The organism is Paenibacillus sp. 2KB_22 (genome assembly GCF_052115745.1).
GTDB lineage: Bacteria > Bacillota > Bacilli > Paenibacillales > Paenibacillaceae > Paenibacillus.
In genome coordinates, this window is sequence record NZ_JBFRHG010000001.1 from 692,057 (window position 1) to 749,727 (window position 57,671).

The 57,671-nt window shown below is 44.8% G+C and carries 44 protein-coding genes and 1 other annotated feature (2 of these 45 running past the window's edge); of the genes, 9 read left to right on the top strand and 35 right to left on the bottom strand.

The window, feature by feature from the left end; genetic code table 11:
• The 3 genes from AB4111_RS02870 to AB4111_RS02880 form a co-directional block, all read right to left on the bottom strand.
• A protein-coding gene (locus AB4111_RS02870; protein ID WP_442030318.1) for an ABC transporter ATP-binding protein crosses the window boundary here: on the bottom strand, nt 1-1,572 show its 5' portion. The gene continues 198 nt to the left of window position 1, outside the view; only the first 1,572 of its 1,770 coding nucleotides appear in the window; its start codon is at nt 1,570-1,572; its stop codon lies off the left edge, out of view.
• The gene (locus AB4111_RS02875; protein ID WP_442030320.1) at nt 1,569-3,314 is read right to left on the bottom strand and encodes an ABC transporter ATP-binding protein; all 1,746 of its coding nucleotides are present in this window, start codon (nt 3,312-3,314) and stop codon (nt 1,569-1,571) included. The genes AB4111_RS02870 and AB4111_RS02875 overlap by 4 nt, the downstream gene beginning before the upstream one ends.
• A 594-nt stretch (nt 3,315-3,908) precedes the next feature.
• Nucleotides 3,909-5,144 carry an MDR family MFS transporter gene (locus AB4111_RS02880; protein ID WP_442030322.1) on the bottom strand — a complete coding sequence of 412 codons (1,236 nt, stop codon included), beginning with the start codon at nt 5,142-5,144 and terminating at the stop codon, nt 3,909-3,911.
• 145 nt (nt 5,145-5,289) lie between these two features.
• On the opposite strand from AB4111_RS02880, the gene AB4111_RS02885 reads away from it, so the two are divergent.
• The gene (locus AB4111_RS02885; RefSeq protein WP_442030324.1) at nt 5,290-7,056 is read left to right on the top strand and encodes an ABC transporter substrate-binding protein; all 1,767 of its coding nucleotides are present in this window, start codon (nt 5,290-5,292) and stop codon (nt 7,054-7,056) included.
• 123 nt (nt 7,057-7,179) lie between these two features.
• On the opposite strand, the gene AB4111_RS02890 is transcribed toward AB4111_RS02885, so the two are convergent.
• The 5 genes from AB4111_RS02890 to AB4111_RS02910 all read right to left on the bottom strand — a co-directional run bounded on the left by AB4111_RS02890 (nt 7,180) and on the right by AB4111_RS02910 (nt 15,445).
• Entirely contained in the window at nt 7,180-9,807 is a 2,628-nt protein-coding gene (locus AB4111_RS02890; RefSeq protein ID WP_442030325.1) for a PAS domain S-box protein, read from the bottom strand.
• A gap of 271 nt (nt 9,808-10,078) precedes the next feature.
• A complete protein-coding gene (locus AB4111_RS02895; RefSeq protein ID WP_442030326.1) occupies nt 10,079-12,460 on the bottom strand; it encodes a polyprenyl synthetase family protein in 2,382 nt (793 codons plus the stop codon).
• A gap of 187 nt (nt 12,461-12,647) precedes the next feature.
• Entirely contained in the window at nt 12,648-13,445 is a 798-nt protein-coding gene (locus AB4111_RS02900) for a sulfite exporter TauE/SafE family protein (protein WP_442030327.1), read from the bottom strand.
• A gap of 490 nt (nt 13,446-13,935) precedes the next feature.
• On the bottom strand, nt 13,936-14,691 hold the full coding sequence (locus tag AB4111_RS02905) for an SDR family NAD(P)-dependent oxidoreductase (RefSeq protein WP_442030329.1): 756 nt from the start codon (nt 14,689-14,691) through the stop codon (nt 13,936-13,938).
• Nucleotides 14,692-14,974: 283 nt separating this feature from the next.
• Nucleotides 14,975-15,445 carry a DUF6376 family protein gene (locus AB4111_RS02910; RefSeq protein ID WP_442030331.1) on the bottom strand — a complete coding sequence of 157 codons (471 nt, stop codon included), beginning with the start codon at nt 15,443-15,445 and terminating at the stop codon, nt 14,975-14,977.
• 141 nt (nt 15,446-15,586) lie between these two features.
• Between AB4111_RS02910 and AB4111_RS02915 the strand changes: the two genes are divergently transcribed.
• Complete coding sequence (locus tag AB4111_RS02915) at nt 15,587-16,555, top strand: bile acid:sodium symporter family protein (protein WP_442030333.1); 969 nt, start codon at nt 15,587-15,589, stop codon at nt 16,553-16,555.
• A 122-nt stretch (nt 16,556-16,677) separates the two neighbouring features.
• Here AB4111_RS02915 and AB4111_RS02920 read toward each other — a convergent pair whose 3' ends face one another.
• On the bottom strand, nt 16,678-17,529 hold the full coding sequence (locus tag AB4111_RS02920; protein WP_442030335.1) for an aldo/keto reductase: 852 nt from the start codon (nt 17,527-17,529) through the stop codon (nt 16,678-16,680).
• A gap of 173 nt (nt 17,530-17,702) precedes the next feature.
• Here AB4111_RS02920 and AB4111_RS02925 point away from each other — a divergent pair, with 173 nt between their 5' ends.
• On the top strand, nt 17,703-18,191 hold the full coding sequence (locus tag AB4111_RS02925; RefSeq protein ID WP_442030337.1) for a MerR family transcriptional regulator: 489 nt from the start codon (nt 17,703-17,705) through the stop codon (nt 18,189-18,191).
• A 167-nt stretch (nt 18,192-18,358) separates the two neighbouring features.
• On the opposite strand, the gene asd is transcribed toward AB4111_RS02925, so the two are convergent.
• The 6 genes from asd to AB4111_RS02955 all read right to left on the bottom strand — a co-directional run bounded on the left by asd (nt 18,359) and on the right by AB4111_RS02955 (nt 25,497).
• Nucleotides 18,359-19,444: an aspartate-semialdehyde dehydrogenase gene (gene asd / locus AB4111_RS02930; RefSeq protein WP_074094892.1), complete on the bottom strand. Its 1,086-nt coding sequence runs from the start codon at nt 19,442-19,444 to the stop codon at nt 18,359-18,361.
• A gap of 169 nt (nt 19,445-19,613) precedes the next feature.
• Nucleotides 19,614-19,890 (bottom strand) — a binding site (T-box leader).
• Nucleotides 19,891-19,969: 79 nt separating this feature from the next.
• On the bottom strand, nt 19,970-20,815 hold the full coding sequence (locus tag AB4111_RS02935) for a class I SAM-dependent methyltransferase (RefSeq protein ID WP_442030340.1): 846 nt from the start codon (nt 20,813-20,815) through the stop codon (nt 19,970-19,972).
• A gap of 151 nt (nt 20,816-20,966) precedes the next feature.
• Nucleotides 20,967-21,839 (bottom strand): UTP--glucose-1-phosphate uridylyltransferase GalU, encoded by an 873-nt coding sequence (galU, locus tag AB4111_RS02940; RefSeq protein WP_442030342.1) that lies wholly within the window; start codon nt 21,837-21,839, stop codon nt 20,967-20,969.
• A gap of 57 nt (nt 21,840-21,896) precedes the next feature.
• A complete protein-coding gene (locus AB4111_RS02945) occupies nt 21,897-22,289 on the bottom strand; it encodes a GtrA family protein (RefSeq protein ID WP_442030344.1) in 393 nt (130 codons plus the stop codon).
• Nucleotides 22,282-23,268 (bottom strand): glycosyltransferase family 2 protein, encoded by a 987-nt coding sequence (locus AB4111_RS02950; RefSeq protein ID WP_442030346.1) that lies wholly within the window; start codon nt 23,266-23,268, stop codon nt 22,282-22,284. The genes AB4111_RS02945 and AB4111_RS02950 overlap by 8 nt, the downstream gene beginning before the upstream one ends.
• A 51-nt stretch (nt 23,269-23,319) precedes the next feature.
• Nucleotides 23,320-25,497, bottom strand: a complete 2,178-nt coding sequence (locus AB4111_RS02955) for a glycosyltransferase family 39 protein (protein ID WP_442031563.1) — start codon at nt 25,495-25,497, stop codon at nt 23,320-23,322.
• Between the two features lie 225 nt (nt 25,498-25,722).
• On the opposite strand from AB4111_RS02955, the gene AB4111_RS02960 reads away from it, so the two are divergent.
• Nucleotides 25,723-26,406: a response regulator transcription factor gene (locus tag AB4111_RS02960; protein ID WP_253442536.1), complete on the top strand. Its 684-nt coding sequence runs from the start codon at nt 25,723-25,725 to the stop codon at nt 26,404-26,406.
• The gene (locus tag AB4111_RS02965) at nt 26,406-27,923 is read left to right on the top strand and encodes a sensor histidine kinase (protein ID WP_442030348.1); all 1,518 of its coding nucleotides are present in this window, start codon (nt 26,406-26,408) and stop codon (nt 27,921-27,923) included. Before AB4111_RS02960 ends, AB4111_RS02965 begins: the two co-directional genes overlap by 1 nt.
• Before the next feature lie 296 nt (nt 27,924-28,219).
• Here the strand turns inward: AB4111_RS02965 and AB4111_RS02970 are convergent, their stop codons facing one another.
• Nucleotides 28,220-28,690: a GNAT family N-acetyltransferase gene (locus AB4111_RS02970; protein WP_442030350.1), complete on the bottom strand. Its 471-nt coding sequence runs from the start codon at nt 28,688-28,690 to the stop codon at nt 28,220-28,222.
• Nucleotides 28,691-28,985: 295 nt separating this feature from the next.
• Nucleotides 28,986-29,696 carry an SDR family NAD(P)-dependent oxidoreductase gene (locus AB4111_RS02975; protein WP_442030352.1) on the bottom strand — a complete coding sequence of 237 codons (711 nt, stop codon included), beginning with the start codon at nt 29,694-29,696 and terminating at the stop codon, nt 28,986-28,988.
• Between the two features lie 101 nt (nt 29,697-29,797).
• Here AB4111_RS02975 and AB4111_RS02980 point away from each other — a divergent pair, with 101 nt between their 5' ends.
• Nucleotides 29,798-30,157: a MerR family transcriptional regulator gene (locus AB4111_RS02980; protein ID WP_091016682.1), complete on the top strand. Its 360-nt coding sequence runs from the start codon at nt 29,798-29,800 to the stop codon at nt 30,155-30,157.
• Between the two features lie 117 nt (nt 30,158-30,274).
• Here AB4111_RS02980 and AB4111_RS02985 read toward each other — a convergent pair whose 3' ends face one another.
• The 6 genes from AB4111_RS02985 to AB4111_RS03010 form a co-directional block, all read right to left on the bottom strand.
• On the bottom strand, nt 30,275-30,856 hold the full coding sequence (locus AB4111_RS02985; protein ID WP_442030355.1) for a GNAT family N-acetyltransferase: 582 nt from the start codon (nt 30,854-30,856) through the stop codon (nt 30,275-30,277).
• 35 nt (nt 30,857-30,891) lie between these two features.
• Nucleotides 30,892-32,415: a S8 family serine peptidase gene (locus AB4111_RS02990; RefSeq protein ID WP_442030357.1), complete on the bottom strand. Its 1,524-nt coding sequence runs from the start codon at nt 32,413-32,415 to the stop codon at nt 30,892-30,894.
• A gap of 64 nt (nt 32,416-32,479) precedes the next feature.
• Complete coding sequence (locus tag AB4111_RS02995) at nt 32,480-33,055, bottom strand: GNAT family N-acetyltransferase (RefSeq protein WP_442030359.1); 576 nt, start codon at nt 33,053-33,055, stop codon at nt 32,480-32,482.
• Nucleotides 33,056-33,221: 166 nt separating this feature from the next.
• A complete protein-coding gene (locus tag AB4111_RS03000; protein WP_421889185.1) occupies nt 33,222-33,521 on the bottom strand; it encodes a hypothetical protein in 300 nt (99 codons plus the stop codon).
• A 166-nt stretch (nt 33,522-33,687) separates the two neighbouring features.
• Nucleotides 33,688-35,430, bottom strand: coding sequence for an ATP-binding cassette domain-containing protein (locus tag AB4111_RS03005; RefSeq protein ID WP_442030362.1), 1,743 nt, complete (start codon nt 35,428-35,430; stop codon nt 33,688-33,690).
• Entirely contained in the window at nt 35,415-36,272 is an 858-nt protein-coding gene (locus tag AB4111_RS03010; protein WP_442030364.1) for an energy-coupling factor ABC transporter ATP-binding protein, read from the bottom strand. The genes AB4111_RS03005 and AB4111_RS03010 overlap by 16 nt, the downstream gene beginning before the upstream one ends.
• A 112-nt stretch (nt 36,273-36,384) precedes the next feature.
• On the opposite strand from AB4111_RS03010, the gene AB4111_RS03015 reads away from it, so the two are divergent.
• Complete coding sequence (locus AB4111_RS03015) at nt 36,385-36,975, top strand: biotin transporter BioY (protein WP_442030366.1); 591 nt, start codon at nt 36,385-36,387, stop codon at nt 36,973-36,975.
• Nucleotides 36,976-37,118: 143 nt separating this feature from the next.
• Here the strand turns inward: AB4111_RS03015 and AB4111_RS03020 are convergent, their stop codons facing one another.
• From AB4111_RS03020 to AB4111_RS03040, 5 genes are all read right to left on the bottom strand, one after another.
• Entirely contained in the window at nt 37,119-38,588 is a 1,470-nt protein-coding gene (locus AB4111_RS03020) for an Msr family ABC-F type ribosomal protection protein (RefSeq protein ID WP_442030368.1), read from the bottom strand.
• A 482-nt stretch (nt 38,589-39,070) separates the two neighbouring features.
• Complete coding sequence (locus tag AB4111_RS03025; protein ID WP_442030370.1) at nt 39,071-40,954, bottom strand: beta-glucoside-specific PTS transporter subunit IIABC; 1,884 nt, start codon at nt 40,952-40,954, stop codon at nt 39,071-39,073.
• A gap of 211 nt (nt 40,955-41,165) precedes the next feature.
• Complete coding sequence (gene licT, locus AB4111_RS03030; protein WP_442030372.1) at nt 41,166-41,996, bottom strand: BglG family transcription antiterminator LicT; 831 nt, start codon at nt 41,994-41,996, stop codon at nt 41,166-41,168.
• Between the two features lie 524 nt (nt 41,997-42,520).
• Nucleotides 42,521-43,963, bottom strand: coding sequence for a 6-phospho-beta-glucosidase (locus AB4111_RS03035; protein ID WP_442030374.1), 1,443 nt, complete (start codon nt 43,961-43,963; stop codon nt 42,521-42,523).
• A gap of 428 nt (nt 43,964-44,391) precedes the next feature.
• On the bottom strand, nt 44,392-45,222 hold the full coding sequence (locus AB4111_RS03040; RefSeq protein ID WP_442030376.1) for an amidohydrolase family protein: 831 nt from the start codon (nt 45,220-45,222) through the stop codon (nt 44,392-44,394).
• Between the two features lie 317 nt (nt 45,223-45,539).
• On the opposite strand from AB4111_RS03040, the gene AB4111_RS03045 reads away from it, so the two are divergent.
• Complete coding sequence (locus AB4111_RS03045; protein ID WP_442031564.1) at nt 45,540-47,267, top strand: cellulase family glycosylhydrolase; 1,728 nt, start codon at nt 45,540-45,542, stop codon at nt 47,265-47,267.
• A 128-nt stretch (nt 47,268-47,395) separates the two neighbouring features.
• Here AB4111_RS03045 and AB4111_RS03050 read toward each other — a convergent pair whose 3' ends face one another.
• Complete coding sequence (locus AB4111_RS03050) at nt 47,396-47,791, bottom strand: hypothetical protein (RefSeq protein WP_442030378.1); 396 nt, start codon at nt 47,789-47,791, stop codon at nt 47,396-47,398.
• Nucleotides 47,792-48,200: 409 nt separating this feature from the next.
• On the opposite strand from AB4111_RS03050, the gene AB4111_RS03055 reads away from it, so the two are divergent.
• Nucleotides 48,201-48,647: a hypothetical protein gene (locus AB4111_RS03055; protein WP_442030380.1), complete on the top strand. Its 447-nt coding sequence runs from the start codon at nt 48,201-48,203 to the stop codon at nt 48,645-48,647.
• A 131-nt stretch (nt 48,648-48,778) separates the two neighbouring features.
• Here AB4111_RS03055 and AB4111_RS03060 read toward each other — a convergent pair whose 3' ends face one another.
• The 6 genes from AB4111_RS03060 to AB4111_RS03085 form a co-directional block, all read right to left on the bottom strand.
• On the bottom strand, nt 48,779-50,761 hold the full coding sequence (locus AB4111_RS03060) for a sucrose-specific PTS transporter subunit IIBC (protein ID WP_442030382.1): 1,983 nt from the start codon (nt 50,759-50,761) through the stop codon (nt 48,779-48,781).
• A gap of 26 nt (nt 50,762-50,787) precedes the next feature.
• On the bottom strand, nt 50,788-52,263 hold the full coding sequence (locus AB4111_RS03065; protein WP_442030384.1) for a glycoside hydrolase family 32 protein: 1,476 nt from the start codon (nt 52,261-52,263) through the stop codon (nt 50,788-50,790).
• Between the two features lie 345 nt (nt 52,264-52,608).
• Nucleotides 52,609-53,592 (bottom strand): LacI family DNA-binding transcriptional regulator, encoded by a 984-nt coding sequence (locus tag AB4111_RS03070; RefSeq protein WP_091016711.1) that lies wholly within the window; start codon nt 53,590-53,592, stop codon nt 52,609-52,611.
• A 243-nt stretch (nt 53,593-53,835) separates the two neighbouring features.
• Complete coding sequence (locus AB4111_RS03075; protein ID WP_442030386.1) at nt 53,836-55,509, bottom strand: ribonuclease J; 1,674 nt, start codon at nt 55,507-55,509, stop codon at nt 53,836-53,838.
• 217 nt (nt 55,510-55,726) lie between these two features.
• Nucleotides 55,727-56,998: an L-rhamnose isomerase gene (gene rhaA / locus AB4111_RS03080; protein ID WP_442030388.1), complete on the bottom strand. Its 1,272-nt coding sequence runs from the start codon at nt 56,996-56,998 to the stop codon at nt 55,727-55,729.
• Between the two features lie 19 nt (nt 56,999-57,017).
• A protein-coding gene (locus AB4111_RS03085) for a bifunctional aldolase/short-chain dehydrogenase (RefSeq protein ID WP_442030390.1) crosses the window boundary here: on the bottom strand, nt 57,018-57,671 show its 3' end. Its footprint extends 1,416 nt past the window's final position; 654 of the gene's 2,070 nt are visible here — the last part of the coding sequence; its start codon lies beyond the right edge, outside the window; it ends in the stop codon at nt 57,018-57,020.

Genomic DNA, 57,671 nt, shown 5'->3' on the forward strand with positions numbered 1-57,671 from the left:
CCATACTTGTTGTTCAGTCTCCACATCCAGTGCGCTGGACAGATCGTCAAAGATAAACAAGTCCGCCTCGGTCATTAACATGCGCCCTGTAGCCGCCCGTTGAATCTGCCCGCCTGACAGCATCACCCCTCTTGGACCAACCGGGGTCTCAAGCCCCTGATCCAGATGTTTGATATCCTTCTCCATCACAGCTAGACGAATGGCTTTTTCAAGCGCTTGCTCCATGTTACCCTGTTTGCCCTGGACGATATTTTCTTTTAACGTATCACTGAACAGTCTTGGCACTTGTGGCGTATACGCTGCTCTTGGCGGCATCAGGAACGTGGCTGGATCAACAGCTGCTCCATTCCAGTGAATGTCCCCTTTTTGCTTGGGTAACAGTCCAAGAAGTGTTCGTACGAGCGTTGATTTACCTGATCCGATCCGTCCTGTAATGACCAGAAATTGTCCGCGTTTCAGGCGAAAACTGATCTCTTGTAAGCCATTTTCCGAATTCGGATATTGATAAGTCAGATTGTTAACCTCAAGAGATTGCAATTTCTCCTTGGGATCTCTCTTTTCACTTACAAGCTCCGGCGGATCTTCATACAGATAGATTTCTCTCGAATCCATGATCTGGTCTTCTTCCCCTGGGCGGAATAGCTTACGCATGCGATCATAGGATACCTTGAGCCTTTTGTGTTGAAATACCATATAGCCAAACAGTGAAATGCTAAATCCGATATTAGCCAGATAACTCGTGAATAAGGCAAAATCACCTACGGTAAAGTTCCCTGCTTTCATCTCAGCGGCACACATCAGTAGAATTAATCCGGTACAGATACTTAACACATGCTGATTCATTGATCTCATCCACTGCTTGAACAGATTGTCTCGAAGTGCAGCTTGGCGGCGATCTTCATTCAACTGGTTGAAACGTGAAGAGACATTCTCTTCCGCCTGACCCAGTTTCAGGGCTTGCACTGCTCCAAACGTTTCCGCAATAAAACTGGTAATTCGCCCAGTCGCTTCACGATTAACCTGTGCATACTTCCGGGCCCGATTCCCCGACAGGTTGTTGAGTAAGGTCACAGCTACCAATGGCAGCACAGCAACCAACGTGATCTGCCAATTAATGTTCGCCATAATGACGATGGACACAATAGCGAATACGAGCCGTCCCCAGAAGTCCACCCATGATTCTACATACTCGACGACTTCATCCACATCATCCCGAAAGCGACTCATCGCTTCCCCTGGTGAAGCCGGAAGATTACGCCCAGGCCAGCGCATGATCGCTGCGAGCATGTTGGTACGCAAAATCGCCTGAACATGATACAGATACGTAACCCATGCATAGAAAGCTACAAAAAATGTGCCCACCCGAGCCATTCGGACCAGAGCAATAAAGATAAGCGGCACAGCGAGCCACATATAGTCATTTGACCCCACTGTTGTGCGATCAAAAAACCACTGCATCCCAATACCAATGGCTAACGGCAAGGAATGAAATATACACCATAACAATCCGTTGATTACAAACAAGAATGGCCTGAATCGAAACAAACGGCCTATAAATCCTGCTACAGTCATGCCAATTCCTCCTCTCGGCCTGTAATGAGCAGTCTTGCATAATGAGATGCCGGGTTACTGGCAAGTTCTTCTCTCGCTCCAAATTCCAGTACCTTGCCATCCCCGAGCACCATAATCCGGTCAACTTTCTCGAGTGTAGCCAGTCGATGAGCAATAATGACTCCGGTGGATTGTTTCATTAACTGGTCAATTGCAGATTGCAGCATGCCTTCGGTCGCAGCATCCAGACGTGACGAAGGCTCATCCAGAATAACCAGACTTGGTTCGGTCAGGAATACGCGGGTTAAGGCAAATAACTGTGCTTCCCCTGCCGACAACGAAGCTCCACCTGCTGCCAGATACGTATCGAGTCCTTCTGGTTGTGAATTAATCCATTGGCTAAGTCCAAGGCGATCCGTCGTTTCCTTGATCATGTGATCCGATACATCCCCATTGAAGAGAGTAAGATTGTCACGCAGCGTGCCATCAAACAACTGCACATCCTGTGTCACCATACCCACCCGGCGATAGAGCGCTTGTAATGAAAGCTTCGTGATATCCTTTCCACCTACACGGATCGTCCCCCGATCCAGATTGTACAGGCGGAGTAGAACACGACTAAGACTCGATTTGCCGCTACCTGTGCGACCGATGATTCCCAGACGTTCTCCAGGTTTGATGGCAAAATTAATGTCCTGCAATACGGGTCTATCCTGGTTATAACTGAAATGTACCTGACTGAATTCCAATCCAAGCGGTCCTTCAGGCAATTGTTTCTCTATCCCCTCTTCAATCACACTCCGCATGGACAACAGCTCTCTGGAGCGCAGCATACCTGATTTTGCTTTTTGGAACTCCTGTACCTGATCTCCCAGCATCTCAATCGGATCATTCAGCATTTGCGTATATTGGTAGATCAGAAATAATGTTCCGATACTAATTAGGCCTTCCATATAGTAATGCACACCCAACAATAGCACCGCAGTGACCGCCAGAGCGAACAGAACTACTGTGGTATTCCACGGAATAACCCGAAGCAGCCAGGCTTTTCTCCCCTTACGGAATACCGTGCGCATCGTGCGGTAAAAGCGGTTCATCACATAGGGCACATGACCATTCGCTTGCACATCTTCAATCCCGGCAATACGTTCTTCAATTAATCCGAACAGAGCGGCGCTTGCCGCCCGTTCATTTTTGGAAGAGTCTACGCCCAGATTTCGGATGAAGACCATGAACAGGATCGATAACAATGTGAACACGGTCATGACCAAAGCAATAGGCACATTGACGCTGAACATGAACCCGAGAATTCCGGCCAGCAATACAAAACTCCCGATCACTTGCACAATAAACATCGCGAAAAAATTGGAGATACTCGTTACGTCACCATCCACACGTTCAATCATCTCACCAGGTGTTTTCACATTATGAAAACGCATATCGAGGCGCAAACAGTGCTTCAGCAGATCTCCGCGAAGTTGATTCGTAGCCCGCCAGGCCACATCATTCCCCAAATAACTGACCGCTACCGTGATAAGTTGATTAAACACGGCGACAACCAGAAATATTCCGGCAAGCTGAATGAGATTGGTGAGGACTCCGCCACTTGCCGCTGTATCGATAAATCGTTTGATAATCTGTGGATTCAAAAGCTGAAGCCCCGTTGATGTCAGCAACATGATTAAAAGTAAGGCCAGCCGCCCTTTGACTGGTTTTAAATAGCGTAGCAGCCAAGACATGGAGCGTTTCTCTGTTTTGGGCACAGGTCCCACCTCTTCATAGATTTATTTAATTGTTCTTGCCAATTTATTGATGGTCTTATCGACACAGCAACTTTCTCTTACTAGGATGAGTCATACATAATGACATTAAAATCGGTATTTCCCGCCCATAATTGATATGTAGAACCTATGTTGACCATTGCACATTCTCCTTTTTACCAAAGTTAGTTTTATAAAATAACACTTCAAATGCTCCTTTCCATGTGAACGGATTGGTGGGATGCATGCAAAAAAGCCATAGATGAACTAAAGTTCATCTACAGCTTATAACCAAAAGAGACCGGATGAAATGCAAAGCATTTCCCGAATCTCCTCTGCATCGCAATAATGATGAGCGTCCACGACAGGGGTGCACAAACATGACTGTCCCAACGCGATCATTACCAAAAATTGGATTAATGTCACTATGCTCATGCGTATTCAGTTATCGATTTGAAATCTGTATAGGCATAAACATAATCATCATCCCACCCGTTTCACATATTTGTTGTTTATTGTATTCGCTGGTTTAACATCCGTCAAGATAATTTTAACTGAATTGTTATTTAATTCATGTCATTAATCTTTCAATTCCTGCTACATACTCAATGATGTGGACTCCGTTTGCTTCTCTCTAACAACAAGACGTCTATGTGCTATCAGAAGAAAAGGTACTCCCAGTGCAGTCGTCAGTGCAATCGGTACAAAGACAGCGAGCCCATTCTCCGCTCCAAATTGACTTAACAACACCCCTCCCATTACAGGAGCAATGACACTACCAATATTATTGAAGCCGATAGTCCCGAAATACGTCCCCTTCCATTCCGGCTTCGCAATCCGGTCGATGAGCATATCCATCATCGTGAACAACAATACTTCCCCAATGGTAAATAGTATGACACTCATCATCATCATGAGTACTCCTTCAGCGATTCCGACCATCATCAGACTGGTTGCGACCAGCAGATTACCTACAATTAGAGGGACCAGCGGTGGAAAGTTGCGGAAGGTTCGCACAAGCGGATACTGAATTATCAGTACCGTCACGGCATTCAGAGAAAGCATGTAAGAGAACATCTGGCTTCCATTTTCAAAGATCGGGCTCCTCGCCAAGTACTGTGCCAACGTAGAACTAAAGTGCCCGTAACCCAGAACACAAAATGTGGTACCGATTAATACCGGCAGAAACACCCGGTCCCGACCGGTGGTCATGAGTGCTTCACGCAAGCGTGGTGCAGTTGCCTGATGACGCTCTGGCAGATTGGCATGCTGTAACTTGAATTGCAGAAATAATACAAGTCCGTATGCTATGTAGACCAAGCCGGAAATCACAAAAGGAAACGTTGATTCAGATGATCCCAGCTGAAATCCGATAATTGGCCCAAAGACCACACCAAGATTAATTGCAGCATATCTGAGGTTGAACACCAGCAATTTGTTCTGCGGAGAAGTAATATCCGATAACAGGGCTCTGGAGGTAGGCTCGAATACTGCACGGCATAATCCGTTTAACGTATTGGCAACAAAGAACACCCATAGATGCTCTGCTGCTGAAAAAATGAAAAACACACCTGCCCAGCTAAATACCGAGATTAACATCACGATTTTGCGACCGATCCGGTCCGAAATATAACCGCCATAAAAGCTGACCATTACACCTGCCAGCGAGCTAACGGCCACAGTAATACCGGTCTGGGTCGGTGTAGCCTCTAGTACACGTGTCAGATAGATGGATAGAAACGGGATACTCATTGACGTGACAAGACGTCCAAACATGGTTCCGATAATGATGGTCCATGCCAAGGGGTGAATCTGCCTCAAATATTGCTTCATGCGAACTTCTCCTATTCATTCTAGATGCTTCCTAAGCGGACTTTTTGAACTACCTCTACTCATGTATAATTGTAAGGATAAAAGGGGGAAAGAAAAGTGTAAACATATGATCACACTTTTCACCTTTAATAGAGGAGTCATGACCATGGATACCCTACATACACACTTTATAAGGCTCGCCGGGGCCGAACAACTTTCGTTCAAGCTCCATGAACCTGTAGCGGTAACAATTGATAGCCTGTCCGCTGCCTTGTGCTGCACCCCTCGTAATGTGAAGTTCATTATTAGAAAATTGGAGGAGCAAGGCTTCATCCATTGGCAACCAGGCCGTGGTCGTGGGCACCATTCGGAGTTAACGTTGCTGCGTAGCATGAATGAAGCGCTGGAAGCAAGTTTTACCGAACTTCTCGCTAAAGGCAAAATGAAAGATGCCATTGAACTCATCGGAACCATTCAGATGCATGATTCACTGCGAGAACAGCTCATGCTCTCCCTCCATCAACAGATGGGATTTCACAGCCACGAGGAAACTTCCTCAGGTCAGGATATCCTGCGCATTATGAGGTCTCGCCAGTTAGGTGATCTGGACCCAGCCTTTGTTTATACTGCATTTGAAACCTATCTGCTGAGCCAGGTCTGTAATACATTAATCACTTATGATGCCAAGATGGAATCATTCCGGCCAGCATTGGCTCATATGTGGGAGTGCAGTGAGGACCATCGATTGTGGACCTTCTATCTCAGGAAAGGTGTACGTTTTCACAACGGTCGTGTCATGACGTCCCGGGATGTGCAAGCGACGTTGCAACGATTGATAGATGTGAATAGTCCGTCCATCTGGTTGTATCGGGATATCGAGCGTGCTGAAGTAGCTGGCGATTACTGCATCAAGTTTGTTCTTCGTCGTCCTAATCGGTTCTTCTTGCATTTGTTCAGTTGTATTCGAATGACGATCCTACCCTACGATTACAATGTAGCCAATACCTTAATAGGTACCGGTCCTTTTCAGATCTCTGAGCTGAATGAAGATGTGTTGGAACTTACCGCATTTGATGCCTGCTACGGCATCCGGCCACATCTGGATCAAGTCCATTTCTGGTTTGTGACTGACCTGAGTCCGAATGATCGCTATTATGAGCTACCAGGTACTGATCGATTGAGTCTCACAACAGGCTGTGAACAGACCAACAGCATCAATTATCCGGCGCTGGGTTGTCAGTATATGCTGTTTAATTTTCACAAGGAAGGCATCCATCATCATCCCCTATTTCGACAAGCCCTGCGTATCGTCTATGATCCGGTCGCGCTTGTCAGAGATCTCGGTGGCAATCGGATCACACCAGCCAGCAGCTTCCTTCCCTGGAGAAGTGCAGCCCAAGACTGGACAGCGGTTTCTCTTGACGATGCTCGTGAATTGCTGCATAGCTGTGGGTACCAGGGTGAGACGATAACTTTATCGTATAAGCATAATAAGGACGCAGACGTAGCGGAGTGGTTCCAATGTCGTGCGCAGTCCATCGGAATGAACATCAGCATGCACGCCGTTGTGGATTATTTCAACTCAGAGGAAACCACGAACGCCCAATTGATCTTGGCTGAAGAGATATTGGAGGAAGATTGGCAGTACGGCATGATTCATTTTTTCAAAAACCTGTCCAATCATTTTCATATGTGTATGTCCCCTGTATTCCAGTCTCAACTGGATGACAAACTGGATCATTTCGCAACGCTTCATCGGGCAGACCGCACAACGCTCCTGGATGAAGCTGAAGCCTTGCTACGTGATCACTGCTGGATCTTGCATGGCTGTCACATGAACAAGCAGGCTGAACTGGATCAGAGCATTTTCGGCATGCAGATAGCAGAATTCGGATATATGGACATCTCCCAATTGTGGATCAAAAATCCTTAGGGATATATGTTCACAGACGCAACTGTGAGATACAGGGCTGAACAAAATCATGGATCGGCAAAAAAGCCGCTAGCCTATTTACGATAAGCTAACGGCTCTATTGCCGATCCATTTTGAGTGCAATTAGAGATTATTTTTAGTGTAGTAGGTCTCCAATACCTGCATGATGGACTCGATTTTAATCGGTTTGCTGACATACGCATCCATGCCTGCCTTCAAACAGTTCTCCATGTCTCCTCTTACTGCATTTGCAGTTACCGCAATAATGTATGGACAACTCTCGGGGGGCAAAGAATTTTTAATCAATTTTGTCGCTTCGAATCCATTAAGCCTTGGCATATGAACATCCATGAAGACAATATCATATGAATTGTGTTTGACCGCCTCGACTGCCTCAACACCATCCACCACATGATCCACGAAGTGCCCTTTTTTCTCAACAATTCTGCTAAGGACGAGCTTATTCACCTCATTGTCTTCTGCGATTAATATTCGCAAGGCTGAAGTTCTGCTCTTCTTCTGCTGTTGATCTAACCTGTTGCTCTCTTCACCGTTATTTAATTTGAATTGGGCAGTAAATATAAATATTGTACCCGGTTCATCCGACTCCTCGATCCAGATCTTTCCATGCATAAGCTCTACCAGTTTCTTGCTAATGGCAAGGCCAAGACCCGTACCTTGGGGTTTGCGGGTCATAAAATTCTCCAGTTGGTAGAAAGGTTCAAATAATTGTTGTTTCCTCTCAGCGGGAATCCCAATGCCCGAATCCTTTACCTGAAAATAAAGCTGCACGGTATTGCCGCGCTGCTCCTTAACCCCCACTTTAACTTCCACGCCACCTTCTGAAGTGAATTTGACCGCGTTGCCAATGATATTGGTAAGTACCTGTTTAAGACGATAAGCATCACCATACACTGGAGTTGGAATAGCATCTTCTACGCACATACGAACATCCAGCTTCTTTTCACGAGCCAGTGGTTTAACGATTTGCACCGTCTCGGTCACGATTTCTACGGAGTCAAAAGGATCTTCCACCAGATCGGTTTTGCCTGACTCGATTTTGGAAAAATCAAGAATATCATTAATGATGGCCAGCAAGGAATCTCCACTCTTCTGAATGATTTCAATATATTCCTTTTGTTCCCCGCTAAGTCCAGGAGTATCCAAGAGCAAATCCGTCATACCAATTACACCGTTCATAGGTGTACGGATTTCATGACTCATCATCGCCAAAAATTCACTCTTGGCCTTATTCATTCTTTCCGCTGTCTCTTTGGCTACAAGCAGTTTTTTTTGCTCTGTAATGTCCTTCGCAATCAGGTAAAACCCGACATTGGATTTATTAACAATGATTGGAGCAAGTGTAGCCAAGACCTCTGTCTCAAAGCCTTCCGTGTGCCGAACAGCGTTGATCTCCTTCTCAGCCATCTCATAATTACTCCCCAGAATCAGACCCAGATTACTGGCTCCGATAAATCTGCTTATGCTTGTGCCGATCATTTCAGCCACGGGACAGCCCGTCATTTTCACCGCTACTGGATTCGCATTCATAATATTACCATCCATGTTAAACGATATAATGGCGTCATGATTGTATTTCTTAAGCGAAGTGTATCGCTCCACAGATTCCTGCAATTTAAATTCGATACGTTTGCGTTCAGTAATATCCTGTAGTGTTCCGTTTAGCTGGACTGGCTGACCATTCTCATCGAGCGTAACTAACCCGCGTAAGTGAAGATACTTCTCACTTCCATTCGTGCTAATGTGCTTGTACTCGAAATCTAGCGCTTTCCCTTGTTTTACCCATTCCATTTGTTCGTATAAGGAGGCTTTATCCGCGGGATTAATCACATTAGCTATATCACTTGTACGATATGATTTTCGTGTACGTTCGAATTCAAGAATCTCAAAAATCTGATCTGAAAGAGCGATCTGGTCATTGACCATATCCCATTCCCAACTGCCAATTAAGGCGATGCGTTCAGCCTCTGCACTGATGTCCTTATGTTTTTTCCGTTCGGATACATCTCGTCCAATTGAAAGAATCTGCATTCCATGCTCAGCATCCCCAAAGACCTTGTATGTGGTTTCAAACCACAGATAATGCCCATCTTTATGACGGACCCTAGTATTCAACAGATTACCCTTGGTCAAGTCCATCTGTGAAATCCGTTCCAGATCTTGCGGATGAAAATATGCATCATTATTTTGACCAATTACTTGTTCTGGCGAATAACCCAGTAAACCTTGAACGGAGGGTGAGCAGAATCGACAAACACCCTCCTGATCGGCAATATAGATGATCTCCTGAGCATGATCTGTAATAAGTTTGAACATCTCTTCACTATACAGAAGCTTTTGTTCAGACATTTTGCGGTCAGTAATATCAATAATATGGCAAATAAAATAAATAGGTTCATCCGTAATTTCGCTACGAACTAATGTAAGATGCAATGACGTCCATAAGATGTCACCATTTTTATTGATGTATCGCTTTTCGTATTGATTTTCTTTTACTTTACCTTCAAATAACTCGTAACTACAGATCATATCTTGCGGTGAATCATCCGGATGTGTAATATCCTGGTACGTGAGATCCATTAATTCATCACTTGTATAACCTAGCAAACAGCAAAAAGCAGGGTTCACTTTCATCCATTGTCCTGTTGGAGCAACGAGTGCAATTCCAATAGGTGCTTGGTTATATATCTGCTCGAACAATTCATGATGATCGACCTTTTGAACCTGCATTGTAAGCTCTCCTTTTGGCATATAAACTCCATGTATAGATTGTCGAAATCTAAAGCTTTTCCTGATATAAGATATTCCATAAGAATGGGCCAGTTTTAAAACCACAGTACCTGCTTAATACCCAGAAATCCAACCATTGAAACAAATATTTTTAAGAGATTTGTGTCTATAAAGTCAAACAAGGTCTGGAATCCACTACTATGGAGTCCCGACCTTTGTCAGTATATATCATTATAAGTCATATGCAATAATGAATCGCTAGAAAAATGGATTAGCGCTCACGACCAACAAGATAATCCAATAAATGTCTCAAAAACAAAATCGGTTTTTGCATCTCGTTCAATGCATCTGTAGCAAGACAATAATGCTCCCACATCTCTTTCTTCGCACCTTCATCACCAAGAATGGATACAAAGGTTGAATTGTTGTTCCGCTCATCCTGACCTGCAGGTTTCCCAAGTATGAGGTGATTCCCCTCGAAATCCAGCAAGTCATCCTTGATCTGGAAGGCGATCCCCGCATGATAAGCGAACTTTTTCAGCGTAGCCATCTCCGGTTCCTTCACTTGAGCAAGTATGGCTGGCATGACCAGTGCAGCTTCGAAGGCAATGCCTGTTTTGTAAAAACAGATCATGTTCAACTGCTCAAGGGTTAATGCCTTGCCTTTGGAATTCAGGTCCATCGCCTGCCCCATACACATATCCTCTGCTTTTTCAGCCGAATATTGAATGAGAGTAAGCACGGTTGCTGCATCAAAGCGATTCAATGAGGATTGCTCTCCTATCGCCTTCTGAATGAGAAACAGACCCGTAAGCTCTGCTGTGGCGCTATTGTGTACCTGATGCAGTGTGGAACGTCCACGCCTTGTCGAAGCATTATCCTGCGTAGGCAGATCATCAAAGATCAGGGAAGCGGTATGCATGTACTCCAGCGATCGTAGCAGCGGAACAATAGATGATTCGGGTAGGCCATACTCGCGCACGCCCATAACCCAGGTTAATATGGGGCGTAACCTCTTTCCGTCTCCCTGCAAGCTATAATTGGCTGCATCGATCAGCGTTTCTTTCATCTCATGAAGTCCACCGGGCTTCGCAATCTGCAACTCCACATTAATCTGTTCGCGAACTGTTCGAATGGTCTGCTTGAAGTCCTCTTTCTCATGCTTGTCATTTTTCAATTGAAGCACGACATGATCCCGTAACAATTTATCGAGGAAATCAACGTCATCTGCTTTTCTCACCATCTGTTGAACCAATTGATTGAATTCAGGCTGCCCCGAGGCAAAGATCGTCATCACTTCATCATATTTCTGCTGCCCCAACCGTTCTTTACAACGCTTCAGACCGTTTATAGCACGATCTAGTATGACCTCTCGGGTCTTGGCGTCCGAGTTGTATACATCATGGATTAGGTGAGAGATGACTGCCCAATACAATTCATATGGATTAATCAGATCAGGGCGCAAGTCACGATACTTCAAGTAGTACGTATACGGAGTTACGGCCCCTTCTTCCATATCGTCAAACATATCGGCAAAATCATCTGCCAGCTGATTATATATCCCGTAATAGAACGTTCGCAGATCGAATCCTTCATCCTCTGGTGCACTGAGAACAGACCGGACGATTAATCGGGAAGACGAAGATTTGATAATAATCGGAATGTACAATTCTTCATTGGTATAATTTGCATTAGCTAATTTCTTGTTGCGATCAATCTCTTGAGACTGAAAGAAAACATAGGATTGTTCTAAGAATGTGCGCTGTTTCTCTGGATGCTGGTAGTTCTTGATGTACTCAAATGCTTCCCGAAGCTCGGAATGCACATATTCAATCACTTCAAGGTTACTGCCTTTCCACTCTCCCAGATCAGGTACAACCCCGGTAAGAAGTGCATCTCGTATCATCAGTGAATATTGTTCTTTTTCCTGAACAGTCAAGGCTTGAGAATCCAGCAGGTCATCCACAAATGGATACGTCAAACCGTATGAATAACCGAGTCTGATCGCCGCATCAAATCTCCGGGCCCGTTCCTCAGGTGGGGTCTGCTCGTTCATCTCATCGTCCACATGAAGAACCACGCCAAGAATAATTTTGATAAGCTTCCGCTGCGCCTGCTCTGCATCCAGCTCCTTCGGAATGTTGGATGCTACATTCTTTAATTTGTTCATCACCCAGATGACAGCCGTTTCAATGTGCTCCTTCTGTCCCCACCGGTACAATGCAGCAAGACTGATATAATCGGGCTGACCTTTGCGTCCAGTGGCAGAGCCCATAAAGTATTTTTTGGTATTCTGGACAACGTGCTGAATTCGGGCCTGCGTATCTGGAGAATCAAGGGCTTGCCCCAGATCTCGCATATAAATATATGCGATACTCCGATCCAGGTAATCATCCAGCTTTCCAGTCGTATTCAGCCAGTGGATATATCTATGAACATCCCGGGTATCCGGTTTTCTTTTGCTTGGTGATAAAAGAGAAAGCCAAGCAAAACGATGAATATGTTTTTTTTGCCATACATGAATATCTTGGATAAGTGCTGTTGTATACGTATTATCCATAAGTTGCTGCCTAAGAGTAGTAAAATACTGAGATGCTTTCTGCTCAGCTAGCCGATATCCTGCATCAGCCTGTTTTGTAAGTACGTTATTCATAGGGTGGATACCTCAACTTCTATTAATGTTAAACATGTATCCATGAAAGGAGATGAGGTGCTCCATGGACGAAAACTGAACTCATTTGATGGTGTACCCAACGCGTCAGCTCATGTTCATAACCTTTATACGGCGATCCACCCGTTTGGTTACGAAATCGTCACTGTACATTCCTACGTACGTGATTTTACAGAATGGAGGACCAGACTTTGACCGCTGTAATGGCGATAAGTACGATTAATGCGTACCGAAGTACCCTCACATTGATCATCGAACTAACCTTTGAACCAAGGGATGCCCCCAGCAGACTGCCGATCACCGTGTAGATGATGGGCTCCATCGGAATGTCTCCACCCGTAATTTTCCCTATCACGCCGCCAATGGCGGAGATAAATACAATCGCCAGTGAAGAAGCAATCGTCGTTCGCACGGGGATGTTGAGAATCGTCAGCATGATGGGAATAAGGATAAAGGCACCTCCTGCCCCAACAATTCCTGATACAATGCCTACTGCAAAAGCAGTGCCTGCTGCAATCCATCGGTTAAACACCAGTGGAGCTGAGGTATCGAGCTTTCCCTTTCCGGGAATCAGCATAAGCACAATCGCCAGAATGGCCAGAATGCCATAGATCAGATTAATAACCCTTCCTTCCAGATGACCGGAGATGAACCCGCCGATCAGACTGCCAGCAAGAATGCTGGAGCCCATGTACAGCACCAATCCGCGGTGAACGATCGCCCCATCACTTCTACCCGTTTTTACTTTTCTCCGGAATGCAATCACACCGGCAAGTGAAGCAAAAAACACTTGAAACATACTAATCGACGATACCTCATGTGCTGAGAATGGCTCCAGCCCCATCCAGGATGGAACATATAACAGTAGCGGATAATTGATAATGGCCCCACCAATACCCAACAATCCGGAGAAGAATGAACCGACCAGACCGAGTATAAACATGATGACAAAAAGCAGAAGATCCATCGGTTATGCGCTTCCTTTCGTGCAATATAAATCTCATTTCGATACCACTCAAAAGTGCTATACAAGGCGAATATAATCCGTTATAATGAAAACCAAGTAAATTAATCCGAAATGAGTGATTAAGCATGTTTAACGTGTTGAAGACTCTTTTTGAAAATAAATGTCCACAGTGCAACGAAAAATTACAAGTTCATAACGATGCGTTATGTTCAACCAAAACCTGTCATCAATGTCATTACAAAGAAGAGAGCTATGGCTCTCTCGGAGTTCGAATTGTATATGACACCACAAAATGATAAAAAGATATAGCCTTGTTAATTGTATCACGATCTCTAAATTTTCGGGATAATTCGACAAACTTATTTCCATCTCATATGCCACGATTACTTTATAATGAAAATAAAAAAAACGGTGCAAAACGAATATATCGTTCTGCACCGTTTTTTTGTTTTTTGAGGATGGATGAGTCCCCTTAATTCTAAAGGGTTACTTATTTGGTTTTGAAGCTCAGGAAACCATCATCTACTGCTACGGTTGTACCATTCACTGCACTTGCTGCATCACTGAACAGGAATGTAACCACACTGGCTACTTTTTCTGGTTGAATAAGCTCTCCACGCATATGTTGAGTAGCAAGCGCATCTTTCATGGCTTTGTCATCGCCGAGAATCGGTGTTTCGATAAAGCCAGGTGCTACACCAACGACACGAATTCCATGCTCCGCAAGTTCCAAGGCACCGGATTTGGACATCATAACAACAGCAGCCTTGGCTGCATTGTAGTTGAAGCTGCCTACTGCAGCAACACTTCCATAGATCGAAGCAGTATTCACAATGGTACCTTGAACATTTAATTCAACCATTTTTTTCGCGCCATAATACATGCCATAGTATACACTGTGCTGATCTACATCAATGACTCTGTGATAGGATTCCGGGTCCATCTCCAGAAATGGCTTCACAAGTCCAATGCCTGCGTTATTGAAAATACCGCTTAACGTACCATATTTCTCTACTGTCCAGTCGATCAGTGCTTTGATCTCGTCCCCTTTGGATACATCCACTTTGTATGTGCCCGCTGTTCCGCCTGCTGCTTCTATCTCTGCAGCAAGCTTCTTCGCTCCGTCTTCATTATAGTCAGCGATGACAATAGTCGCACCTTGATTCGAAAGTTGAAGTGCTGTTTCTTTACCAATACCACTAGCTCCACCCGTAATAATGATTACTTTTCCATTGTGCTCCGTCATGATTCAGTTCTCCTTTGGCAAAATATTTTTATAACTTATAGTAAGTAACTATATTTAATTAACCTATATGTTCATCATACGCCCCTACCACAGGCTTGTCAAACCATAGAGCATTCTTACTCGATTACGTTATAAATGTCATACATATATCATGATTATTTCGTATTAGTCTAGCTCCTAACACATTAAATATGCATGAGTTTTCAGAAAATAAAAAAAGCGAAGATATCAGTGATTCATTCACTCCGATATCCCGCCCTTATAAAATATGAGAATTTCAAACTTATTCACCCTGAAGTCCGCTCAGCGGATCTCTCAAGTTGTTAATGTTGGTGATTAACTCAGGAATGCCCGTCTTTTCCCAATTTTCTGCTGTAAAACCTTGCTCTGCAATCGTATTCTCGAAATTGTCCACAACTTCCGTTAATTGCGTATTGTAGCTGACCAGATTTTCATGAATGCTCTCTCCTATTGCAGGAGCGGTTAACTGTGAAAATTCGCTTGCTTCTGCTTGAATCAGATCAATTTTCTCCTGAATCTGAGTGGTTATCTCCGGATTATTCACCGCCCCCGATGCGAGCTCTTGCAGATCAGCCCCGGCGTTTGATACCTGTTCTATATAATCAGTAGCCCCACTCACATAATTTAAACTTTCATTGGCTTGTTCTACGACAGAACAGGCCGAAATTAAAAGAATACTTGATGCGATAAGGCCTGTCATCATTAATGTGTGCTTTCTTTTTCTTATGAACATGATCATCTCCCCTTCTCCTATTCGGAATCTTTGTTCCAAGTCCATGATACCTGTTCAGACTGCTTCATTGCAAATGGGTCTGCAGCCAGCGTTATTAACATGTATAATAGTAGAATCACACGGTAAAGGGATGTCATGATTATGCTTCAAGCTTTGAACCAACGCTTGAACCGCTTCATGCCACTGATTACCCCAATCAGCATTATTGTTGGCGTGTTATGCGGGAGTTTTCTTTCTTCTTATACCTTTTTATCTCCTTGGCTCTTTGCATTCATGACGTTCGCTGGAAGCATCAGTCTTGGGATACGGGATTTTGTAAACGTACTGAAGAAGCCGTTCCCCTTGTTTGTATGTCTGTTTATTTTGCATTTGGCAATGCCTCTAATAGCTCTCGGCATGGGTCATCTGGTTTTCCCTACAGATGCGTACACCATAACGGGCCTGGTTCTGGCAGCCGTTATACCCACAGGAATAAGCAGCTTCATCTGGGTCAGCATCTATCGGGGTAATATCGCACTTACGCTTTCCATCATCCTGATTGATACGATGCTTGCTCCTTTCGTAGTGCCCGGAGTGTTGTCCCTGTTTATTGGCACCAGTGTTACACTCGATACGGCAGCCATGATGAGCAGTCTGTTCTGGATGATTGTGGTGCCATCCCTGCTCGGTATGTTGCTGAATGAGTGGACCAAAGGCGCCATTGTCCCGGTCTGGGGACCGAGATTGAATCCATTATCCAAATTGTTCATGGCGTCTGTCGTTGCAATTAACGGATCTGTTGTTGCACCTTATTTGGCCGATTTCAACTGGAAGTTGGCTGGTCTTGCGGTCATCATTATTTTCCTGGCATCATTCGGTTATGCACTAAGTTACTTTATTGCTCGATTGTTGGGCTGGAATGAGGCCGATCAGGTCGCTCTGGTGTTCAATGGAGGCATGCGTAATATCAGCGCAGGCGCAGTACTCGCTGTTTCGTATTTTCCGCCACCCGTTGCTGTTCCCGTCGTGCTCGGCATGGTATTCCAACAGATGCTTGCTTCCCTGACAGGTTATCTGCTCGGTCGTCGCTCTCAGCTTCTGCATAAGTCAGATAAGACATCTGCCGCCTAACAAAATATTGGATGATTACAAAACGCCGACATGCTTGTCGGCGTTTTGATTTGAATCGCTATGATTACTAATATCGCTACGATACTGCTACGTTTCGTAAACCTAATAATTCATTTCTGGGTTTACAAATCCACTTTCATATTCCCCAGCATCTTGGCAACTTCAGGGTCGTCAATCTTCATGAATAGACTTTCCTTGGTATCCAGCGTGGAAATGGTTGCGATCTCTTCCGGACTCAATACAAAATCGAAAATATCAAAGTTCTCGACAAGCCGCTCTTTGCGTACCGATTTTGGAATAATCACGATGTCTTGTTGCACAAGCCAGCGGAGTACAACCTGGGCGATGGATTTGTTATGTCTCTCGGCAATGGAAGCCAGTACTTCGTTGCTAAATAAATTGTTGCGACCTTCCGCAAACGGTGACCATGACTGGTGTTGTATGCCCTGTTCTTTCATAAAAGCAGCACTGTCGACCTGCTGTTGAAACGGATGTGTTTCGATCTGATTGATGGCAGGCACAATTTCGTTATGAACAATAAGGTCCATCAGACGGTCTGGCAGGAAGTTGCTGACGCCAATTGCCTTGATCTTGCCCTCGCAGTACAGTTCTTCCATCGCACGCCAAGCGCCGTAGTAGTCACCAAAAGGCATATGAATGAGGTACATATCCAGATAATCGAGCTGCAGCTTACTGAGCGATTTGGCAAACGCCAGCTTGGTACTTTCATATCCGGCATCCTGAATCCATAGCTTGGTCGTGATAAACAGTTCTTCCCGCGGTATGCCACTGCGCTTGATCGCGCGTCCAACTGCTTCTTCGTTCAGGTATCCGGCTGCCGTATCAATTAAGCGGTAACCTGCCTTCAATGCTTCATATACCGTGTTCTCACATTCATCGGCATCAGGAACCTGGTAGACACCAAAGCCGATGATCGGCATTTTCACTCCATTATTTAAAGTTACAGTTTGCATATTAACGCCTCCTAAGGTTCTATTGTGAATCGCAAGTCTTCACGTATTGCTGAAATTCAGCAAAAAAAGCAGTTGTTCCACTTCCGTCCGACTTGCGTTACAATAACCCTAGCTCCTTCGTGTTACACGAAGTCAAGTGGTCTCCAATATATTTTTTACGAGGAGGATTACATATGTATACGGTTCAGGATGCTGCCCAGCTTACGGGACTCACAGAGCACGCGGTACGCTTTTACACGGATAAAGGTTTGGTTCCAAGCATTCAACGCAATAAAAATAACATTCGGGTGTTTGATGAGGCATCCATCAACTGGCTGCATGGTGTCAAATGCCTCAAACAGACTGGCTTACCGATTGAGAATATTAAAACATACGTCGATCTCTGTCTTGAAGGGGATTCAACCGTTGCACAGCGATTCGCACTTATGATGGAGTACAAGGAAGCAGCGCTGATTCAGCTTGAAGAAGCCAAGAGCCGGGTTGCTCATTTGGAAGAGAAAGCACGTCAATATCAAGCCATTTTGGAGCAACGCATCCCGGATATGACCAATCCTATTAATTGGGAAACCAAACGCGACGAAGAAGGTAGCTGTCCGGCTTCTCGGCTAAAGAGTCGTATTCTTCCTGAATCCGAAGCTCCGTGCCCGGCAGCTGCGCAGTAAATAACGCTCACAATCCTGTCGGCGTTTTTCACTTTACATATTTCATACCACTCCATGACTCCACTCCGTTTTCCGATATAGCCCACAAAAAAAAACCATCAACAAGTGATGGTTTTCATCTAATCATTCTTTTCAGAAATCTGCTACTGTTCATGATTCTTTGATGCTTATTTCGGCTGGATATATCCTTCAGCTTTAAGCAATTCAGCGATCAGAACCGCACCACCTGCCGCTCCGCGGAGCGTGTTGTGGGACAATCCAACGAATTTGTAATCATAGAGTGAATCTTCGCGCAGTCGGCCTGTGGAGACACCCATTCCGCGTTCGATGTCACGATCCAGTTTCGTCTGTGGTCTGTTCTCTTCTTCAAAATACGTAATGAATTGTTTTGGTGCACTTGGCAGAGCCAGTTCTTGCGGACGACCTTTGAACTGCAACCAACGCTCCAGAATTTCGTCTTTGCTTGGTTTTTTCTCGAAGTTCACAAACACGGTAGCCAGATGTCCATCCGTTACCGGTACACGAATACATTGTGTGGTAATTAATGGAGCAGAAGCTTTGACGATCTGATTGTTCTCGATGCTACCCCAGATCCGAAGAGGTTCCTGCTCACTCTTCTCTTCCTCGCCACCGATGTATGGAATGACATTATCGAGCATATCCGGCCAGTCCGTAAAGTTTTTACCTGCTCCCGAGATTGCTTGATACGTGGAAGCAACGACCTGAGTCGGGTTGAACTCACGCAAGGCGTGCAATGCTGGCACATAGCTCTGAATGGAGCAGTTTGGTTTTACCGCAATGAATCCAGTTTTGGTACCCAGACGTTTGCGTTGAGCTTCGATCACGTCCAGATGTCCCGGGTTTATCTCAGGGATTACCATGGGTACATCTGCTGTCCAGCGGTGAGCCGAGTTGTTGGATACGACAGGTGTTCCTGTTTTGGCATAAGCCTCTTCGAGCGCTTGAATCTCATTCTTTTTCATATCAACCGCACAGAAAATAAAATCAACCTGACTGGCAAAAGCTTCGACCTGGGAAGCATCCTGAACAACGATTTTCTTCACAGCTTCCGGAATAGGAACTGCGAGTTTCCATCTGCCTTGTACGGATTCTTCATATGTTTTACCTGCCGAATTGGCGCTTGCAGAAATAGCTGTTACTTCAAACCATGGATGTTGATCGAGCAGGTCTACAAAACGCTGACCTACCATTCCCGTTCCACCGACGATACCAACTTTCAATTTTGCTGACATTCAATCATCATTTCCTTTCGGTTTAAGTGATTCTTCTCATTGATCCATTTCATAACTCACAAAAAACGTATTATGAAATGGACTTCCTAATTAACACTATTCAGGCGATTCCAAAGCGTGTAGTCACAGCCCCGAAAAAACCAAAAAATCCCATCCCCAAGACAATAGTCTCAGGGACGAGATTGAATTCTCGTGGTACCACCCAGATTCGCCAATATGTCACCATATCCGCCTCTTCAAGTAAAGGTATACAACCATATTGCAAGCTGTAGACCATCCATACTCTAGCTCTGTAACAGGAGCGCCTGTCACACCATCCCTTAATGCTAAGTTCCGATGTGCTGCTCTGAGTCTTTATTCAATAAAAGATTCTTTACTCCTTTTCAGCTACCGGAGCTCTCTTTGAAAGAATGATTTTTATCTACTCGTCTCTTCGTCGCATTTGATATTGCGATTATAATATCAAAATTACCGTGATGAAGTAAACACATTTTTTTTGGATATTGAAATTTACACGTTAATTTCTTACTGTTTGTTGGCAACAATTGCATACGTACCCAGTGGACTCCCAGGCCCCGAGGCTCGATGTGTTCTGAGTAATTTCAGTTCGGAAAGAAGAAGTGTTTTTACTTTGTCAGGAATCGGAAGCAGTTTCAGTTCCACAGGTGCTTCTGCCAGTGTCATTTCAGTTTCCCACCGACCGTCTTGCAGCTCAGGAGAATGGATTGAAGCCTCTTCCTTGATCGTCCAGCCTGCCGAAGTGACAAGTTCTTGTATATCCTCCGGTGTAAAAAGCGTACGCACATTGGAGAAGCTGTTCTCCTTGTAACATTCGACCTGGGACTGAATGAGAACAGATAACCAGTGCGAGAGCTGGCTCACATCTGTAACGCGTGCATCCCATTCGGCAAAACATAACTGATGTCCCCATGTCCTGACCTTGCTAAGAATCTGGGCGAGTTCGTCAAACGATTTCAAGTACCAGGAACAATGGGAAAGTACGATCACATCAAACTCATTCTCGGCAAATTGGGCTTGATCGCTTAAAATGTCAAAATCATAATCCATTCGAATTCGATCACCCAGCGGAGAACTCCGTAGCTTGGCTGCCGCTTCGCCTACGGTCAGCGGTGAACCATAATCCTCTGGAGCAATATCTACACCATGAACGTACCCATGCTCCCCCACCAGATGTGCAAGCACGGCCGTTGTATCTCCTTGACCACAACCAATCTCCAGCACGCGGCTACCTTCCTGTATCCCCCAAAAAAGTCCCAGTTTCATCCGATGCTCAGTCTGAATGTACTGAATGGCGGCGTTGTCCTCCACGTCCATATACTTAATAAGGTCCCTGATGATAGATTCCTTCATGATTCCTCACTCCTCAAAGAGCAACTTGAACTACTTGCTCATTGTAGCGTTACTGGAAACATTGTACAATGCTGGATTCTATGAAAGAACCATGTACGAAGGAGAGGCTCTCTGGTAGCAGCAGATGTGGGCCTCTGCTTCATATCAATGCCTATGCCCACTGGGTTGCAAGCTTCTGAAGATAGGGTGTCAGCATGGGCTGTAATTCCTTGCGCATCAGTCCGATCTCCAAGATCGCCTGAATATATCCGAATTGATCACCAATATCGTAGCGGCGTCCCTCCAGTTCAAGGGCCAACAGTTCCTCCACTTGACTCACTACTTTCAGGGCATCCGTTAACTGATATTCCCCTCCAGCCCCTCTCTCAATCTGATCAAGGATTGGAAAAATGGAAGGTTTCAGAATGTATCTTCCCATTACAGCTGTTCGGGATGGTGCTTCTGCAAGAGAAGGTTTTTCGACCAGATTGGTGACTCGGTGAACCCGGTCCTCTACACCATTCGAATCAATGATGCCATATTTACTCACATTTGCCGCGTCTACCTGACGGACACCGATGATCTGGCTGCCTGTCTTATCATAGAGATGCACCATCTGTGCAAGTGCAGGCGGATCAGACACCATAATGTCATCTCCGAGTAGTACAGCGAAGGCATCCTCTCCTACAAATTGCCGTGCACATCCAATGGCATGCCCCAGACCCAGCGGTTCTTTTTGACGAATAAAATGAATATTAGCCATCTCGCTGATGGCCTGCACCTCTTCTAGTAAAGTCTGTTTGCCCTTGGCATACAAAGAATGTTCAAGTTCAACCGATTTATCAAAATGATCTTCGATGGATTTTTTGTTACGTCCAGTCACAATGAGGATATTCTCAATGCCTGACTGCACTGCTTCTTCAACAATGTATTGGATAGCCGGTTTATCCACGATTGGTAACATCTCTTTCGGCTGTGCTTTGGTTGCTGGCAGGAAACGGGTTCCGAGACCCGCTGCCGGAATAACTGCTTTTTTAATTCGCATTTCAACATACAATCCTTTCCTTTGCTTCATATAACCCATATTGCACGCTGCGGGCAGCTAAGTTGCTATACGAAACACCCAATATCTGCTGGACATATAATTCAGCACCATCCCCATCAAGGTCGCCAGGATCTTACTCATCACGAGACTCCAACCCAGCATATCGTGCAAAGTCATCAGAATCAGTGCGGATAACGCGAGAACGACGAGATTGGTGATGAGAAAACGAATAAGTTTGGCTCTATCCCCGTCCCCTCGCGCCGCATCTCGAAAAGTCCACCTGCCATTCAGCCAATAACTGTTCGTAACGCCGCAGCTGTACGAGATTACTTGCGCTATCAGAACCGGCACACCGATCACAGCGAGTATAGCAAATACCACCGCATCCACTGCCGTATTCGCAATACCCACAATACCGAACTTGAAAAGTGTAACCAGACGTTCAGTCATGATGAGCAACTCGTGCTGTCAATCGGGATTGCGCTTGCTGGCCCTCGGCTTGAACCACATCTCTCACAATGTATAGCGGACGCGCCTTGGTCTCATCATAGATTCGGCCAACGTACTCGCCCAAAATGCCCAGCATGATCAAGATGAATCCGTTAAACATCAGCATGATACTCACAATGGATGGCCATCCTTTAATCGTTGAATCTGTAAAAATGGCCGAACCAATAACCGTTAACATGTAGATGAATCCGCCTACCGACAGGATTGCACCTACATATCCTGCAAGCTTGAGCGGTTTATGCGAAAATGACGTAATGCCATCCAGGCTCAGCTTCAGCATGCGTTTCAGCGGATATTTTGTTTCGCCTGCCAAACGTTCATCACGTTCATATTCAATAGCCGTCTGACGAAATCCTACCCAACTGACCAATCCGCGCACAAATCGGTTTTTCTCCGGAAGACGTTTCATCTCATCACATACTTTGCGGTCAATCAGGCGAAAATCTCCGGTGTCTACCGGGATATCCGTATCCGTTGAGGCACGAAGTACACGGTAGAACAGACTGGCCGACCATTTCTTGAAGCGAGTTTCCCCACTGCGTCTGGTGCGTCGGGCATATACGACTTCATAGCCCTCTTTCCATTTGGCGATCATATCCAGTATCAGTTCGGGAGGGTCCTGCAGATCCGCATCAATAATCACCACCGCATCCCCCACTGCATAATCCATACCCGCTGTTATCGCAATCTGATGTCCGAAGTTACGAGCAAAATCAATCAGCTTCACACTCTCGTCCCAACGGGCGTAATCACGGATCATCTGTGCACTTCGATCCACGCTGCCATCATTGATAAACAACAGTTCATAACTCTCTCCTGTGCTGCCCATGACCTTCTTCAGACGCCGATAAGTCTCCTCGATCACCGCTTCCTCGTTATACATGGGAATAATAATGCTGTATCCGTACGCGTGAGCCATGTTCGTCCCCTCCCTTTTCCAATGGACTTCGTTCGAGATTTTCATTACAGTTTATAATTTCACTTCGTACAAGGTGGTCTGTCCGCCAAATCCGAATCCAAATCCGAGTCCAGCTTCATTCTCTGTATCTCCATTATTCATGGACCCGGTGTCCGTGCCTGTCTTCCATTCTGACGTTGGAATCTCGGTTCCATGCTCTTTGATCCAATCGGTAATTTCTGAGTTTCCTCCGCGGCCACCCATGCCACCAACCATGAAGTATTTCACTTGCCCGCTCTTGACGAGTTGCTCAAGTTCCTCTGTTGTGTACACCGGGTCTGATCCGGAAAAACCTCCAAGCGTGATCACCGCTGCTTTCTCATCGATGATATAAGGTGCTGCCTGATTATAGTCCGTAGTTGCGAAGAGATACGTTTCGCCTGTATTGTGTTCTTTCAGATAATTCAGTGTGGCTGTATCCACTTCTTCGTTACGGCTGCCCAATCCGCCACGACCACCCCTTGAAGGCATTTCTGTATCTCCTGCACCGTTCCCCATCGGCATGCCCATTCCTGCTCCACCAAACATGCCATTGGAACCAGTAGGTCCCGCTGCCGGAATCATGCTGTTGCCACCATAAGTAATTGGGGTGAATGCCCAGTAGATTGGACCAATCAGCATCACCATGAATCCCGCGATAATGAAGCCTTGTTTCCATCGATGTGTGCGATGAAGCATAACGACCAGAATGACCGTAACCAGAATGCCTGCGATTAATTCACTAATCGACCAGCCTGCACCAATCGTATCGTTATACACCTGCATGATATACCAGCCGAACAGCGTCGTAAGCAGTACGGACACCGGAAGCAACCAAGCTTGCCATCCGGTGCGATCACGATATAATTTCCACATCGCTACAAATCCTGCGCCAGTCAGCGCTGCAATTGGAGGTGCAAGCATAATCAGATAATATTGATGGAAGAACCCTGCCACACTGAAAAAAGCAGCAACCGGAAGCAGCCAGGCCAACCAGAACAAGGCCTCCTTGTGCTTGTTGGTTATATTTCTCCGTCTTAACCCTGCAAATATGGCAATGCACCCAAGCAGCACAACTGGCAATAGCCAACTTGCTTGACCTGAAAGTTCAGTCTGGAACAGACGCAGAGGACCTTTCTCCCCTGTACCAAACATGCCTCCCATGCCTCCGCCACCATTACCGCCAAAATTTCTTCCGTTTGGCATTTCCATATCATTTGGCATCTGTCCGTTCGGGAAATTACCATTCGGCCTATTCATGCCGCCCATGGCGTTTGTACTGTTCGAACCATTCATATTATCGTTATCCGGTGCATCGACATCTTGCCCAGCCTCAGGAACACCACTGCCTGTCTGATTAGGGCCTGAAGACAAGTCTCCTCGATTGCCACGATTGTTTCCCTGTCCGATCCCATTTGGCATACCTGCGTTACCTGCCGTATTCTGCTGGCCCGTTAGGCGAGCCAGACCATTGTATCCAAAGGCGAGTTCCATGACCGAGTTCGTTTCACTGCTGCCGATATAAGGTCTTTGGTCTTCGGGTATGGAATCCACAGTGACCGCCCAGGATAAGGAAACGACCACCAGAACTGCTGTGCTGCCGAACAGCAGGATGATCTTCCTTCTCCATTTCGCCTGAAATGCAAGCAGATAGAACAAGTAAAAAGCCGGGAGGATCATGTAAGCTTGAAGCATTTTCATATTAAAGGCTATGCCTATTAACCCAAAGGCAACCAGAATGCGCCAAACACTGCCTTGTTTGCTGCCTTTGAACAAAAACCATGAACCCAGCAGTAGTGTAAACACCAGCATACTGTCAATATTATTGGTCCGGCTGACTGCCGCCACAACAGGCACAGTCGCCATCGCAAGTGCCGAGATTCGTGCTGCTGCAAGACCATATGTAGGTTTCACCATGAAATAGATCAGGAGCACTGAACCGATTCCCGCTAATACCTGCGGCAAAATAACGCTCCATCCGTGCAATCCGAAGACATAGGCAAAGGCCGTTTGAATCCAGAAGACAACAGGTGGTTTATCTACAGTGACCGAGCCTGCCGAGTCTAATGAAGCATAGAAAAAGTTATGGAAGTTGCTGAGCATACTACCAACGGCAGTCGTATAGTAGGAATTGGCATATTGATCGTTCCAGATACCGTACCCATTCAGAAACGCCGCCAGTAATACAATCGGCAGAAGGACAAGATCCATCCTTCTTTTGGTGTTATTCAATGTTAATCACTCCTTCAAAGTTCTTCATGTCTAATATTGTGACATGCCAAAATAAAACTGGGATGAGTACCCGCTGAATGTTGTCTGAGGATAATTCACAATCCTTTCAGCTAAATTTCAGTTTGGCAAGCGATAATACAACATACAGTCCCTCTTAATTGAGGGAGAACTATGATGGAAGCAAGCAAGGAGGAACCCCGCATTATGAAGCTTAGCAGCGGAATTAAAATACTATTGGCTGATGATGAACCGCATATTTTGCAATTTCTAGAGCTTGGATTAAGCAATGAGGGCTTCGATGTGCGCACCGCGCCGGATGGAGCGGCTGCGCTTGAATTGGCGCTTGAATTCAAGCCCCATATGGCTATTCTGGATGTCATGATGCCAGAGATGGATGGATTCGAAGTGGTCGAACGCCTGCGTAAGACCGGAACTCAGGTTGGCGTTATTATGCTGACAGCGAAGGACGAAGTCGAGAATCGGGTTAAGGGCCTTTGGCTAGGTGCTGATGATTATATGATCAAACCCTTTGCCTTCGACGAGCTGCTCGCTCGGATTCAGGCCAGACTACGCAATCAATTTCCTTTATTAATAGGAGCTGTCACCCACGGTCCCTTCCGAATTGATGATCAGCGCAAAGAAATCACCTATCAGAATCAGGTCCTGGAGCTATCTCCTACCGAATACGAACTGTTAAAATTTATTGTGCTTAATCATGGGATTGTACTTAGCAAAGCGACCATTCTAAGCCGGGTGTGGGGGTATGATTTTGGCGGGGAAGAAAATATTGTGGAGGTATACGTTCGCTCCTTGCGCGACAAACTCGGGGATAAAGAGCATAAACTCATTCGCACGCTTCGAGGTGTCGGTTACAGGGTGGATCTCTAATGAACTCGCTGCCTAAGAAAAATAAACTTCGTTTAAGACGTCTTCACCAATGGATCTGGCCTCGTTCACTGCGTTCTCAATTGCTCTCACGTTCTCTGTTCGTGCTTGCTGGGCTACTATTGTTAATCGGTATCCTGCAATTCTGGATCATGGAAAGCTTTCTCTATCGGAATCAGGCAAAAACCATGGAAGAACAGCTCATGTCCATGCCCCCGGTTTGGCTCGGAATTCAGTCACGTAGTGGCTCTTCCAACAATCCTTTCGGTGGACAGGCAGGAAACGGGTCTGGCAATCGGGTGCTGTTTATACCGGACCGTTCACTGGCCCTGTTTGATAATCAAGGTACGTTCGAGGATGTTTTTGGAGAAGACGCTCTGAAAGCCCCTCATCTATCAACCATTGAATATCAAGACATTACAGATGAGTTAAAAGAACAAAAACATATTCCCTACCGGATCGTAACGGATAACCAAGGGAAGGAGCAATTGATTGTCTTCGGTTCACCGGGTCCTCGCAATCGCGGCTTACCGATGGTCCAGATGGGTACAGCTACGAAACCTCTGAGAGACTTGATTATCAGACAGCTTCTGATCTTCCTCATGTTATCGCTGTTGGCCATGGTAGCCGGTCTTATTTTATACACTAAGGTATTACGCCGGACACTGGTTCCCCTGTCAAACATGGTGAATAAAGTACAGCAGATCGATGCAGGCAGCCTCGCAGAACGCCTTCCCGTCGTTCAGGGACAAGAGGAAGTGGATCAACTTGCAGTCTCATTCAATGGCATGCTTGAAAGGCTGGAGAACTCGTTCGAAGCGGAGCGGGAATCGAAAGAGCAGATGCAGCGTTTCTTGTCCGATGCTTCCCATGAGCTTCGTACCCCGCTTACCTCCATTCATGGCTTCATTGAAGTTCTACAGCGGGGTGCAGCGACCAATCAAGATCAATTGTATAAAGCACTGGACAGCATGCACGGCGAATCCGTACGTATTAACAAACTGGTTGAAGATTTACTGCTCCTGACCAAGTTGGACCAGGCTCCGAAGCAGGAGCGTGAGATCATTCAGCTGGACAGTCTGCTGCTCGAAATGCAACCACAACTTGCCATGATGGCTCAGTTGAGGTCCATTCATCTGGACTTGACGGCTGCGGTCCATATACTGGCTGACCCTTATAAGCTGAAACAGGTTGTGCTGAATCTGTTCCATAATGCGGTGCAGCACACCGATCCAGAGCATGGAGCCATCTCCATAACGTTGTATGCCACGCACCATAAGGCTGAATTGTCAGTAAAGGATAACGGCACAGGCATCGAACCTGAACATCTGCCTCATATCTTTGAGCGATTTTACCGCACAAGCAGTTCTCGTTCGCGCAAACAAGGTGGTGCAGGTCTCGGTCTAGCCATTACCCGCTCAATTGTGGAGTCGTATGGTGGGAAAATTACAGCACGAAGTCAGGTAGGCGTGGGAACTGAATTTATGATTTTGATGCCGCTGTATAAGGCTGATGTCTGAATTGAGGGTAGACTCTACGCGAATTATAATTTAGTTATCCGTAGCTCTACGTAATAACTTCTTATAACTAATGTAAGTTATAGGATAACTCTCCAAACGCCGCATTTCCTTCATCTTACTTCCGGCTTTTCATTGCCATGAAGAATCCCCCATCATTTCAATTAAGAAACGAATGGGGGATTCTTTTTTGTATCTGTTTGATAGAGTGAAGAGTAGTAGTCCAATTGGTTTGAGGTTTGAGGCATCCGGGCTTACAAGCTTAGGAATCTGAAGCCTCTTATTCAAGGATTTACGGCCTATAAATGCTTCTCATAAAATACCATTGTCATTTTGTCGTTAATCGCTTTTGTTGCACCCGTTTTTTTGTAGCCTATCTTTTCATACAAATAACAGTTCCCTTTCTCTTGTAAGATGGTACCCAATTTCCATGACTTTGCATCATCATATATCTGCTCGACCATTGTTAGGACTTTTTGAGCAATTCCTTTTCCTTGATGTTCTGTCAGTATAAAAATTGGGCTAATACTGTAGATTTGATTTTCTTTTTTCACGACTCTTATTCCACCAACAGCAATTTCAAGATGACGAATTATGAAATAATCTGTAAAAGATTGATTGATTTGAGTAATAATTCTTTCTACGGTTTCATTAGCGGGGCTTGTTTCAAAATCCTGATATTTTTCTAACAAAGGCATAAATGCTTTGACTTTCATCTCATGAACAGTCACTGCATCTTTCAAATCTGCTTTATCTAATGAAACCCTCATTAAATATATACCTCCGATTGATACGCTGGTTAGAAATATGATTTTATAGTACGTGCTCTGTTACCTTGGTACAAGAAAGATGTTCGTCTACGTTTGGTATTTGTTCATTTACAACAAATAAACAAGTTAGAACTAACCTATTTTTCTTATTCGACGTTATATTCCCATATTCCTTGCTACCTAAATAACGGAACCACGCCAATAGCTTCATCTAATTTTCCGCTATCATCCAAGAGACGAGATCAGTCAGAATGGACCTCAAACTTTTAGACCCTCATCCCCATCATCGTGTGGATTACCAAGGGTACACGCCATTCACATCTAGGAATTCTCCGTTATGACGTTTACCGTCTGTCGCATAGCGCACGATAATCGCAGCGCCAGCTTCTTTTGATTTACCGCCTTCGGCATTGCCGTTAAGATCTGTTGACGTGAATCCCGGTGTGACTGCAAAGACTTGAGCTCTGCTGTTTTTGACTTCATAGGCCATGGAAAGAGTCATGGCACTGTTGGCCGTTTTGGATGAGTTATAGTCGAAGGCATTTAAAGTAAATTCCGCATTTTGCATATGGTCCAGAGATGCCATGTCGGTCGAAACATTAATGATTGTACCTTCATTATCTTTGATTAACGGGAACAAGCGCTGATTCAAACGGAACGTGCCGAAAAAGTTCACTTCGAAGGCGTTCCGCAGGTCTTCCTCTTTTGTATCCGTGAAGGAATGAGAGAACGCACCAGGCATACCCGCGTTATTGATTAGAAGGTTTATTGCGGGATAAGTCTTATGAATCGTATCGGCTGCCTGCTCAATGCTCTTCAAGTCGATCATGTCGATCTGTACAAATTCTACATCTAATCCCCTGGAAGTTAACTCCGAAACAGCTGCTTCCCCTCGTTCGACACTGCGTGCGCCGAGGATAACTTTCCAACCTGCTTCACCCAACTGCTTTACGATCTCATATCCAATCCCTTTATTTGCTCCGGTTACAAAAACAGTCTTTTTCATGCGAATCCTTCTTTCCCTAATATGATTTTTATTTAACAATGTATAAGTTACTATGCTACACTTAGTGTAGGTCAAATTATTTTTATAAAAGGGAGATTCACATGTTAACGATCGGAGAAGTAGCGAAAAAAGTTGAGATTTCAATTGGAGCGATCCGCTTTTATGAAAGAAAGGGACTGCTGAAACCTGCTGCACGAAATGAGCAGAATAACCGTCTTTATTTGGAGGATGATCTGAACTGGCTGGTCTTTATCAAATGCCTTCGCGAAACGGGGATGAGTGTGGAAGACATCAAAAAGTATTATGATCAGGTCAATGAAGGAACCTCCACCCTGAAGGAAAGAACCAAGCTGATTGAGGACCAAAAGCAAAAGTTGCTGAATGATATCGAGGAGAAAAAAGCGCAGCTTGTTCATTTGGATAACAAACTGGAGCGCTATTATCGAGGAGAAAATTTTTAAAATAATCTTGTCCTATAAATTAAATGAAAGAAAAAGATCAGGTAGCCAGCAATAACTGTCTAACCTGATCTGAAGTGTTTAACCTATAGCGATTTTAAAGAGGATAAAAAAGTTCAATCAAAAAAGACCTTCGCGCTTACATAGTTGATAATGGATATAGGGTTCATCCTCGATCTCGATCAAATTTAACCGTTCAAAATCACATTTCTGTATGACCTTGTTGGATGCTTGATTGGTAGTCAAAGCGATGGCATTTAATATTTCCACGTTGGTATGTTCAAACAAATACTCCGTCATTCCTTTTACTGCCTGCGTTGTATAGCCACGATTCCTGAAGTGTTTGGAAATACCGTACATAATCTCCCGATTGGGTGCTGGCAGTTCGTCCTTAATCCCTGAGCAGCACCATCCTATGAACTCATCATTCTCTTTAAGCACGATAGCCATACGTAAATAAAGCTCTCCGATATTGCCACCCGCCATCACAGCTTGTTTAAAACGCTGATTCTCAGGAATTTCATATTCGGTGAGCCACAGGGTCCTCTCTTCCATTGTAGCGTTCCATCCCGGTAAGAATTCATACACCTCGGGTTGCCATGTGATTTCTTGCAGTTTCTCCAAATCCTCAAGTCGATACTCGCGCAAATAAATATCCTTGCAATCGATGATTAATTCTTCGGTTTGTATAGATTGTTTCATAAGGTTACCTCCACATACTGATTTACGTTACATCATTATAGAAATAGGGCCGTGTACCATTGCCTTAAAGGCAATGCCTTGATATGTATAGCGTCAGGATCTTGGGTTTTTTCCAGTTGGGGAAAACACTCTGGATATTGAGCCAAATATTCGCTAACACACCATCGAACCGACCAGTTAATATCTGTTGACCAATTTATCCAATTATGTATTTCCTCCTTTGGAGCATTTTGCAATAATCCATGCATATACCATCCACGCACTCCTCCTTCTGTTTCATTCATTAAATACACCCAATACAACTTTCGCTCTCGTTCGTTCATCGGTTCGCCGAGGGTCGATACTGCAATTTTACGAACAATAGCGGATGAATCCTTAGTGAAGCTCCACAACTCTTCACGTGATAATTCCCCCCTCTCCACTAAAACTGTTAAAGAGAGCGCTCTTTCGATATCATCCATTGAATGAATTGTGCTATAGAGATTTTGATTTTTTATACGTATCATCGGTAAAGTTTTTGTTATGTACCTTGGCTTATCTGCCCTGTTCATATAACGAATTGCATTCTCAACGTTAATTCGAGGAGCCAGGTTATCACCACCCTCAAGTGGTTCTCCATGCTCGACTAATAAATCTCTCAGCATCCCGGAACTTAAACTCGGAAATTGGGAGAACAAATGGGCCGCAACACCAGCAACAAGCGCAGCCGCTCCAGAGGTCCCCCCATAAAATGATACGCGCTGACCCGAATCTTCAGTTTCATAAGAGGGGATTGTAAGGTGTAGTCTGGGCGCTAATATATCTGGTCTAAAATGACCATCTCCATTTCTGCCATAAGGTTCGTCAGGAAAAGGAACATGTAATGAACGATCAGCCTTTCCACGATCCACGTAGCCCCCTACTGCTAAATATTGTATTGGAGGCATGATGTTATTTAAACGTGTATTCCCATTCGAACAAATAACCAAAATGCCCTGTTGTACAGCTGTCGACAATGCTTTAACCGTTGAGTTCTCACTCGTATTTTTAAGATAAACTTCATTATCTAATGCCTGCCAACCAGTGCTTAAAATAATTTTTATATTCCATTCGAGCCCATGTTCAAGAATCCATTCCATTCCTTTTTTCAGACGTTCTCCTTCTCCAGTTGTAAATGCCCCATGATCTAATACGATGAATGTTGCTGCTGGTGCAATCCCGACATGAATCTGTCCCTCTAATAGAATAGGTTCATGGGCCAAAGCTAGTACACTCATAAGGCCATGCTCACCTTTCCGATTATCCTCCTCCCTGTTCATAGATGAAATGTCTCGCATAGTGACAGTCATATTTTCATGTACGGTAACACATTTAATTCGTGTATTTAAGTGATTTACGAGATGATGTGGTTTAATTGAATCGATAATTACAATCCCCACACCCAGACCAGAAGTATGAAAATCAGGCCGTTCAGCAAAACCTAACCTTTTCCATGTCGGATCGGGTATCGCTCTATCCACACGATCACCTCTGATTTTGATATCATTAGAATATACTTTCACCTTCAGCTTAATGTACATTACCATTTATCCAACCGAACATTGGCAGACTTCAAGCGCCATAGCAATCTTATTTATGCTGGAGTCAAACAAGCCCTTCTTTTGCCATAAACTCGTCTTTGGTTAATCCAAAGAGGATCAGATCCTGGTATTTTCCATCCATATAGATCACCTGGCGGCGCACACCTTCCTGAACACATCCAAGTTTTCTCATCATCCCTGCGGATGGTTCATTTCCTTGGAGTACATAATCATTAAATTTATTGAGCCGGCGCTCAAAGAAGGCATAGTTCAGCAAGATTCGAACAGCGCTGGTTCCGTATCCTTTTCCTCGATGATCCCTGTCAATTTGAATGCCAATGCTAAAGGTACCGTTTCTCTCATCAATGCTGTTCAGGTTCACACCTCCGACATTCTCACCATCCATATTTAGAATGGTAAACATGATCCGTCCTTTGGCTAAAGAAAAATCAGAGAAGTTTTCCGTGAAATTCTTCGCTTCGACATGGGTTGGCGGTAACTCTACTGCACACTCCAATAACCGACGAGCAGGTGTATCAAAGCGGTTATAATAATGATCTTCCCAATCTTCCTCACGTATAGCACGCAATCTGACCTTATCATCCTGCCAGAAATATTGACTATAATCGATCTCTCTCATTCCGAATCCTCCACCTATTCAACCAATTTTTTACTCCGAGCTACAAATATAATAACCCATAATGTGGAATTGGAGGAGATTTGTTTTATTTAAGCACAAACGAAAACAGCCCCCGAACAGGACAAAACCTGTCGGAGGCTGCGCTCTAATTTATATCCATATCACATTACGATTCTTCCGTGTATTGAGGTTTGGACACATTATCCGGAACCGTTTCGTCAAAAACATCCTGACCCGGATAATCCCGTATTTCTCCCTCGTGAAGCTCATGATTTTCATAATCAAAACGATGTGCGGACCTTTGATCCACCCGCCACGGAGAACTTTTCCCGAGAGACTCGGATAACAGAGATGAACCGTAAGGACCCTCCGGGAATTCTTCAAGAGTGATATCGTTTCGCTGCGACTCCACCGTAGACACATCGGTATATTCTTGTCGTTCTTCACGCAAAAACTTATCTTTCATCGTTCGTCCCTCCTGATCCGCTTCCAGATGATCCACACACACTTATTGTGAGCAAGGTCAAATGCATTTATGCATGATCTTTGGAAAACACTGCGTTAATGATTCTAAACCAACATCTGATCTGCCACCTGATCCATTACTGGATCCATCACGATCATCATCGCCATCACAATTGGCGAACCCATACTAATAGTACAAAACCAATGAGGCCAGCCATGCTAATCCAGGTATCACGCTTGGACCATACCAATAACGAAGAACGTGCTCCAAGCATAGAATGTTCTCTAACTTTACGCATTTCCATCGCAATGGTCATATCCTCTGCACGTTGGAACAGCGCCATTAACAAGGGAATCACCATTGGACCCAAATCACGAATCCGCACGGTATTTGGTCTTAAAGCTACCTTTCCACGTGCCCGTACGATCAGCGAGAATCGCTGCCACTCACTCCAGATCATTGGGATAAATCGAAAGATTAACGATACAGCAAGAGCAAACGAAGCTACGGGCAGCCTGATTTTTTTGCCGATCCCGAGTACCCAGTTCAGCCCTTCTACCATTCGCCCATAAGGCGTCGTCAGTGAAAACCATAAACTTGCCAACGTGACGATAAACAAACGATAGACATTCAGCAAAGTGCCCTCTGCCTGCATCAGGGAAAAGCCAAAGTGCAGACCTCCTCCCTCTGTTGAAAGGGTTGTTCCAGATAGCGCCGTTGATATGATGAAAAAAAATAACAGTGGCTTCATTAGCTTCATGCATCCAGCTAAAGTCTGACGCGGAAGCACAGCAAGCGCGGCCACGACCGGCATCAGTGTTAACGTTAATCCCAACCAGCGCTGTTGCAGCATCGCTGCGGTGACAAGCAAAATATATAAAATCCATTTCAGACGCGGGTCCATCACGCCATATAGTCCACCTGAATGAGTCAATGTGTTTGGAAGAAGCTTTGGATTGGCCCCTTCTATATTCTCAATCACATCGTCGCTCTCTGCCACCGTAATTGCTGCTCCCATCGCCGCTTTTGATTCGTTCCGTAAGCCCACCTCAACTAACGTAGACTGAACAATACTTTCCGACATCTCCTCTGGCGTCATCCCGGTAAAAGACAGATCAAAACCCGCAACCCTCATCTGCTGTGCTAGTCGCATCGAAGGTGGCAGTCCGATCCCTGTCTGCTCCAGCAATTCAGGCCTATCGTGAAGTTCTCGCGGCGTAAGATCGGCGATTAGGCGACCTTCCTGCAATAACAATACCCGATCCGCACAAGGCAAAAATGTATCCAGATCATGGGTTGCTACCACGCACCCACCACCTGTCTGACGATGTTGCTCCAATGCATCCAGCAAAAGCCCGACACTTTGCCCTTCCAAACCAGCGCTCGGCTCATCCAGCAGAAGCCAGTGTGGGTTGGTCACCATTCCGAGTGCAAGACCTAGTCTGCGCTTCTCTCCCCCACTTAGGGCAAATGGCGACCTGTCCAGATGAAAACGTCGTTCCAACTCCGGAGATATTGGCGGGTCCCATTGGTTCACTGCTTTCGTAATCTGCTCTTGTTGCTGGCTCTCGGAGAGTCGATAAGGACGCAGGGAATATATGAATTCTCGCTGAATATTTCGGGCAAACAGTTGTTGTTCCGGAAATTGAAATACCAGACCCATTTGCAATAAAATCGACTGTTTCACTTTTCCTTCTTTCCAGAAAGGCATGCCATCTATCGTAATACTGCCTGCATCTGGAGGTTTCAGGCCAGCCAGCGTCTGTAGTAAAGTTGTTTTTCCTGAACCCGTACAGCCCAGCAGCAACGTGATTTCCCCACTGTTCAACTGAATATTTATATCTTCAAGCAGTGCACGTCTGCTCGATTCCGATCCTTCTATGCTTATATTGGTTAATTCGATCTCCAACTTGCGACCTCCTTAGCCAATTGTTCGGGCCTTAGTGGCATGGCTTCTGGACTCATGCCTTTTTTGTACTTGAGCAATAACGCAGTCTTTACAGTGAACGGAGGGTCCAGCCCTAATCGTTCACAGGGAGATAGCTGCTCTTTTTTCAGAATAGTCTTCTCATTCTTCTCTGTTTCATAGAAAAAGGACTCAGACTTCCCGTCGTAAACACAACGCCCTCGGTCAATAGCAATAATTCGATCACACAAGGTTGCTTCTTCCAGATGATGCGTAATCCAGATTACCGTTGTCCCCCGCTGGGTGATCTTCTGAACGGTGGCCTCAATGCGGTCTCTTGCTCCGGGATCAAGCATGGCTGTTGGCTCATCCAGAATCAATACGTCTGGTTTGGCCGCGAGCGCTACGGCAATATTAAGCAGTTGTTTCTGTCCACCCGATAACTGTGAGATGGCCATATCCGGGGGATATTGAAGTCCTACGGTATGTAAGGCGTCCTTCCTTTGCTCCAATTGTTCTTCTACAGTATTCATGAATGGTGACAATGCATAATGAAATTCCTCTTCAATCGTGTCCCCCAATACCTGTGCATCCGGTTGCTGCAATACCCCCCGAACTGTAAGTTCACCTGAGATATTCCGCACCCCTCCCGATAGTGGAATGAATCCGATGAGTAGCCCGGCAAGCGTACTTTTCCCACTGCCATTCGCCCCAACAATACTAATCCATTCTCCTTGATGAAGCGTAAAGGAGACACCATCCAGTGCTTTCCTCACTTGACCATCTTCGGAAGCATAATGCACTCGGACATCTTCTAATGTAATGATAGGCAGGTTGTCTTGCATTTTAAATTAGTCCTTTCCCTTTCTATTTCTATGTGGTAAGATCCTGATTGTTAACCACATTTATTAACTTGGTTAACAATCATATTACCAAAATGGAGAGGATTGTTCAAACATGAAATTATCTTTACGAGGCATTGTATTCAGCGCACTTATGGCCGCAATATTAGTACTTTTTGGTTACATAAGCATTCCTATTGGCTTCTCCCCTGTACCGATAACATTACAAACCTTGGCTGTCATGTTGGCTGGGGGATTGCTTGGCCCACTATATGGTTTCCTAAGCGTTACGATGGTTGTTCTGCTCACTGCGCTTGGTTTCCCTTTACTGCACGGGACAGGAGGACTTGCGGTGCTTCTTGGGCCTACCGGAGGATATGTGATGATGTGGCCAATCTCCGCATTATTGATCGGACTGCTCCTTGCACGTATCAACATCAAAGGTGTCACAGGATTTATTCTCGCTTTTATCATATTCGAACTATTTGGTTCACTACTCGTATATGTATCGGGTGTCCCTTGGCTTGCTTATGCTTACAAAATGGACCTACCTGAGGCCATGATTCAAGGGTTTTATCCTTACATTATTGGGGATCTGATTAAAGCTGTATTTGCCACGATCATCATCGCCCCAGTTCGCATGGTATTCCCACCTCAACGTCTCACAGGTAACATGCATTCAACGGTTGTAAAAGCGGAATCTTAATAGAAGCTACATATCCTATTAGATCACGAGCCTCCATATTCTCAAACAAAAACAGCCAAAATCAGTGGCTGTTTTTGTTACTTCTCTTCCTCTAAGGTTGTTCTGTCATCGTAGTGTCCAGTGTAAATATTCTTTAGTTCAACTTATATAGTCACCTGAAGCAATCGCCGATCTGAAATCTGAAATTGTTGATCCGCTGTATGTTCAATAAACCTCTGATCATGAGATACATAGAGAATCGTTCCTTCATACGCCTTGATAAAACGCTCCAACGCTTCCAATGCATGCATATCCAGAAAATTCGTCGGCTCATCCAACAATAGAATGTTATATTGTCCAAGAAACAAGTGACATAATTGAAGACGAATCGCTTCTCCTCCACTTAATGCCCCAACACTCTTGAGCAAGTCATTGCCTGTAAACTGCATCGCGTGCAACGCACTTCTCAGCTCTGATTCCTCATATTCCGTACGATTTTTCAGGAATTGTAATACAGTTTCTTTCGTCGTGAAACGATAACTCATTTGCTGAAAATAACCGAGTTTTGCTTTTGGAGACATCGTAATATGATCTCCAGCACGGTAAACATGGTTAAGCAATGTGCTTTTCCCGCTACCATTGGCTCCGGTTATCGCTATTTTTTGTTTTAGTGGAATTTGAAAACTTACATCCTCCAACAATATGTTTCCTTCCACCTCAAGCGTAAGGCGATCTGCCATAATTGGAAATCGGTTGCGCAGCTCCAATGTTTTCGGCTGACGGAAGATAATTGGCCGATCCTGCTGTACCGCACTCACCTCTTGAAGTTGTTGCATTCGTTGTTCAATCGCTTTAGCGGCACGATGCACTGCTTTTTGACTGGTACCTTTGGATTTGGTTTCAAACATGCGGTTTGCTTTTGCCTTGGATTCTTTTTTGGACATGCTTCCGGCCTGTGTTATTTTCTCGGCTTTCTTCATCTTTTCCCGGGCGGCCAGCTCCAATCTTCTTTTCTCCTTGGAAAATTGTTCATGTGCCAGGTTCTGCTGTTCACGCTCCAGCCTCTTCTGTTCCTGATAGTCGCTATAGTTACCAGAATATACGTGTACTTCTCCCTGATGAATTTCCCAGATCGTGGTCACCAGTTCATCCAGAAGCGCACGGTCATGACTAATCAGCACGATTGCCCCATAGTAATAACGCAATTCATCCAGTAAAAATGTAATGCCCTCTTGGTCCAGATGGGTTGTTGGTTCATCCAGCAACAATACTTCGTGGTAATGAGTGAACATCTGAGCCAGTTTTAGACGTGTTTGTTCTCCGCCACTCCATGTCTTAGCATGTTGAGGCACCGCTAATTTGCTGAGTAAAGCGCCGTCAACTTCCAGATTTTCGTTAGGTTGGGGTGGTTCTACTTGTTCCAAATAACCAAACTCAATGTAACGTTTTACTTTTCCGGCTGTCGGCTGGATCTGTCCCGCCATGAGTTTCAACAACGTACTTTTACCCTGACCATTACCACCCACTATACCGATGCGATCCAGTTGATGCACGGCCAGTCGCTCAATGTTCAACACTACTTTATCCATATAGGTCATCTCAACCTGCTCTAATTCAAAACATATCTTTTCCATATTCGCTACCTCCGAAATAAGATTTATTTCGTATCGATAGCGAAGCACATTTCTATCGATACGAGCTTATCGTGCCAGCTCGTATCAATAGAACAGTAACGTCATCATAGCGGTTACCTCCTGTAGTCTCAACTGAACATCATGTCTGATCAAATTAATGATAAGTAAAACAAAAAATCACAGGCCAAGGCCTGTGATTCAATGTAAACGGGAAAACAAGTTAAACCATGTATATAAGGTCAGGATGATTGAAAATGACAGACTGGTCCCGCTTACTCTGAACGAACCGTCAGAGCCTTTGAACGTATTCAATTACCGATTCAAAGGAAGGAAACGCAATCTCATCGCGTGTGTCATGTTCAATAATCCACCTTTCATTATCATGTAATAGAAGTACATTTCTAATTATAATTTTCCAATTCCACCATGTCAACGGAACCAACAATACTCTAATTCATTGAATTTGTATTGATTCTATTTTATTACTCTCCCTTTCCACTGTTCAACTTCAATAGAAGTTCCTGGCTATCAACCTGACCTGTAGCCTGCGGAATGACTTCCTCGTAGTTGGCGGAATTCGTTACGATAATAGGCGTCACCGTATGATAACCGGCGGCCTTAATCTGCGCAATATCGAATTCTAGCAACAAGTCTCCCGCTTGAACCCGATCCCCTTCTTTGATATGTGAAACAAAATGTTGTCCATCCAGCTTGACCGTATCTACGCCAACGTGAACCAATATTTCAGCACCGGTGTCTGATACTACAGCCAAGGCATGTTTTTTCTTGAATGCAACGGTAACTGTACCGTCGAATGGCGCTACCACTCTGCCCACAGCTGGCTCAATCGCAATCCCTTTACCCATTGCTCCCGATGCAAATGCCGGATCTGGAACTTCCGACAATTCCACGATCGTTCCCTGAATTGGGCTAAATACTTCTTCGTCTGAAGCATTCATTGTACGGGCAGGTTGCTGAGCAGATGACGTAGAATCGGATTTTGTTTCTTCTTCTTCAACCGGATCTTTGAAGCCCATGATGTACGTCAGTACAGCCGAAACGACAAAGGATACTACGATACCCAGAATCAATCCTGGGAAGCCTTGCCCACCTGGTCCGTAGAAGATTGGCAATGTCAGCAGTCCCGGTGCGCCGGATGCAAATGCCAATGTACCCGCTTGACCAATAATAGCTCCACCAACTGCACCACCGATAACTCCTGCAATGAATGGACGTTTCAGTGGTAATGTTACCCCGTAGATGGCCGGTTCCGTAATACCGAACAAAGCCGTCAACGTGGATGATCCCGCCAGCGTTTTCAGTTTTTTGTTCTTGGTTTTCAACATAACCCCAAAAGCAGCACCCGTTTGAGCAAAGATTGAAGCTGTCGCAGCCGGTTTAACACCATCCTGTCCATACACTGCAACGTTGTTGATAAATACCGGAATCAAGCCCCAGTGTATTCCGAAGATAACGAGCAGCTGCCAGCTTGCACCCATAACGGCTCCTGCGAGCAATGGACTGAATCCAAATGCGGCAACCAGTCCAGCTGCAATTCCATTACCAACGTAGACACCAAATGGTCCGAATACCAACAGTGTCAGAGGTACCATAATCACTAGCAAAAACAATGGTGTAACAAAGTTTTTCACGCTATCGTGAAGTGTTTTATTAAAGAGCTTTTCCAATTTGCTCATGACAATGACAGCTAAAATGATAGGAATAACCGTCGATGAATAGTTCATCAGAATAACAGGAATACCGAAGAAATCCGTTGGTGTACCCTCTGCTTTCAACGTGACGATGGATGGATAGATGAGTGCTCCCGCGATCGTCATCGCTACAAACATATTTCCCTGGAATTTACGTGCTGTTGTAACCGCTAACAACAGAGGCAGGAAGTAGAAGAGACTATCTGCTGCTGCATACAGGATCGTATAAGTTGTTTCTGTCGTTTCCAGCCATCCGATATTGCTTGCAATCAACAATAACCCTTTTAGAATACCGGCTCCCGCCATAACACCCAGAAGTGGAGCAAAGATGCTGGAAATGATATCAATGATACCGCCAATCCCCTTGGCTTTTTTGCCCGGTTTTTCTTTGTTTGACGAATCATCCAGAATGTTGCTGATCTGTCCAATGGCATTATAGACTTCAGGTACCTTGTTACCAACAACAACCTGAAACTGACCTCCATTTTCTTTGACTGCAATGATGCCTTCTGTTTTCTCCAGTTTGGCTTTGTCTGCCTTGGCATCGTCCTTCAATACAAATCGTAACCGTGTTGCACAATGAACAAGCGATTCCACATTCTTCTCACCGCCGACCAGTTCTACAATCTCTTTGGCCAGTTTCTCGTGACTCATAATCTGCACCCCCACTTTTTCTCAAACAGGCCTCTTACCGATTTTTTTGCACACAAAAAACCTAAGCCTTGAGTAAGGGGGCACAATGGTCCTGACCTTCTCATGACTTAGGTTTTGCCTGCATAACCAGTAACAATCCCAGTTAAATCGTATTCAATTCCTGTTAATCACATATTATTATAATTAAACCATTTTTGTCAACATTTAAATATTATCGATTAACTACTCGTTCGATATGAACCGTCAGATACAACTTTTCTTCATTGGTCAGCTCATGGTTGTACTCTTTTTTGACAAACAACTCAATCTTCTCCGCACACGCTGCGGCATCAGGATGTTTCTCCTTAATCATGTCGTAGAAATGATCATAGTTGTTGTCGTAATGCGTACCACTGAGCACTCTCTGAGAGAAAAACTTCAAATGTGTAATAAAGCGAAAATAACTAAGAGAATCCTCATCAAATTCCATTTTGAAATGATATTTCGCTATATTAATAATTTGCTGAATAAACTTAGTAATGTTCATCGTTGTAATGACTTCTTCGTTCATCTCTGCGTTGACAATATGAAGGGCAATAAACGCGGCTTCATCTGGTGGAAGCTCAATATTCATGCGGGTGTTGATCTGTTCCAGCGTCCTCAGACCCAGCTCAAATTCGGGCTTGTACAACTGTTTGATCTCCCACATTAATGCGTTCTTGATCTCCACGCCTTCCCGATAACGTTCGATTGCGAAGTTAATATGATCCGTAAGGGACACATAGATGTTCTCATTGAGCTTTCGGCCCAGATTCTCACGCGCATACGTGATGATCTCTTCCACAATTTCAATCAGTTCCATCGGAACTTCACGCAGCAGCATTTTGAAATTATCGGATGTCTGTTTGTTTTTCAATGCAAATACTTTCTGGATGCGGGTCTCGTCTACTTTATCCCCCGGCTTTTTCTTAAAGGCAATCCCACGTCCCATCACCACAAGCTCTGCTCCATCGGCCTGATAGATGCTAATGACGTTATTGTTGATAACCTTTGCTATTTTCACTTCAATCCCCCCGTCACGTTCCACTCTCTTGGCAGTTATACATCGTCTTTTGGGCATACAAAAAAAACCTGAAGCATCACAAAACAAACAAGACATGGCAGTCTGCTTTTTTGGGTGCTTAGGTTTTGCCTACTTCGTGTAGTAACAATCCCAGAAACGATATAATTGCGTCAAGTATAGCGCGAACCCGACGATATGTCAACGCTTTCAATGCGGGGACAATCGGAAGTTCCATGGTTATATAAATTGAACTAGAGAATATTTACACTAGCTACTCCGATGACAGAACAACCTTCAGATCGCTGTTATCCCCAGATTTTTCGATTCCCTTTTTAAAAGGGAAAATCCGGTGATAAAGGCGAGTTCATGCTTACGAAGTTGCTTTCCATTGAAAGCTTTTAGCTTTGCTTCTCCAACTTTTTCTGTCCTCTTCGTTTTGTGTAAATGTTTATTTCAATTTATATAGATGAAACTTCCGATGTTTTATTGCCGTACAAGACCATTTTAATTCAGAAAAATATAAACTACTCGTCGCCCAGATTTGTCCCGTTCGATTCGATTACATTTTTATACCAATCAAAACTCTTCTTCTTCAGTCGTGTCAGTTCACCATGACCTTCATTATCACGATCCACATAAATGTAGCCATAACGCTTTCTCATCTCACCTGAGGATGCACTTACAATATCAATAGGTCCCCAACTGGTGTAACCGATGATGTTGACCCCATCCTGAATGGCCTCACCTATTTCGGCTACATGTCGTTTTAAGTAATCAATCCGGTACGCATCATCCACTTCACCTTCCGGGGTAACCACATCATTGGCACCAAATCCATTCTCAACGACAAACAGCGGTTTCTGATAACGGTCATGTAATTGATTGGCGGTAATACGGAATCCTTTGGGATCAATCGTCCATCCCCATTCGGACTTCGCCAGATATGGATTGGCTACCGAGCCAAATACATTGCCACTGGTCATATTTTTGACGACTTCAGGATCGGTACTGGTTGTACGACTTGAATAGTAGCTGAACCCGATATAATCTACCGTATGATTTTTCAAGATTTCTGCATCTTCCGCCTGCATAACGATATTTAATTCGTGGTCCTTGAAGAAACGTTTGGCGTAACCCGGATATTCCCCACGTGACTGCACATCGATGAAGAAATAGGACTCTCTATCTTTTTCCATACCCTGGAACACATCTTCCGGATTACAGGTATACGGATAGAAGCTTCCTGCCGCAAGCATACAACCAATCATGGCACCAGGGATAATCTCATGACATGCTTTGACTGCTAATGCACTTGCAACCAATTGGTGGTGAGCAGCTTGATATTGAATTTCCTTGATGTTATCCCCTTCATTGAACGCCAGTCCCGCCCCAAGGAACGGAAGATGAAGCAACATGTTGATCTCGTTAAATGTCATCCAGTATTTCACCTTGTCTTTGTACCGTGTGAATACCGTTGTAGCGTACGTCTCGAATAATGTTACCAGTTCACGACTTCTCCAGCTGCCATACTTCTCGATCAGGTGTACAGGTACATCGAAGTGAGCTAGTGTAACGACAGGTTCAATGCCATTCTTCAATAATTCATCAAACAGGTTATCGTAAAATTGCAATCCTGCTTCATTCGGCTGTGCATCTTCTCCTGTCGGGAAAATCCGTGCCCAGGCAATGGAGACACGCAGTGCCTTGAATCCCATTTCGGCAAACAGAGCAATATCTTCAGGGTAACGGTGATAAAAATCGATCGCTTCATGTGAAGGATAGAACTCGTTAGCGAGCGGCGTAAAAGCCGGAACATGACCTTTCATAATGCTCCTGCGGTTCTCTCCGGTTGGCAGCAAGTCAACAATACTCAGCCCTTTGCCATCTTCCAGATACGCGCCCTCCGCCTGATTCGCAGCAATTGCTCCACCCCATAGAAAATCTGTAGGAAATTTAAAATTCGTCATCATCATTCTCCTCCCAAATATGTAATTCAGCTATCCGCTCAAATCGTTAGAATATTAAAAAGACAAAATATTTAAGTTGAACTGCATAATTACACATAAACGGAGAGGACAGAAAAAATCTGGAGAAGCGAAGTGTTCGCCTTTATCACCGGATTTCCCCTTTAAAAAAGGGATCAAAAAATCTGGGGATAACAGCGATTGGAAGATTGTTCTGGCCGCGCAGTCGTCTCGTGTAAAATCGGTTGTTCAACTTAAATAGAAAAAACCCGAACCAGCCTGGGTACACGATTACGTGTAAACAAGCCAGCTCAGGTTATGCCCATATCGGTAACATTCCCAGATCACAATTATGCGGATTGGATAAAACTTTAGCAAGAATCAGAACGGTTGTCAACTTCTTGAAAACCGGTTTAACGAAGAAATGCCCATTACGATATTTGATAAAATGCAGCACACGTCCCTCCAAGAATCATCTGTTGATCTGACACAGATAAGGAATGAATGTGAGACTTAATGAGACCGTATACATCAGAATACGAAGCCGCAAGGTTGCTCACTGGCCAATCGGACCCAAACATTAACCGTTCAGCACCAAAGGCTTCTATGGCGATGTTCAGAAAGGATGTAAAGTCACTCGGAGTCCAATTTGCCCAATCTGCTTCAGTCACTATTCCCGAAAGTTTGCAGTATGCATTTGGTTGGGCGGCCAATGACTCCAGTGCTTCTTGCCATGGTGAGAGTATACCTGATTTTATGTCGGGTTTGGCCAGATGATCAAGTACAAATCGTTGTTCAGGAAACGCTTTAACCAATTCAACGGCATAAGGCAGTTGCTCCTTAGATACCAACAGATCATAGGCCAAATCATACTCTTTGAGCAATGAAATCCCGCGCTGAAAGTCTTCTCTCAATACATACTGAAGATCAGGTTCATCCTGTATGACATGACGCACACCCTTCAGAACCGGATTGGACGCGAGCAGTTCAAGCTGATTTCGAACATCTTCCGAACAAAGATCCACCCATCCGACCACACCTTTGATAAACTCGTATTGGTCTGCCAGTTCCAGAAGCCACTGGGTTTCTGTCAGTGATTGTCTCGCTTGCACTGCAATGCATCCGTCCATCCCCGATTGTGCTAATATAGGTTCCAGATCTTGTGGGTTAAAAGACTGACGAATGGCTTTCATCTCTTCCCCAATCCATCCATACTCGGCGATATTGTATTCCCAGAAATGTTGATGTGCATCCAGCTTCATTTTACATTCCTCCAAGGGTATATGAATCTAATTATTGTTAGAATCAATTATATCATCACAATTCCAAATAAAATCATTATCTTTACACAATCTACTAGCTAAACCAAATCACTAATTATCACATGAGTTTTATTTCAATTGTGCAGGTATCCCCCTATATATAATCATGATATATTAAGTTCCGAAAACGCTTTCAATACATAATTCGGTGGTGATCCCATTTTTGAACAAGTCATGATTTGGTTTGAGTTGAGCTCCATTTTCACAGTTGCTTAACTTCTATTCAAGTTCAACCATTCTAACTGAAGGAGATTATGTTGATGAAAAAAAATCGTAAATCGGTCCTCTCTCTTACACTTGTAACTGCCATGATTCTGTCTCTGTTCTCTTCGGCTGTCGCTTCCGCTGCAACAGACAACAGTGAACAGGCCCGTACCTCAACCGCGCCAAGCAAAATGCAGGCATATGTGAACGCCATGGAGCCTGGCTGGAATCTGGGTAACTCTCTGGATGCCGTTGGTGAGGATGAGACAGCATGGGGCAATCCGCGCATTACGAAGGAACTGATTCAATCGATCGCAAGTGAGGGTTACAACAGTATTCGTATTCCTGTGACCTGGGAAGCTCACATCGGTGACGCACCCGACTATACAATTGATTCCGCTTACATGAACCGGGTTCAAGAAGTAGTGAACTGGGCCCTCGATGCCGATCTCTATGTCATGATCAATCTTCACCATGACTCCTGGCGCTGGATCAGTTACATGGAGAAAGACCATGACAACGTGCTTGCACGGTACAACGCAGCTTGGACTCAGATTGCGGACAAGTTCAAAGATGCATCCGACAAGCTCATGTTCGAAAGTGTTAACGAACCCCGCTTCTCCGAAGGTGGCACAACAGATGCGGCTATTGGATATAGCATGCTGGACGAATTAAATACTTCGTTTCACAAGATTGTAAGGACTTCGGGTGGAAACAATGATACACGTCCACTTGTCCTTCCGACGATGCATACCTCTTCTGCTCAACCGGATCTGGATGCCTTGAACAAGACCATTCAAAAATTGAATGATCCCAATATTATTGCAACCGTTCACTATTACGGGTTCTGGCCATTCAGTGTGAATATTGCAGGATACACCAAATATAACGAGGAAGTCCAGAAAGACATTACCGATACATTCGATCGGGTATATAATGCTTTTACAGCCAAAGGCATTCCGGTTATTGTCGGTGAGTATGGCTTGCTTGGTTTTGACCAGCACACAGGTGTCATTGAACAAGGAGAAAAGCTGAAATTCTTCGAATTCGTTGGGCAATATCTGCGTCAAAAACAGATGACAACCATGTTATGGGACAACGGACAGCACTTTGGACGCACAAGCTTTACTTGGTCTGATCAGGAACTATTTGATACGATGAAAGCAAGCTGGACAGGTCGCTCATCCACAGCTGAAACGGACCTCGTATATCTTAAACAAGATGAAGCCATTCAAGATAAAAAAGTAAAACTTAATCTGAATGGCAACAAATTCAATTCTTTGAAGAATGGCACTACCCCACTTGTTAGAGGTAAAGACTACACGATCAGAAAAGATGTACTCACGTTAAAGTCCAATCTGTTAACCAAATTGACAGCCTCTGATGATTTAGGCGTACATGCCACACTTACAGCAGGATTCAACCAAGGTGCCGACTGGAACTTTAACATCATTAAATATGACACGCCTAAGTTAAACGGTACAACAGGTACAACCAGTGAATTTGCCATTCCAACTACGTTTAACGGCAACCAACTGGCAACGATGGAAGCGACATATGCAAACGGAGAGAACGCCGGTCCACAGAACTGGACTTCGTTCAAAGAGTTCTCCTACACATTCAGCCCAGATTACGAACGTCATGTGATCGAGTTAAAACCTAACTTCTTTAATGAAACGAAGGATGGCGAAGTCACCCTCAAGTTCCACTTCTGGAATGGAGATGTGATTACCTACAAAATCACGAAAAATGGAACCAGTGTTGTTGGCGTAGCTTCATAATAGTTATAGGGATTCCTAACTCAATCTATTTCCCATCGGAATCACGAAACGTTCTGTCCAGAGCAATCGGCTCGGACAGAACGTTTTTCCTTTGACTCAGAAATTCCGTATCCATTATGAATGACCGTTCACAATAAAAACGAAACATCCCCACTCTGGCTATGAATGACATACGTTGCACCAAGCCCCTTATATACAAGACCTACTGGAGCCTTGTTACTGGAAACGACATAAAGCTGTTGCGGGTACCAGCTGTGACACAACTGGATATCCTCGCAACACTGAGGCAGATTATTCTCGAACACAAATGCATTGGAGACGATATATTCGGGACGAGTCTGTTGTATCCCTTCCGTTATTTGAATATAACGCAAAGGAACTGTCCCAAGTGTTAGAAGTTGTTCTCGTTCCTCTTCACTGTGTACAAGCACAACGAAGGCTAACCCCTTTTTCAATAATACATCCACGAAATTCATCCCCGCTGGACTGTGCCCTGCTGATACAACAATCATTGCCTCATCCATTGCTGTCTACCTCGCCTTCAATCAGATCCTGCATATTTCGTTTCAAATACGTTATGTGCGAATCATAGTCCTCTATCTGCCTTTCTGCAATTGAGCAGTATCCGATTCTGCACTTTTCTGATTGATTCCAGACCGTAATCCTGTTCATATCTTGTATAATCCACTCTTTACTCTATAATTCTCCATATTTCTCGATCAATCATAAGCGATTATAGAAACCGGATTAACCGGGCCATAATCGCAGATATATCTCTTGTTAATCGCTTACACGTAGAGATTTAAAGCAAAAAAGTCTTCAAAACACCTATATTTCACCCTTGGATTATTTTACTTCATGCTCGTTTGATCGTAATATCATCGGCAGGACAACGATAACAATAAGCTTATTTAGCTATGGAGGTTGAACGGCGTGATTGCAAGTTGTGATGTGGGCATACAGCGAGAGATGAGTGCTGATCCTATAATCAGTTCAATGGAGATTATCCGATACGATATGCAGAGATTGCCATGCCTTGAGACCGATCAAGCAACCTGCTACTGTGGATTATTCAAGATCTCATGCGGGGAGACACATGGATTCGCTGAATTTAAACTATCTGAAGGAGCTTACCCTACAGATCTTGTACACTGGGCTTCGGTGTTCAGAGTGTTAAATGGCATGCAGCCCAATCAGGCCATACGTCATATCGAGCAACAACGAGAAATCTGGGGAAACGAACGTGTCCTGTTTGTGGAGGAAGCTGTCCGTAATCTATTGTTCAACCTGGAGAAACGAAATGATGGCTCCTCGAAATTGAGTCGGGAAGAAATCCGTGCTTTTCTGATGCAATATGCGCTGACGTATTATTCCTTTTGAAATTATTTTTTGGGGTGAAAAACAATAGAAAAAGGCAAAGGAACCTGATGATACATTCAAGTTCCCTTTGCCTTTTATGATTAGTACTTTAATGAGCCATGTAGTAATACATCTCTATTTCAAACGATCAATTATTGAGGTTCATTGAACTTCACAATAAGTATTGCTTCCCCATTGGCTTGCACACGACCAGTTGAGGTTGCAGCAACATTTGTTATTGCTTCATTCCCGCTTGGAATCAGCACAGGTGTTATCAACGGCAGACCCGCAGCCTGAATGACATCCATGTCGAATTCAATTAATAATTGTCCTGCAGTTACACGATCTCCGCTATTCACATGCGCGGTAAAACCGTTTCCTTTTAGTCCAACTGTATTAATTCCGATATGAACCAGCATCTGTACACCTGTCTCATGCTCCAGAATCACCGCATGTTTACTCTTGTTCATGACATGTGCGATGACACCATCAAACGGTGTGTACACTTTACCTTCTGATGGCTCAATGGCAATGCCCTCACCCATATGTTTTTCAGAGAACGCCGGATCAGGAACCTGTTCCAAAGCAACGACGGTACCATTCATCGGCGAAGCGATTTCGAGCAGATCTACCTTAGGACGATTGCTTATAACAGCATCGGTAACTGAATTAGCGCGCGGATTAGAATCCACTGCATGAACGTCAACTGATGATACTCCACTGTTGTCATGGCTCAACGATTCCTCTGCAATCGGTTGATCCTTATATCCGAAGAACCAGGTAAGTGCAAAGGCAATGGCCATGGCAACCACGTTGGACAAGATATACAACGGCAGTTGGCTGTTGAGATAGAGCAATGTTCCGGGAATAACCGTTACTGCCATGCCTGTACCTTGCAGATGGAACAGGGAAGCGATGAAACCACCCACACCACCACCAACCAGTCCCATAATAAATGGTTTCATGTAACGCAAGTTAACTCCGAAGATGGCTGGCTCGGTAATGCCCAGAAATGCGGACAAGGAAGAAGGTAATGCGAGTGCTTTGAGTTTCATATTTTTGGTCTTCAGACCGACAGCGAGACAAGCCGCTCCTTGTGCTGCCATGGCGCAGGTAATGATGGCGTTGAACGGATTAAATCCCGTTTTCTCCAGTAGTTGAATCTCCAGAAAATTAAAGATGTGATGTACACCGGTAACGACAATAATCTGATGGAAGAATCCAATGATTATACCTGCGATGCCAAACGGAAGATCCAATACGGCAGTTGTTCCATGCAGTACCCACTCTTCTAGGGAATGGAATACGGGACCAATCGCGAATAGTCCAAGCGTAATCATGACTGTTAACGTAATAAAAGGAGTCAGAATCAAGTCCAGTGCCTCAGGTACACGTCTTCTTAATACCTTTTCAAACTTGGCTCCAATCAAACCTACAAAGAACGCAGGCAGAACCGATCCCTGATAACCCACGACAGGTATAAAACCGAACATATGCAGCGGCTGTGCTGATCCATCTGCCACCGCGTAAGCATTGGGTAATGCCGGATTGACCAGCATTAGCCCCAGTACGATACCTAGTACCGGACTTCCGCCAAATACGCGGAATGCGGACCACGCTACAAGTGCAGGTAGAAATGCAAAGGCCGTATCCGTCAGGATTTGAGTGAATAACAGGAAATTGGCCGAAATATCATCCGGTGTTGCACCGAACAACGCCAGAATTTCATTTTGAGTAAGTAATCCGCGCAATCCCATGAACAGTCCGGTAGCTACCAGAACGGGAATGATGGGTACAAATACGTCACCAAACGTGCGGATAGCCCGTTGAAAAGCATTGCCTTCCTTTTTTCCCTGACTCTTCACATCATCCTTGGATGATCCTTCGATTCCCAGCTTCTCAACCTCTTCAAAGATTCGATTCACCGTTCCCGTACCAAAGATAATCTGATATTGACCCGAGTTGAAAAAGGCGCCTTTCACCTTCTCGATGTTCTCGACCGTTTTCTGATCAATCTTTTCTTTATCTTTCACCATGATGCGAAGGCGTGTTGCACAATGTGCAAATGATGCGATATTCTCTTTGCCCCCGATGGCATGAATGACTTCCTGGGCAATGCGTTGATTCTCCGACATGTTATCTCATTCCTCTCACGTAATACTTAATAATGCCATTGTGTTGCTTCAAAATCAGCTTTGCCTCCGCGTGCAAAGAAACGAATATCCACGCTGTCCCGGCTTGGGAAAATCCGGCTGGTAAAGACCTCTTCCCCATCGTTCACAAAAACCTCGACTGAAGATGCATCTACGAACAGATGGAACTTAATCACTTCCGCAGTAAGTGTGCACTGTCGTACAACGCCATTCTGCTCTGCCAGCTCGGCACCAGACATCGTCCGATCCAGAATAACTTTCTGCTGAATCCGATCATACAGAAGAATCGTTTTCTCAGTTCGACTTGCACGGAATTCGATGCCCACCATCTCTGCATCTACTTGGCTTATCTCACAGATCAGCTCAAAGGAAATTCCCTTCAAACCAGTGAAAGATCGACTCTCATGGTCAATCGTTGCGCGAATATGCGTGCCTTCCTCCTGCTGACGCAATTGGATCATTTCAGCAACCGGTTGTTGAATTAACTTCCCGTCTCGTAGTGTCAACTGCCGAGGAATGGTCAGGCAATGTGCCCAACCGTTATCATCTGTCGGATACGCCAGATCGGGAAGCCCCATCCAACCAACAAGAATACGTCTTCCGTCCGGGCCCTGCATGGTTTGCGGAGCATAGAAGTCAAATCCACGATCCAACTCCTGAAATTCACCATGATTGAACTCTCTCGTCTGGAGATCGAGCGGCTCACCGATCAGATAACCGGACTGAAAAATATTCTGATAATGATCTTCCGCAGCATCTAAGCCTTGTGGGGAAAAAACAAGTACACCTTTCCCGTCCATCTCCATATAATCCGGGCACTCCCACATGTAACCAAAGGAGGTTAGCTGCGTACGAATTTCACCAAGAAACTCCCAGTTGTTCAGATCAATGGAGCGATACAGTACCGTACATCCCGTCTCGTCTGTTCTCTGCGCACCAATTACACAATAATATGTGTCTCCTTGTTGCCACACCTTGGGATCTCTGAAGTGTTCGGTGTATCCGGCTGGTACAGACGAGATTACGGGATAATTCAATTTGGTTACTGAACCGCTTTCATCCATGACTGCCAAGCATTGATACGGATGTCTGACCCAAGCCTCATCCCTCGTATTGCCTGTGTACAGCAAGTGCAGGTTGCCGTCTTTTTCAATCGCACTGCCGGAATAAGCTCCGTGTGAGTCATATCTGCCACCCGGTTCGATTCCAATCCCGATATTTTCCCAGTTCACCAGATTGTTCGAGCGGGTATGATACCAATATTTCATGCCGTGTTCTGTTCCAAGTGGAAACCACTGATAGAACAGATGATAATAGCCTTTATAATATACAAAGCCGTTAGGATCATTAAGCAGACCTGTTATCGGCTGAATGTGATAACTCTGTCTCCATGAACATACGGATATCTGTGCTTCAAGCTTTGCAATCTCTCCAGGCTCTGCTTGTTCAATTCGTCTGTAGCGTTGCTCTCTAGTCATTTTCATAGCTGTTCTCCATTCTCGCTTATATAAGTTAGACCAAGAAACTTCACACTGGGACTACGATGGCAGAACAATCCTCCGATCGCTGTTATCCCCAGATTTCCTGATCCCTTATCTAAAGGGTGAAATCCGGTGATAAAGGCGAACACTCCGTTTCTTCAGATTTTTTCTGCCCTCTCCGTCATGTTTATTTCTTATTTAACTTATACGAAAATCAAATTATAGGAACCGGTTCCATTGATCGCAAAAAAATAATTCCATTTGGCATGAATGCCTGCCCGTGTTCGCATATCCGTATTGGATATCCACTATGGAACCGGTTCGATGGAATTATCATAAAGGATGTTTTTATAATTTGTCAACGCTTTCTCGAGGAATTAGTTCGACGTCCAGTGTTGTTCGTTCCTCCACCGACTCGCCTTTCACCAGACGAATAATGTGATTCGCCGCTACTTTGCCCGCCTGCAAATAATGATATTTCACAGTCGTCAGCGTGGGGTGAATCATCTCCGTAATATCATATCCGCCAAATCCGGTAACGGACAAATCTTGCGGTATGCGGATTTTATTGGAGAACGCAATCTTCATCACACCCAGTGCGATATTATCCGTAGCCCCTACAATGATCGTTGGTGTGATCTCTTTCAGAATGGCTTCAGCGGTAACGATGGCCTCAGACATCTTAAAGCTTGTCTCATAATACTTCACTTCACATCCACCACACTCAGCGATTGCTCGCTGGAACCCTTGTTTACGATAAATCCCTACAGCCCGATCCTTCTCGCTAACTCCCATATACACGATCTTGCGGTGACCTTGTTCGACGACATATCTGCCCATCTCATAACCTGCCTGATCATCATTGTGAACCAGACTATGTAGTTGTTCATGCTGCTGTCCCACCAGTAGCACCGGAATACCGATGTCCTCCACTGCTTTCAGATGTGCTTCTGTCACTTCAGCAGCCAGCAGAATAATACCCGATACCTTCTGTCTAGCAAAATCATATATGGCGTCAATCTCGCGCTGCATATCCTGACTCGTATTCGCGATCAGCATCTGATACTGATTACTTCGCAGTTCTTCATCAATCCCGATCAATGTCTGGGATGTCGCAAAAGAATCGAGTCGTGGCACAACCGTGCCAATGATACTGGTCTTCTTCGCCTTTAGACTCTGTGCAAAAGTGTTTGGGACATAATTGTATTGTTTGATAATACGCTCAATCTTCTGGCGGGTATCTTCACTAACCGATCCGCCATTCAGGTAGCGAGAGACCGTGCTTTTCGCCACACCTGCCATCTGAGCGATATCAGAAATCGTTTTATTCATAAAGACTCCTCTTGTTTCTTTAACTAGTTTACCTTTTATTATACTTCGAATCGCAAAGCCATGGCGAATTAGATTCACCTCCGTTTATGATATATCTATCGTACATTCTCGATGTAATAGTAAAAGCCCGATATCCATGTGACGTTCATACCGAAGTATGATCCCACATTCATCAGGCTGCTAAGCTTCCATATCCCGTTTGCACAGACCATTAGGGCAAGGATAATCCCTGTCCCTGCTGACTCAGACCTCAATAATAATAGGCAAGATCATAGGTCTTCTCTTGGTTTGAGCGTAAATATAGTGACCGATCTCGTCTTTCAGCTTTCTTTTGATCACATTCCACTGATTCACCCCAGCCCCGGTCAACTCATTCATCCGGTTTAGAACAAGCTCATGAATCTCATGCATGAATTCTTCCGAATCCTTAACAAATACAAACCCTCTGGAGATAATTTCGGGTGACGTGACCATCTGTTTTTCCGTTTTGCTCAGTGTAGTCACAATCACTAGCATGCCATCGGAGGACAGTTGCCTGCGGTCGCGAAGTACAATATTGCCGACATCACCCATGATCAGACCGTCTACGAGACTATTTCCTGATGCAATTTTTGGACCTAGCGAAGCAATGCCGTCTTTGTATTGGACCATATCCCCATTATTCACGATAAACACATGATCACGCTCTATACCTACGGATTCAGCAAGCAGTCTGTGTTGATACAACATGCGAAACTCACCGTGGATCGGAATCAGATAATCCGGTTTCATCAGAGTTAACATCAATTTGAGTTCTTCCTGACTACCGTGTCCCGATACATGCATTCCTGCTGCACCACTTGAACCATATATCACACGTGCTCCGAGAACATACAGGTTGTCAATGACATGTGCAAGATTCCGTTCATTCCCCGGAATGGCTCCGGCAGCAATAATGACCGTGTCCCCGGCGTTAATTCTTACGTGAGGATGTTTACCGGATGCCAAACGCGATAATGCTGCCATCGCTTCTCCCTGGCTACCAGTACATAAGACAACAACCTGTTCGGGCGGAAACTGATCCGAATCGATAGCTTCAATCAATAATCCATCAGGAACTTGCAAATACCCCAATTCACTGGCCACCGATACCACATTCACCATACTTCTGCCCAACAGTGCCAGTTTGCGTCCCGTCTCGAATGCTACATTTACAATCTGCTGTACTCTGCTGACATTTGACGCAAAAGTAGAGATAAATACTTTTTGTTTTGCACGGATAAAGGCATCCAGAATGTGGTCTCCCACAACTCGCTCGGAAGGTGTAAATCCCGGTCTTTCTGCATTGGTGCTCTCGGAGAGCAAAATATGGACACCCTGTTTGCCAATCTCGGCCATGCGGTGCAGATCTGGGAAAGGTCCATGTACAGGAGACATATCAAATTTGAAATCTCCGGTATGCACGACATTGCCCGCCGGGGTCTTAAAGAAGATACCAAGACAATCCGGTATACTATGACTGGTTGCGAAAAAGGAAACCTCGATTCCTCCCAGCGTAATGCTGGAGTGAGCATCTATTGTATGCAGGTCCGCCTTGCGCAGAAGTCCATGCTCTTTCAGTTTAAGCTCGATCAACCCTCGAGTGAGCCTGGATGCATACACGGGGATGTTCATTTGTTTTAACAAATAGGGAATACCACCGATGTGATCTTCATGTCCGTGGGTAACCACAAGACCTCTTACTTTATCCAGATTCTCCAGCAGATACGCAACATCCGGAATGATCAGATCAATCCCAGGCAATGTCTCATCGGGAAACTTCGAACCACAGTCAATCACAATGATGTCCTGATTGTACTGGATCAGATACATATTCTTCCCTATTTCATTCACGCCGCCAAGTGCAGCGATATACAGTTTGTTGTGGGCTAGATTCAACGCTATTACTCCTCCTCTGCGTGGCAAACGTATGCGATACGGATCTATATTCCTAGTATGGAAGCAATCGCCTCACTTATGCATTTCGAAGTGATTATGCCAAAAAAACCACCACGGAATTTCATTCCGCAGTGGTTTATAAAGGATAACTTATGAAATCATGAATGATACCATGGTTTACTCAGAACTTTTTCATATACGAAACTGAAAACAGTTATTACACCAACGATTTATCACGCTGTAGCAATACGTCTTGTTCATAGGTCTTAATATCGGTGATCCACTTTTCACGAACGGGAACGCCTTGCTGATCACAATAGTAGTCCCAGATTGCGCCAAACGGATAGGATTTGAACTCTTCCGTTAACGCGAGACGCAGGGTGTAATCTCCATCCAGCTCGGCTTGTTTCAGAGCATCCACCGGTTCCAGCATCGCACGGAGAAGGGCTTTGATCGTGTTGCGAGTACCCACAACCCATGCAGCTACACGGTTAATGCTTGCATCGAAGAAATCCAGTCCAATATGCGTGGTCGCAAGCAGATCATGTCGAACCAGTTCACGGGCAATTTCCAGCAACTCATCGTCCATGATTACCACGTGGTCACTGTCCCAGCGCATCGGGCGGCTTACGTGAAGCAGAATGCCACTTGTAAACAATGACAAGGACGACAGTTTATTGGAAATAACCTCTGTTGGATGGAAATGACCTGCATCCAGGCAGATTAACGTATCATTTTGCAACCCGTAACCCATATAAAATTCATGAGAACCCACCACATATGCTTCCGAACCCAGACCAAACAGCTTGCTCTCTACCGCGTCCAGGTTATGCTCCGGGTTAAGTGATTCGGCGAATACTTCGTCCAGCGATGCCTTGAGACGTTTGCGTGGTGTCAATCGATCAACCGGATTATCCTTGAATCCGTCCGGTACCCATACATTGGTTACACAAGTCTGATCAAGCTGTTCCCCGAAGTAAGCACCAATCCGGCGCGACGCCTTGCAGTGATCAATCCAGAACTTGCGAATCTCAGGGTCTGGATGACTGAGCGTGAACCCGTCACTTGATTTTTCATGGGAAAAACATGTCGGGTTGAAGTCCAGGCCGAGTCCTTGTTCTTTGGCCCATTTCACCCAGTTCTCATAATGCTTTGGCTCAATCTGATCCAGTTCAACCTGCTCGTCTGTATCCGTGTAAATCGCATGCAGATTGACCTTATGTTTACCGGGAATCAGAGCGAAAGCTTGCTCCAGATCGTTACGGAGTTCTGCTGGTGTGGTCGCAGCCCCCGGATATTGTCCTGTAACGGAAATACCCCCTGTTAACTCACCATCTTTATTCAGAAAACCTTTGACATCATCGCCTTGCCAACAGTGTACGGATACTTTGATCTCCGCGAGTCTGTTCAGCACCTCGTCCGTGTCAATTCCGTGCTGGGCATACAATGCCTTGGCTGCTTCATATGCTTGCTTGACTTGGTTATCCATCCGCAAGAACCCTCCTATTTTAACGTGTAAATGCTGCTGGTACGCCGCCATCAATGGTCATCATGCAACCTGTTGTTTTTTCGGATTTTGAAGAGGCAAAGAATGCAATTCCTTCTGCAATATCTCTTGGATAGATATTTACGAGCAATGTCGTCCGTTTGCGGTAATACTCTTCCAATTGATCCGGCTCAATCCCGTATGCCGCTGCACGTTCGTTTCTCCAGGAACCGTTCCAGATGGCTGAGCCCTGTAGAATGGCATCCGGGAGAATCGTGTTGACACGAATGCCATACTCTCCACCTTCTGCTGCAATGCAGCGTGCCAGATGCGCTTCCAGCGCTTTCGCTGAACTGTAAGCAGAAGCACTTTTACCCGCATACACCGAGTTCTTGGACCCGATAAATACCATGCTTCCCCCAATACCCTGTTGTTTCATCAGCTTGAACGCTTCACGAGCCACGAGGAAATACCCTGTGCCCAGCACATTCATGTTCAGGTTCCATTCTTTCAGGGATGTTTCGTCAAACGGGCTGGATGTGGCCAATCCTGCATTGTTCACGATGATATCCACTCCGCCATATTGCACCGCAACATCCGCATAAGCAGATTGGACGGCTTCCTCATCGGTCACGTCCATTTTCAGCGCATAAGCACGATTCGCACCGTACTGATC

Bases quoted from the DNA above. Each gene is read 5' to 3' on its own strand.
- AB4111_RS02880 (WP_442030322.1), bottom strand. From the start codon at position 5,144: ATGAAGCAATATTTGAGGCAGATTCACCCCTTGGCATGGACCATCATT.
- AB4111_RS02885 (WP_442030324.1), top strand. From the start codon at position 5,290: ATGGATACCCTACATACACACTTTATAAGGCTCGCCGGGGCCGAACAA.
- AB4111_RS02890 (WP_442030325.1), bottom strand. From the start codon at position 9,807: ATGCAGGTTCAAAAGGTCGATCATCATGAATTGTTCGAGCAGATATAT.
- AB4111_RS02895 (WP_442030326.1), bottom strand. From the start codon at position 12,460: ATGAATAACGTACTTACAAAACAGGCTGATGCAGGATATCGGCTAGCT.
- AB4111_RS02900 (WP_442030327.1), bottom strand. From the start codon at position 13,445: ATGGATCTTCTGCTTTTTGTCATCATGTTTATACTCGGTCTGGTCGGT.
- AB4111_RS02905 (WP_442030329.1), bottom strand. From the start codon at position 14,691: ATGACGGAGCACAATGGAAAAGTAATCATTATTACGGGTGGAGCTAGT.
- AB4111_RS02910 (WP_442030331.1), bottom strand. From the start codon at position 15,445: ATGTTCATAAGAAAAAGAAAGCACACATTAATGATGACAGGCCTTATC.
- AB4111_RS02915 (WP_442030333.1), top strand. From the start codon at position 15,587: ATGCTTCAAGCTTTGAACCAACGCTTGAACCGCTTCATGCCACTGATT.
- AB4111_RS02920 (WP_442030335.1), bottom strand. From the start codon at position 17,529: ATGCAAACTGTAACTTTAAATAATGGAGTGAAAATGCCGATCATCGGC.
- AB4111_RS02925 (WP_442030337.1), top strand. From the start codon at position 17,703: ATGTATACGGTTCAGGATGCTGCCCAGCTTACGGGACTCACAGAGCAC.
- asd (WP_074094892.1), bottom strand. From the start codon at position 19,444: ATGTCAGCAAAATTGAAAGTTGGTATCGTCGGTGGAACGGGAATGGTA.
- AB4111_RS02935 (WP_442030340.1), bottom strand. From the start codon at position 20,815: ATGAAGGAATCTATCATCAGGGACCTTATTAAGTATATGGACGTGGAG.
- galU (WP_442030342.1), bottom strand. From the start codon at position 21,839: ATGCGAATTAAAAAAGCAGTTATTCCGGCAGCGGGTCTCGGAACCCGT.
- AB4111_RS02945 (WP_442030344.1), bottom strand. From the start codon at position 22,289: ATGACTGAACGTCTGGTTACACTTTTCAAGTTCGGTATTGTGGGTATT.
- AB4111_RS02950 (WP_442030346.1), bottom strand. From the start codon at position 23,268: ATGGCTCACGCGTACGGATACAGCATTATTATTCCCATGTATAACGAG.
- AB4111_RS02955 (WP_442031563.1), bottom strand. From the start codon at position 25,497: ATGGATCTTGTCCTTCTGCCGATTGTATTACTGGCGGCGTTTCTGAAT.
- AB4111_RS02960 (WP_253442536.1), top strand. From the start codon at position 25,723: ATGAAGCTTAGCAGCGGAATTAAAATACTATTGGCTGATGATGAACCG.
- AB4111_RS02965 (WP_442030348.1), top strand. From the start codon at position 26,406: ATGAACTCGCTGCCTAAGAAAAATAAACTTCGTTTAAGACGTCTTCAC.
- AB4111_RS02970 (WP_442030350.1), bottom strand. From the start codon at position 28,690: ATGAGGGTTTCATTAGATAAAGCAGATTTGAAAGATGCAGTGACTGTT.
- AB4111_RS02975 (WP_442030352.1), bottom strand. From the start codon at position 29,696: ATGAAAAAGACTGTTTTTGTAACCGGAGCAAATAAAGGGATTGGATAT.
- AB4111_RS02980 (WP_091016682.1), top strand. From the start codon at position 29,798: ATGTTAACGATCGGAGAAGTAGCGAAAAAAGTTGAGATTTCAATTGGA.
- AB4111_RS02985 (WP_442030355.1), bottom strand. From the start codon at position 30,856: ATGAAACAATCTATACAAACCGAAGAATTAATCATCGATTGCAAGGAT.
- AB4111_RS02990 (WP_442030357.1), bottom strand. From the start codon at position 32,415: ATGTACATTAAGCTGAAGGTGAAAGTATATTCTAATGATATCAAAATC.
- AB4111_RS02995 (WP_442030359.1), bottom strand. From the start codon at position 33,055: ATGAGAGAGATCGATTATAGTCAATATTTCTGGCAGGATGATAAGGTC.
- AB4111_RS03000 (WP_421889185.1), bottom strand. From the start codon at position 33,521: ATGAAAGATAAGTTTTTGCGTGAAGAACGACAAGAATATACCGATGTG.
- AB4111_RS03010 (WP_442030364.1), bottom strand. From the start codon at position 36,272: ATGCAAGACAACCTGCCTATCATTACATTAGAAGATGTCCGAGTGCAT.
- AB4111_RS03015 (WP_442030366.1), top strand. From the start codon at position 36,385: ATGAAATTATCTTTACGAGGCATTGTATTCAGCGCACTTATGGCCGCA.
- AB4111_RS03020 (WP_442030368.1), bottom strand. From the start codon at position 38,588: ATGGAAAAGATATGTTTTGAATTAGAGCAGGTTGAGATGACCTATATG.
- AB4111_RS03025 (WP_442030370.1), bottom strand. From the start codon at position 40,954: ATGAGTCACGAGAAACTGGCCAAAGAGATTGTAGAACTGGTCGGCGGT.
- AB4111_RS03035 (WP_442030374.1), bottom strand. From the start codon at position 43,963: ATGACGAATTTTAAATTTCCTACAGATTTTCTATGGGGTGGAGCAATT.
- AB4111_RS03040 (WP_442030376.1), bottom strand. From the start codon at position 45,222: ATGAAGCTGGATGCACATCAACATTTCTGGGAATACAATATCGCCGAG.
- AB4111_RS03050 (WP_442030378.1), bottom strand. From the start codon at position 47,791: ATGGATGAGGCAATGATTGTTGTATCAGCAGGGCACAGTCCAGCGGGG.
- AB4111_RS03060 (WP_442030382.1), bottom strand. From the start codon at position 50,761: ATGTCGGAGAATCAACGCATTGCCCAGGAAGTCATTCATGCCATCGGG.
- AB4111_RS03065 (WP_442030384.1), bottom strand. From the start codon at position 52,263: ATGAAAATGACTAGAGAGCAACGCTACAGACGAATTGAACAAGCAGAG.
- AB4111_RS03070 (WP_091016711.1), bottom strand. From the start codon at position 53,592: ATGAATAAAACGATTTCTGATATCGCTCAGATGGCAGGTGTGGCGAAA.
- rhaA (WP_442030388.1), bottom strand. From the start codon at position 56,998: ATGGATAACCAAGTCAAGCAAGCATATGAAGCAGCCAAGGCATTGTAT.